The organism is Anabaena azotica SJ-1, assembly GCF_047275885.1.
GTDB lineage: Bacteria > Cyanobacteriota > Cyanobacteriia > Cyanobacteriales > Nostocaceae > Trichormus_B > Trichormus_B azotica_A.
In genome coordinates this window covers 922,743-980,413 of the sequence record NZ_CP178454.1, presented here as the reverse complement: position 1 = coordinate 980,413, position 57,671 = coordinate 922,743, and the positions used below count along the sequence as shown (strand labels likewise).

At 38.5% G+C, this 57,671-nt stretch carries 57 protein-coding genes, 2 pseudogenes and 1 CRISPR repeat array (2 of these 60 cut by a window edge); of the genes and pseudogenes, 29 read left to right on the top strand and 30 right to left on the bottom strand.

Features of this window, described 5'->3' with window-relative positions:
- Positions 1 to 319: direct repeats of the CRISPR family, unit length 37 nt; unit sequence GTTGAAATTTCAATTAATCCCTATTAGGGATTGAAAC; it reaches 703 nt to the left of the window's first position.
- A 118-nt stretch (positions 320 to 437) separates the two neighbouring features.
- Entirely contained in the window at positions 438 to 1,514 is a 1,077-nt protein-coding gene (locus tag ACLLO5_RS04145) for a sulfate ABC transporter substrate-binding protein (RefSeq protein WP_413174220.1), read from the bottom strand.
- Between the two features lie 316 nt (positions 1,515 to 1,830).
- Between ACLLO5_RS04145 and ACLLO5_RS04140 the strand changes: the two genes are divergently transcribed.
- The 4 genes from ACLLO5_RS04140 to ACLLO5_RS04125 all read left to right on the top strand — a co-directional run bounded on the left by ACLLO5_RS04140 (position 1,831) and on the right by ACLLO5_RS04125 (position 5,157).
- Positions 1,831 to 2,934 (top strand): sulfate ABC transporter substrate-binding protein, encoded by a 1,104-nt coding sequence (locus ACLLO5_RS04140; RefSeq protein WP_413174219.1) that lies wholly within the window; start codon positions 1,831 to 1,833, stop codon positions 2,932 to 2,934.
- Positions 2,935 to 3,060: 126 nt separating this feature from the next.
- Entirely contained in the window at positions 3,061 to 3,930 is an 870-nt protein-coding gene (gene cysT, locus ACLLO5_RS04135) for a sulfate ABC transporter permease subunit CysT (protein WP_413174218.1), read from the top strand.
- The gene (gene cysW, locus ACLLO5_RS04130; protein ID WP_413174217.1) at positions 3,917 to 4,756 is read left to right on the top strand and encodes a sulfate ABC transporter permease subunit CysW; all 840 of its coding nucleotides are present in this window, start codon (positions 3,917 to 3,919) and stop codon (positions 4,754 to 4,756) included. The genes cysT and cysW overlap by 14 nt, the downstream gene beginning before the upstream one ends.
- Positions 4,757 to 4,890: 134 nt before the next feature.
- The gene (locus tag ACLLO5_RS04125; RefSeq protein WP_413174216.1) at positions 4,891 to 5,157 is read left to right on the top strand and encodes an NIL domain-containing protein; all 267 of its coding nucleotides are present in this window, start codon (positions 4,891 to 4,893) and stop codon (positions 5,155 to 5,157) included.
- A gap of 97 nt (positions 5,158 to 5,254) precedes the next feature.
- Here ACLLO5_RS04125 and ACLLO5_RS04120 read toward each other — a convergent pair whose 3' ends face one another.
- Positions 5,255 to 6,724 carry an ammonium transporter gene (locus ACLLO5_RS04120; protein ID WP_413174215.1) on the bottom strand — a complete coding sequence of 490 codons (1,470 nt, stop codon included), beginning with the start codon at positions 6,722 to 6,724 and terminating at the stop codon, positions 5,255 to 5,257.
- 707 nt (positions 6,725 to 7,431) lie between these two features.
- Positions 7,432 to 7,950, bottom strand: coding sequence for a 5-(carboxyamino)imidazole ribonucleotide mutase (purE, locus tag ACLLO5_RS04115; RefSeq protein WP_413174214.1), 519 nt, complete (start codon positions 7,948 to 7,950; stop codon positions 7,432 to 7,434).
- Between the two features lie 103 nt (positions 7,951 to 8,053).
- Between purE and nagA the strand changes: the two genes are divergently transcribed.
- Positions 8,054 to 9,217, top strand: coding sequence for an N-acetylglucosamine-6-phosphate deacetylase (gene nagA / locus ACLLO5_RS04110; RefSeq protein WP_413174213.1), 1,164 nt, complete (start codon positions 8,054 to 8,056; stop codon positions 9,215 to 9,217).
- Positions 9,218 to 9,327: 110 nt separating this feature from the next.
- On the opposite strand, the gene ACLLO5_RS04105 is transcribed toward nagA, so the two are convergent.
- Positions 9,328 to 9,855: a cytochrome b gene (locus ACLLO5_RS04105; RefSeq protein WP_413174212.1), complete on the bottom strand. Its 528-nt coding sequence runs from the start codon at positions 9,853 to 9,855 to the stop codon at positions 9,328 to 9,330.
- A 194-nt stretch (positions 9,856 to 10,049) separates the two neighbouring features.
- On the opposite strand from ACLLO5_RS04105, the gene ACLLO5_RS04100 reads away from it, so the two are divergent.
- Both ACLLO5_RS04100 and ACLLO5_RS04095 read left to right on the top strand, forming a co-directional pair.
- A complete protein-coding gene (locus ACLLO5_RS04100) occupies positions 10,050 to 10,676 on the top strand; it encodes a hypothetical protein (RefSeq protein ID WP_413174211.1) in 627 nt (208 codons plus the stop codon).
- Positions 10,654 to 11,064, top strand: coding sequence for a type II toxin-antitoxin system death-on-curing family toxin (locus ACLLO5_RS04095; protein ID WP_413174210.1), 411 nt, complete (start codon positions 10,654 to 10,656; stop codon positions 11,062 to 11,064). The genes ACLLO5_RS04100 and ACLLO5_RS04095 overlap by 23 nt, the downstream gene beginning before the upstream one ends.
- 13 nt (positions 11,065 to 11,077) lie before the next feature.
- Here the strand turns inward: ACLLO5_RS04095 and ACLLO5_RS04090 are convergent, their stop codons facing one another.
- From ACLLO5_RS04090 to bchH, 5 genes are all read right to left on the bottom strand, one after another.
- The gene (locus ACLLO5_RS04090; RefSeq protein WP_413176009.1) at positions 11,078 to 11,491 is read right to left on the bottom strand and encodes a Uma2 family endonuclease; all 414 of its coding nucleotides are present in this window, start codon (positions 11,489 to 11,491) and stop codon (positions 11,078 to 11,080) included.
- A gap of 142 nt (positions 11,492 to 11,633) precedes the next feature.
- Positions 11,634 to 11,831 (bottom strand): hypothetical protein, encoded by a 198-nt coding sequence (locus ACLLO5_RS04085; protein ID WP_413174209.1) that lies wholly within the window; start codon positions 11,829 to 11,831, stop codon positions 11,634 to 11,636.
- A 53-nt stretch (positions 11,832 to 11,884) separates the two neighbouring features.
- Entirely contained in the window at positions 11,885 to 12,364 is a 480-nt protein-coding gene (locus ACLLO5_RS04080; protein ID WP_413174208.1) for a HEPN domain-containing protein, read from the bottom strand.
- On the bottom strand, positions 12,361 to 13,380 hold the full coding sequence (locus ACLLO5_RS04075) for a DUF262 domain-containing protein (protein ID WP_413174207.1): 1,020 nt from the start codon (positions 13,378 to 13,380) through the stop codon (positions 12,361 to 12,363). Before ACLLO5_RS04075 ends, ACLLO5_RS04080 begins: the two co-directional genes overlap by 4 nt.
- A 135-nt stretch (positions 13,381 to 13,515) precedes the next feature.
- Complete coding sequence (gene bchH, locus ACLLO5_RS04070) at positions 13,516 to 17,253, bottom strand: magnesium chelatase subunit H (RefSeq protein ID WP_413174206.1); 3,738 nt, start codon at positions 17,251 to 17,253, stop codon at positions 13,516 to 13,518.
- A gap of 209 nt (positions 17,254 to 17,462) precedes the next feature.
- Here bchH and ACLLO5_RS04065 point away from each other — a divergent pair, with 209 nt between their 5' ends.
- The 5 genes from ACLLO5_RS04065 (at position 17,463) to ACLLO5_RS04045 (ending at position 21,011) form a co-directional block, all read left to right on the top strand.
- Positions 17,463 to 18,407: an N-acetylmuramoyl-L-alanine amidase gene (locus tag ACLLO5_RS04065; RefSeq protein ID WP_413174205.1), complete on the top strand. Its 945-nt coding sequence runs from the start codon at positions 17,463 to 17,465 to the stop codon at positions 18,405 to 18,407.
- Between the two features lie 332 nt (positions 18,408 to 18,739).
- Positions 18,740 to 19,387: a hypothetical protein gene (locus ACLLO5_RS04060; protein ID WP_413174204.1), complete on the top strand. Its 648-nt coding sequence runs from the start codon at positions 18,740 to 18,742 to the stop codon at positions 19,385 to 19,387.
- 141 nt (positions 19,388 to 19,528) lie between these two features.
- Positions 19,529 to 19,858 (top strand): hypothetical protein, encoded by a 330-nt coding sequence (locus tag ACLLO5_RS04055; RefSeq protein ID WP_413174203.1) that lies wholly within the window; start codon positions 19,529 to 19,531, stop codon positions 19,856 to 19,858.
- Between the two features lie 104 nt (positions 19,859 to 19,962).
- Positions 19,963 to 20,595: a hypothetical protein gene (locus ACLLO5_RS04050; protein WP_413174202.1), complete on the top strand. Its 633-nt coding sequence runs from the start codon at positions 19,963 to 19,965 to the stop codon at positions 20,593 to 20,595.
- Positions 20,596 to 20,780: 185 nt separating this feature from the next.
- Positions 20,781 to 21,011: a hypothetical protein gene (locus ACLLO5_RS04045; RefSeq protein WP_413174201.1), complete on the top strand. Its 231-nt coding sequence runs from the start codon at positions 20,781 to 20,783 to the stop codon at positions 21,009 to 21,011.
- A 214-nt stretch (positions 21,012 to 21,225) separates the two neighbouring features.
- Here ACLLO5_RS04045 and ACLLO5_RS04040 read toward each other — a convergent pair whose 3' ends face one another.
- Complete coding sequence (locus ACLLO5_RS04040; protein WP_413174200.1) at positions 21,226 to 22,218, bottom strand: CHAD domain-containing protein; 993 nt, start codon at positions 22,216 to 22,218, stop codon at positions 21,226 to 21,228.
- Positions 22,219 to 22,597: 379 nt separating this feature from the next.
- The gene (locus ACLLO5_RS04035; protein WP_413174199.1) at positions 22,598 to 23,002 is read right to left on the bottom strand and encodes an NIL domain-containing protein; all 405 of its coding nucleotides are present in this window, start codon (positions 23,000 to 23,002) and stop codon (positions 22,598 to 22,600) included.
- A 66-nt stretch (positions 23,003 to 23,068) separates the two neighbouring features.
- Here ACLLO5_RS04035 and ACLLO5_RS04030 point away from each other — a divergent pair, with 66 nt between their 5' ends.
- Positions 23,069 to 23,659: a thioredoxin family protein gene (locus ACLLO5_RS04030; RefSeq protein WP_413174198.1), complete on the top strand. Its 591-nt coding sequence runs from the start codon at positions 23,069 to 23,071 to the stop codon at positions 23,657 to 23,659.
- An 86-nt stretch (positions 23,660 to 23,745) separates the two neighbouring features.
- On the opposite strand, the gene ACLLO5_RS04025 is transcribed toward ACLLO5_RS04030, so the two are convergent.
- The 3 genes from ACLLO5_RS04025 to murG form a co-directional block, all read right to left on the bottom strand.
- A complete protein-coding gene (locus ACLLO5_RS04025; RefSeq protein ID WP_413174197.1) occupies positions 23,746 to 23,973 on the bottom strand; it encodes a DUF6737 family protein in 228 nt (75 codons plus the stop codon).
- Between the two features lie 110 nt (positions 23,974 to 24,083).
- Positions 24,084 to 24,557, bottom strand: coding sequence for a hypothetical protein (locus ACLLO5_RS04020; protein WP_413174196.1), 474 nt, complete (start codon positions 24,555 to 24,557; stop codon positions 24,084 to 24,086).
- 738 nt (positions 24,558 to 25,295) lie between these two features.
- Positions 25,296 to 26,369 (bottom strand): undecaprenyldiphospho-muramoylpentapeptide beta-N-acetylglucosaminyltransferase, encoded by a 1,074-nt coding sequence (murG, locus tag ACLLO5_RS04015; RefSeq protein WP_413174195.1) that lies wholly within the window; start codon positions 26,367 to 26,369, stop codon positions 25,296 to 25,298.
- A gap of 181 nt (positions 26,370 to 26,550) precedes the next feature.
- On the opposite strand from murG, the gene ACLLO5_RS04010 reads away from it, so the two are divergent.
- From ACLLO5_RS04010 to ACLLO5_RS03990, 5 genes are all read left to right on the top strand, one after another.
- Positions 26,551 to 27,360: a nuclear transport factor 2 family protein gene (locus ACLLO5_RS04010; protein ID WP_413174194.1), complete on the top strand. Its 810-nt coding sequence runs from the start codon at positions 26,551 to 26,553 to the stop codon at positions 27,358 to 27,360.
- Between the two features lie 170 nt (positions 27,361 to 27,530).
- The gene (locus ACLLO5_RS04005; protein WP_413174193.1) at positions 27,531 to 28,301 is read left to right on the top strand and encodes an SDR family oxidoreductase; all 771 of its coding nucleotides are present in this window, start codon (positions 27,531 to 27,533) and stop codon (positions 28,299 to 28,301) included.
- Between the two features lie 29 nt (positions 28,302 to 28,330).
- Positions 28,331 to 29,047, top strand: a complete 717-nt coding sequence (locus tag ACLLO5_RS04000; protein ID WP_413174192.1) for an SDR family oxidoreductase — start codon at positions 28,331 to 28,333, stop codon at positions 29,045 to 29,047.
- Between the two features lie 357 nt (positions 29,048 to 29,404).
- Positions 29,405 to 30,337 carry an Rpn family recombination-promoting nuclease/putative transposase gene (locus tag ACLLO5_RS03995; RefSeq protein WP_413174191.1) on the top strand — a complete coding sequence of 311 codons (933 nt, stop codon included), beginning with the start codon at positions 29,405 to 29,407 and terminating at the stop codon, positions 30,335 to 30,337.
- A 56-nt stretch (positions 30,338 to 30,393) separates the two neighbouring features.
- Entirely contained in the window at positions 30,394 to 30,993 is a 600-nt protein-coding gene (locus ACLLO5_RS03990; RefSeq protein WP_413174190.1) for a tRNA-(ms[2]io[6]A)-hydroxylase, read from the top strand.
- A 5-nt stretch (positions 30,994 to 30,998) separates the two neighbouring features.
- Here ACLLO5_RS03990 and ACLLO5_RS03985 read toward each other — a convergent pair.
- From ACLLO5_RS03985 to recJ, 9 genes and pseudogenes are all read right to left on the bottom strand, one after another.
- Positions 30,999 to 31,109: pseudogene (locus ACLLO5_RS03985) on the bottom strand (chorismate-binding protein); the annotation flags it as partial.
- Between the two features lie 22 nt (positions 31,110 to 31,131).
- A complete protein-coding gene (locus ACLLO5_RS03980) occupies positions 31,132 to 32,004 on the bottom strand; it encodes an Rpn family recombination-promoting nuclease/putative transposase (RefSeq protein ID WP_413174189.1) in 873 nt (290 codons plus the stop codon).
- Positions 32,005 to 32,043: 39 nt separating this feature from the next.
- Positions 32,044 to 32,202, bottom strand: a pseudogene (locus tag ACLLO5_RS03975) (chorismate-binding protein); the annotation flags it as partial.
- A 20-nt stretch (positions 32,203 to 32,222) separates the two neighbouring features.
- A complete protein-coding gene (locus tag ACLLO5_RS03970; RefSeq protein ID WP_413174188.1) occupies positions 32,223 to 33,479 on the bottom strand; it encodes a PD-(D/E)XK nuclease family protein in 1,257 nt (418 codons plus the stop codon).
- Between the two features lie 131 nt (positions 33,480 to 33,610).
- The gene (locus tag ACLLO5_RS03965) at positions 33,611 to 34,066 is read right to left on the bottom strand and encodes an HNH endonuclease (protein WP_413174187.1); all 456 of its coding nucleotides are present in this window, start codon (positions 34,064 to 34,066) and stop codon (positions 33,611 to 33,613) included.
- Positions 34,063 to 34,296: a hypothetical protein gene (locus ACLLO5_RS03960; protein ID WP_413174186.1), complete on the bottom strand. Its 234-nt coding sequence runs from the start codon at positions 34,294 to 34,296 to the stop codon at positions 34,063 to 34,065. Before ACLLO5_RS03960 ends, ACLLO5_RS03965 begins: the two co-directional genes overlap by 4 nt.
- Positions 34,297 to 34,347: 51 nt before the next feature.
- On the bottom strand, positions 34,348 to 35,859 hold the full coding sequence (gene trpE / locus ACLLO5_RS03955; protein WP_413174185.1) for an anthranilate synthase component I: 1,512 nt from the start codon (positions 35,857 to 35,859) through the stop codon (positions 34,348 to 34,350).
- A 267-nt stretch (positions 35,860 to 36,126) separates the two neighbouring features.
- Positions 36,127 to 36,543 (bottom strand): photosystem I reaction center subunit II PsaD, encoded by a 417-nt coding sequence (locus ACLLO5_RS03950; RefSeq protein ID WP_413174184.1) that lies wholly within the window; start codon positions 36,541 to 36,543, stop codon positions 36,127 to 36,129.
- A 202-nt stretch (positions 36,544 to 36,745) separates the two neighbouring features.
- A complete protein-coding gene (gene recJ / locus ACLLO5_RS03945) occupies positions 36,746 to 38,827 on the bottom strand; it encodes a single-stranded-DNA-specific exonuclease RecJ (protein ID WP_413174183.1) in 2,082 nt (693 codons plus the stop codon).
- A 112-nt stretch (positions 38,828 to 38,939) separates the two neighbouring features.
- Here recJ and nfi point away from each other — a divergent pair, with 112 nt between their 5' ends.
- From nfi to ACLLO5_RS03930, 3 genes are all read left to right on the top strand, one after another.
- Positions 38,940 to 39,605, top strand: coding sequence for a deoxyribonuclease V (nfi, locus tag ACLLO5_RS03940; RefSeq protein WP_413174182.1), 666 nt, complete (start codon positions 38,940 to 38,942; stop codon positions 39,603 to 39,605).
- A 140-nt stretch (positions 39,606 to 39,745) separates the two neighbouring features.
- Positions 39,746 to 40,294: an FHA domain-containing protein gene (locus ACLLO5_RS03935; RefSeq protein WP_413174181.1), complete on the top strand. Its 549-nt coding sequence runs from the start codon at positions 39,746 to 39,748 to the stop codon at positions 40,292 to 40,294.
- A gap of 69 nt (positions 40,295 to 40,363) precedes the next feature.
- Positions 40,364 to 42,331: an FHA domain-containing protein gene (locus ACLLO5_RS03930; RefSeq protein ID WP_413174180.1), complete on the top strand. Its 1,968-nt coding sequence runs from the start codon at positions 40,364 to 40,366 to the stop codon at positions 42,329 to 42,331.
- 29 nt (positions 42,332 to 42,360) lie between these two features.
- Here the strand turns inward: ACLLO5_RS03930 and ACLLO5_RS03925 are convergent, their stop codons facing one another.
- Together ACLLO5_RS03925 and ACLLO5_RS03920 are read right to left on the bottom strand one after the other, a co-directional pair.
- Positions 42,361 to 42,795: a hypothetical protein gene (locus tag ACLLO5_RS03925; RefSeq protein ID WP_413174179.1), complete on the bottom strand. Its 435-nt coding sequence runs from the start codon at positions 42,793 to 42,795 to the stop codon at positions 42,361 to 42,363.
- A gap of 120 nt (positions 42,796 to 42,915) precedes the next feature.
- Positions 42,916 to 43,629: a GDSL-type esterase/lipase family protein gene (locus ACLLO5_RS03920; RefSeq protein ID WP_413174178.1), complete on the bottom strand. Its 714-nt coding sequence runs from the start codon at positions 43,627 to 43,629 to the stop codon at positions 42,916 to 42,918.
- Positions 43,630 to 44,198: 569 nt separating this feature from the next.
- Here ACLLO5_RS03920 and ACLLO5_RS03915 point away from each other — a divergent pair.
- Entirely contained in the window at positions 44,199 to 45,491 is a 1,293-nt protein-coding gene (locus tag ACLLO5_RS03915; protein WP_413174177.1) for a glycoside hydrolase family 10 protein, read from the top strand.
- Positions 45,492 to 45,867: 376 nt separating this feature from the next.
- Here the strand turns inward: ACLLO5_RS03915 and ald are convergent, their stop codons facing one another.
- Positions 45,868 to 46,959, bottom strand: coding sequence for an alanine dehydrogenase (gene ald, locus ACLLO5_RS03910; RefSeq protein ID WP_413174176.1), 1,092 nt, complete (start codon positions 46,957 to 46,959; stop codon positions 45,868 to 45,870).
- A gap of 333 nt (positions 46,960 to 47,292) precedes the next feature.
- Between ald and ACLLO5_RS03905 the strand changes: the two genes are divergently transcribed.
- The 4 genes from ACLLO5_RS03905 (at position 47,293) to ACLLO5_RS03890 (ending at position 49,969) form a co-directional block, all read left to right on the top strand.
- On the top strand, positions 47,293 to 47,463 hold the full coding sequence (locus ACLLO5_RS03905; protein ID WP_413174175.1) for a chlorophyll a/b-binding protein: 171 nt from the start codon (positions 47,293 to 47,295) through the stop codon (positions 47,461 to 47,463).
- 404 nt (positions 47,464 to 47,867) lie between these two features.
- The gene (locus ACLLO5_RS03900; protein WP_413174174.1) at positions 47,868 to 48,161 is read left to right on the top strand and encodes a hypothetical protein; all 294 of its coding nucleotides are present in this window, start codon (positions 47,868 to 47,870) and stop codon (positions 48,159 to 48,161) included.
- A 44-nt stretch (positions 48,162 to 48,205) separates the two neighbouring features.
- Positions 48,206 to 49,264 carry a WD40 repeat domain-containing protein gene (locus ACLLO5_RS03895; RefSeq protein ID WP_413174173.1) on the top strand — a complete coding sequence of 353 codons (1,059 nt, stop codon included), beginning with the start codon at positions 48,206 to 48,208 and terminating at the stop codon, positions 49,262 to 49,264.
- Positions 49,265 to 49,453: 189 nt separating this feature from the next.
- A complete protein-coding gene (locus ACLLO5_RS03890) occupies positions 49,454 to 49,969 on the top strand; it encodes an SET domain-containing protein (RefSeq protein ID WP_413174172.1) in 516 nt (171 codons plus the stop codon).
- Positions 49,970 to 50,112: 143 nt separating this feature from the next.
- On the opposite strand, the gene ACLLO5_RS03885 is transcribed toward ACLLO5_RS03890, so the two are convergent.
- The 4 genes from ACLLO5_RS03885 to ACLLO5_RS03870 form a co-directional block, all read right to left on the bottom strand.
- On the bottom strand, positions 50,113 to 50,451 hold the full coding sequence (locus tag ACLLO5_RS03885; RefSeq protein ID WP_413174171.1) for a hypothetical protein: 339 nt from the start codon (positions 50,449 to 50,451) through the stop codon (positions 50,113 to 50,115).
- Between the two features lie 202 nt (positions 50,452 to 50,653).
- Positions 50,654 to 51,274: a heme-copper oxidase subunit III gene (locus ACLLO5_RS03880; protein WP_413174170.1), complete on the bottom strand. Its 621-nt coding sequence runs from the start codon at positions 51,272 to 51,274 to the stop codon at positions 50,654 to 50,656.
- A gap of 248 nt (positions 51,275 to 51,522) precedes the next feature.
- Positions 51,523 to 53,217, bottom strand: coding sequence for a cytochrome c oxidase subunit I (gene ctaD / locus ACLLO5_RS03875; RefSeq protein WP_413174169.1), 1,695 nt, complete (start codon positions 53,215 to 53,217; stop codon positions 51,523 to 51,525).
- A 145-nt stretch (positions 53,218 to 53,362) separates the two neighbouring features.
- Positions 53,363 to 54,475 (bottom strand): cytochrome c oxidase subunit II, encoded by a 1,113-nt coding sequence (locus tag ACLLO5_RS03870; protein WP_413174168.1) that lies wholly within the window; start codon positions 54,473 to 54,475, stop codon positions 53,363 to 53,365.
- 533 nt (positions 54,476 to 55,008) lie between these two features.
- Between ACLLO5_RS03870 and ACLLO5_RS03865 the strand changes: the two genes are divergently transcribed.
- The 3 genes from ACLLO5_RS03865 to ACLLO5_RS03855 form a co-directional block, all read left to right on the top strand.
- A complete protein-coding gene (locus ACLLO5_RS03865) occupies positions 55,009 to 55,944 on the top strand; it encodes a COX15/CtaA family protein (protein ID WP_413174167.1) in 936 nt (311 codons plus the stop codon).
- Between the two features lie 161 nt (positions 55,945 to 56,105).
- A complete protein-coding gene (locus tag ACLLO5_RS03860) occupies positions 56,106 to 57,059 on the top strand; it encodes a heme o synthase (RefSeq protein ID WP_413174166.1) in 954 nt (317 codons plus the stop codon).
- Positions 57,060 to 57,228: 169 nt separating this feature from the next.
- On the top strand, positions 57,229 to 57,671 hold the 5' portion of the coding sequence (locus tag ACLLO5_RS03855) for a Uma2 family endonuclease (protein WP_413174165.1). Its footprint extends 121 nt past the window's final position; only the first 443 of its 564 coding nucleotides appear in the window; the start codon lies at positions 57,229 to 57,231; the stop codon falls past the right edge of the window.

The window sequence follows — 57,671 nt, the reverse complement described above, 5'->3', positions numbered from 1 at the left end:
TTAGGGATTGAAACATCTGTTGCCTGAGTACCTAACGCCGGAGAAGCGGAAAGTTGAAATTTCAATTAATCCCTATTAGGGATTGAAACGCTACAGTATATCCAAAAGACATTTACTAGACTCCTGTTGGTTGAAATTTCAATTAATCCCTATTAGGGATTGAAACTTTTCACTGGCAGTAGTCCCAGTAGTATTCCTACAGATAGTTGAAATTTCAATTAATCCCTATTAGGGATTGAAACTGCTTTATCAATGCTTTCTTGATTGGGGCATACCTGAAGAGTTGAAATTTCAATTAATCCCTATTAGGGATTGAAACCCCTTCTGAACAAACAAAGTCCCCCGCAAAAAACGGGGGATAGCCTAAACAGATAGAACTATTGTACTATATCATTGATAATTCTTGATGTGCGATCGCTATTCCCCTATCATTTCCTTTATCGTCTCCCTTGAATTCTGTCAAAAATAGCACCATCATCAAAAAACTTCTTCTGTACACCATCCCAACCACCTAAACTACCCACAGTATAAAGTCGGGAAATCTTGGGAAACCTACTTTGTACCTCCTTCGCTACAGTCGAATTAACCGGTCGAAAACCAACCTTAGCAAACTCGCGCTGGGCTTCAGGTGTAAACAAAAACTTCACAAAAGCCTCCGATACCTCACGAGTACCGCGTTTATCCACAATCTTATCAACCACCGTCACAGGCCCTTCTATAGAAATATTAGTTGCTGGCACCTCATAGGACACATCGGTTTTACCCTGTTGTGCAGCTAAAATCACTTCATTTTCATAATTTAGCAGTACATCACCTTGATTCTTCTTGTAAAATACATCACTAGATTCTCTTGCATCCTTCGGCAAAACCACCACATTTTTAAACACCTGGGTGACAAAATTCAGGGCTTGAGTTTCAGTACCACCATTTTTAGTAACCGCACCCCACAAAGCTAAAAAATTCCACCTTGCACCACCAGACGTTTTGGGATTAGCAGTAACAATTTTTACACCTGGTTTAGCCAAATCACTCCAAGTCTTAATCTTCTTAGGATTACCAGGACGAGTTTCCAAAGCCACCACAGAACGAGTAACAATAGAATTATTCGGTGCGTCTTTTTCCCAACCTGGGTTAATTAAACCAGCTTTTTCAATCTTTTTCGTATCTAAAGCCAACGCTAAAGCCACCACATCAGCTTGTAAGCCATCAATAACAGCACGGGTTTGAGAACCAGAACCTCCATAACTCTCCCTAATCTCCACATCCTGTCCTTTTTCCCGTTTCCATTTAGCAACAAACTGGGGAATGATTTTGCTGTAAGCAGCCTTAGTCACTGCGTAAGAAACCAAAGTAATTTCTACTTTCTTACCCTTTTGACTAATTAATTGCGTCTTTTGGGCAGCAGTTCCCGCAGATACAGGTAATAAAGTATTTGCACTTAAGCCGATTGCTAATAATACGGATGAAGCAGCAGTAGGGAAGAATCTTGCTAATTTTTCAGAATTGTATGTCATGGGAGGTTTTTGGCTGGTATTCAAATAATCTACAGTAACTTGGTAGGAAATATGTAATTTGCTCACAGAAACAGAGATTATCAGATACCATCGGGAAAAGCAAGACCAAAACACAAATTCTCTATCGGTAAATGCGTGTATTATTTTTTATGAGTTTAAACCAGGTTACTATAAATTTTTATTATGTATATACCGTTGTTTCAGGAAAATTTTGATGTCATAAAATACGGTTGTCCCCTGAACCTGTTACAATCCCCATATTCCCTATCGTGAATATGAAGTTTACCCTCAATAGAGATTAAAAGGAGAACGGATAATGACTTTGTGGCAACGTCCACGACTACGAATAAACTCGCTTAGAAGCTTTCTCTCCCTGTTCTTAGCCAGCACATTCTTGAGTTTGGCCTTAGCAGCTTGTGGAGGTGGAAACCAGAATACTACCAATAATACCAATAATGGCAATTCCACAGCCACCAAAAAACAGGATGTAGAAATCACCCTAGTCTCCTTTGCTGTCACCAAAACAGCCCATGAAGCCATCATCCCCAAATTTGTGGAAAAATGGAAACAAGAGCAAGGGCAAAACGTTACCTTTAAACAAAGCTATGGTGGTTCTGGTTCACAAACCCGTGCTGTTATTGATGGTTTAGAAGCAGATATTGTTCACTTAGCACTATCTGGAGACACCGAAAAAATTCAAAAAGCAGGACTGATTGAACCAGGATGGGAAAAAGACGTTCCTAATAATGGAATTGTCTCTAAGTCTGTAGCAGCTATCATCACTCGTACAGGTAATCCTAAAGGCATTAAAACTTGGTCAGATTTGGTCACAAAAGATATTAAATTAATTACTGCTGACCCCAAAACATCAGGTGTTGCTAAATGGAATTTTCTAGCACTGTGGAATTCTGTCATTAAATCTGGTGGAGATGACGCTAAAGCAACTGAATTTGTCGCCAATGTTTACAAAAATGTACCAATTCTGACTAAAGATGCGCGAGAAGCAACAGATGCTTTTGCTAAACAAGGACAAGGAGATGCATTAATCAACTATGAAAATGAAGTTCTGTTAGCACAACAAAAAGGTGAAAAAGTTGATTATGTTATTCCTGACGTAAATATATCCATTGATAATCCAGTCGCAGTAGTAGATAAAAATGTTGATAAACATGGTAATCGGGAAGTAGCAGAAGCCTTCGTTAAATACTTGTTCACTCCAGAAGCCCAACAGGAATTTGTGAAATTAGGCTTCAGACCAGTAGATGAGACTGTAGCGCAATCTAAGGAAGTAACAGACAAATTTCCGAAAGTCAAAACTTTGAGTACAATTCAAGATTTTGGTGGTTGGTCAGAAGTTGACAAGAAGTTTTTCTCTGATGGAGGCATTTTTGACCAAATCCAACTCAAAAATAAGAAGTAATTAGCAAGAGGTGATTGGTGACAGACGTACAGAATTCAGACGTTTTAGATTTTGGAATACTGAATTTATTTCTTCTCTGTCCCCTATCTCCTATCCCCTATTCCCTATTACTAATTTTGACGACTTATGGCTGTATCTTCTGCTGTAGACACTAAAAATAAACCTTCTGTTTGGAAGGTATTCATAGATAATGTAATTCATCTGCCCTGGACTTGGCGAATTACAATTATTTACTTGACTTTCATGTTATTTATGCCAATAGTGGCAATGTTTCTGAAAGCAAGTACAGAACCACCAGCAAAGTTTTGGGAAATTGCTACCAATGAGTTAGCATTAGCAACCTATAACGTTACCTTTCTCACTTCACTATTTGCAGCGGCTGTTAATGGTATATTTGGCACTTTAATAGCCTGGGTTTTAGTCCGTTACGATTTCCCCTTTAAACGGATTATTGATGCCACAGTTGATTTACCTTTTGCTTTACCAACATCAGTTGCAGGTTTAACATTAGCAACAGTTTACAGCGATAATGGTTGGATAGGTTCTTTATTAGCACCTTTGGGAATTAGAGTATCGTTTACCCGCTTAGGAGTTGGGGTAGCAATGATATTTATTTCCTTACCTTTTGTGGTGAGAACAGTACAACCTGTACTGCAAGAAATGGAAATAGAAATTGAAGAAGCAGCTTGGAGTTTGGGCGCTTCTCAATGGCAAACTTTTACCAAAGTGATTTTACCACCTTTATTTCCAACCATTTTAACAGGTGTAGCTTTGGGCTTTTCCCGTGCAGTGGGAGAGTATGGTTCAACAGTAATTATTGCTTCCAATACCCCATTTAAAGATTTAATTGCACCAGTATTGATTTTCCAAAGATTGGAACAATATGATTATTCAGGTGCAACAGTCATAGGAGTAGTATTACTAAGTATTTCTCTGGTTTTGTTAATAGCAATTAACTTATTACAAGCTTGGGCGAGAAGATATGACAACAGATAAACCAAAGAGTTCCAAAAATCAAAGTTTTGTTCCTGGTCTTTTAATTGGTATCGCCGTTAGTTATTTATTTCTGGTGCAATATATTCCCGCCATTAATGTGTTTTACCAAGCCTTTAAAAAAGGAGTGGGTCCATTTATCGAGAACTTAACCAGAACAGACTTTCTTCATGCAGCGTGGTTAACGCTATTATTAGCGGTAATTGCCATTCCTTTAAATACCGTCTTTGGTTTATGTGCAGCTTGGGCGATCGCACGTCACAAATTCCCTGGTCGTGCTATAGTCCTCAGTATCATTGACCTACCCTTCTCTATCTCCCCAGTCGTCGCCGGTTTAATGATCGTTCTCCTCTATGGTAGACAGGGATGGTTTGGGCCTTGGTTACAATCCCATGATATTCAAATTATCTTTGCATTTCCCGGCATGGTATTAGCCACAGCCTTTGTCAGTATGCCCTTTGTGGCTAGAGAAGTCATCCCCATCCTAGAAGAATTTGGCAAAGACCAAGAAGAAGCAGCAAGAACCCTTGGTGCAAATGATTGGCAAATCTTTTGGCGTGTGACTTTACCCAGTATCCGTTGGGGTTTACTCTACGGTTTAATCTTAACAAATGCCAGAGCCATGGGTGAATTTGGAGCAGTTTCTGTAGTCTCTGGTAACATTGCTAGTCGCACCCAAAGTTTACCCTTGTTTGTAGAAGATGCCTATAAACAATATGAAACAGAAGCTGCCTTTTCTGCGGCAGTATTGTTAGCATTCTTAGCTGTTGTCACCTTAGTATTAAAGGAAATTATCGAGCGTAAAACCCAAATTAAAGACGTTGAATAATTGCTATTATTTTTCGGTTAAGGGATAAGGAGTAAAGAGAAAAGAAAGATTTTTATTCTTCTTCCTTCTTCCTTCTTCTGATAGCACAGCATAGCACAAGCCATACTCCTCAAATCCTGAACTCCTTGCTTCTTATGAGTAATGACAATAGCCTTACCCATCAACGAATTCGAGTCAGAATTACTAAAAATTATCATCAAGAACCTGTAATTTCTCGTCTTGTCTCAGAATATGGCTTGACTGTGAATATCAAAGCCGCATTTTTGGGACAAGATACCATCAGTGACGGTTGGTTTGACCTAGAATTGCAAGGCACAGAAGCACAAATTCAAAATGGATTAGCGTATTTTGAGCAATTGAAATTAGAAATCTGGGATGAAAATAGAATAGGTAATTGGTGAGTTAGAAAATTCCACACAAATAAGGGTCTAGCAATTGCTAAACCCCTACTAATTAAATTAATCAATTTTAGGTTTTTATAACCTCAAACAAACCTGATTATTCACCTTCAAAAGCGCCAATTTTGGTATTTTTAGAGCGATGTTGTTGTTCTTCTACAAACTCTTCAACTGCATAGACATCAGGCCAAACACTCGCGCCATGTTCGTAAGCGTCAATACCCATTTTATCTGCTTCAGAATCAACACGCAATCTACCAATAGCCTTGAGTCCACCAAACATTAAAAAGCCAAACGCCACAGTAAACGCGGTGATAGCAACTAAACCCAAAATTTGCACACCCAGCAAATCAAAGCCACCACCTAAAAATAGTCCAGCTTTTTTGTTCAGGGTTAGTTCTGCTTGACCAAATAAGCCAACGGCTAAAGTACCCATCATACCGTTGATACCGTGAACCGCAAAGGCACTTACTGGGTCATCAATATGCATTGCTTCAATTAAATCAATACCCAGAACTACTAAAATTCCCCCAGTTAAACCAATTAAAACCGCAGCCCAAGGTGCCACAAAGGCGCAACCCGCTGTGATTCCTACCAGTCCAGCTAAAGAACCATTGAGACAATAAACTAAATCCCATTTACCAGAACGGAAATATTGATAAACCATTCCAGAAAGAGCGCCAGCACCAGCACCCAGGGTTGTATTGAGTGTGACTAAACCAATTAAGCCAGGATTAGCAGTACCCAAAGTTGAACCAGGGTTAAACCCGTACCAGCCAAACCATAAAATCATGGTTCCCAAGGTTGCTAAACCTAAGTTATGTGCCGGTGGTAGTGTTCCCCAAGGAGTACGTCCAGGACGGGGACCAAGTAAATAAGCACCGACTATCGCTGTCCAACCACCAACAGTATGAACTACAGCACTGCCAGCAAAGTCATGGAAACTCATTTTGGCTAACCAGCCGTTAGCATTCCAAACCCAGTGGACAATCAGCGGATAGCTGAATGCACCCATGACAGCACTGTAAATTAAGTCAGCAATAAAGTCAGTCCTTCCCGCCATGGCACCTGTAGTAATGGTACTAGCTGTGGCAGCAAAGGCGAATTGGAAGAAGAACAAGGTGTAAGCATTGAGGTTTGAAACTATACCTGGTACACCACCATTAGGAAAAACTCCATCAGTGGGTAACTGACTCAGGAAAAAGGTATCTGTGCCAATGAAACCACCCGCACTTGTACCGAAAGCAATACCAAAACCGACCCCCCACCAAACCATGATGGTGACGGCAGCATCAACAAAGTTTTCTAATAGGGCGTTTACTACTCCTCTTTGTCGCAATAAACCTGCTTCTAACATAGAGAAACCGGTTTGCATGAAGAATACTAAAAACCCTGTTAGTAGTACCCAGGTGGTATCAATAGAAATTTGTAATTGCTTTGTTGTGCTGTCTAAAGATTCCAGTGTTGGCGGGTCTGCTGCTTGTACAATGCTAGGAGCAAAAATCGCAAACACCATTGAGCCTATAGCTAGTGCCAGTAGGCGGTATAAGGGTCGAATACGTTGATTCATTGCTTTTTTTTCTTGCTAGAAAAGCTTCAATTGATTTTCTTTGGCTTACCCAAATAAGTTAAATGAATTGGGGTAATTACACAAGATTTTCGTTAATAAATGTGAAAAATCATTTTTTTGATGTTTGAGTTTTTAGAGGTTATATATTTCCGCTAAAACACATTTAGTTTTAATAGCATAAGAGTCAGTATTACTTATGCTAAAAAGGATAAAGAGTTTGTTGTTATTAACAATTTCCTCTCATGAAGAATGATCCTTAGTCAATGTGCAATTTACAATCTGGCACAACCCAGTTAATTGAATAATGAATGATTCAGAACGAGAATATACAGGAATCAGTTAGATTAACTCCTGTTTGCAGTTGGTGAAATTCACTAGTAAATAAATTTGACTGATTGTGTGTTTAAAAAACTTAAATTTTCTGTATCTAAAAATACATTTTTTTCTTGTGATGTAAATGATGCTTCCCAATAGCGAAAGCGAATCATACTTGATCCTTGCCTATACCAGCGTTTGCCATTAGCCAGGATGTACAACCAAGAGATAAATTTCTAACTATACAAAAAATTAATGTGTGTGGACTCTGTTATATAAAATAATTATTTATTTACGAGTTTTTACTAATATTCAAAATCGACAGATCCCATAATGGTATCATAGCAAAAATGTAAAATCAGTTACATATTTTGCTATTAGTTTGATGATAACTAAAACATCTGTTGCAAATATTGTTTGTAGCCTAATTCTTCTAATTTGCTTTGCTTGTCCATTACCATATCGCATAAGCTTTGGCGGTATTCCTGGACTTTTTGCAGTAGTTCTGGTTGGTGAGTAGCGAGAATCTGCACTGCTAAGAGTCCGGCATTTTTGGCGTTACCGATCGCTACAGTAGCTACTGGTATTCCCCCAGGCATTTGCACAATAGAATACAGAGAATCCACACCTTGTAAATTCCGAGTGGCCACGGGAACGCCAATCACAGGTAATGGAGTTAAAGATGCTACCATACCGGGGAGATGGGCTGCACCACCAGCACCAGCGATAATGACCTTAAGACCGCGTTGGTGTGCTGTTTGGGCATATTCCACCATGCGTTCTGGGGTACGATGGGCAGAGACGATCGCTACTTCGCATTCAATTCCAAATTCTTCACAAACGGCGATCGCATCTTTCATTGTGGGCAAATCGGAATCGCTACCCATGATAATACCAACTTCCAGGCTCATAGAATTTTAGATTTTGGATTTTAGATTTTAGATTAATTGGCGATGTTTACTGGTTCTCTACAGCTTACAATCGTTGAAGATTAAGCTGTTTCTGGCTAAGGTAATGACCAAAGCAACACCAAATCCCATCTTGTCAAACGTAGATATTATCAATGCAAGAGTACCCGGTTATCAAGATTTGCAGATGATTTGGGTCAATGAAAACGGCATCATTGAGCAAATTTTACCAATGGGTATAGTCTGCAAACGAGTTTCACCAGCAGATTTACAAATTTTAGATGTCGCCGGTGATTGGATTTCTCTAGGTGGGGTTGATTTGCAAATTAACGGGGGACTAGGTTTAGCATTCCCCGACTTGACGGTAAAAGATACCCCGATGTTAGATGAAATATCCCAATTTTTGTGGGAAGCAGGTGTAGATGGTTACTTACCCACCTTAGTGACAACCTCAGTAGAAAATATCCAGCGAGCGATCGCCGTCATCTCCAACTATACCCAAAACTCAGGCGCGAAAATTCTCGGAGTTCATCTCGAAGGCCCATTTTTAAACTACGGTAAACGTGGCGCACATCCAGCAGAATACCTACTACCTTTGACCATGAATGAAGTCAAGCGAGTTTTAGGTAATTACGCCTCAGTTGTCAAAATCATCACCTTAGCACCAGAATTAGATCCCACCGGTGAAATTATCGCTTATTTACGTTCCTTGGGCATCACCGTTAGTTTAGGCCATTCCCAAGCCACAGCCGAACAAGCACAACTCGCCTTTGACGCAGGTGCAACAATGGTCACTCATGCCTTCAACGCCATGCCACCATTACATCACCGTGAACCAGGATTATTAGGTGCAGCCATGAACCATCCCGACGTGATGTGTAGTTTTATCGCTGATGGCCAGCACGTTGTCCCCATCATGTTAGAAATACTCCTGCGTGCTAGTAAAGGCTTATTTCTTGTCAGCGATGCCCTTGCACCTTTAGGATTACCAGATGGCGTGTATCCTTGGGATAATCGGCACATTGAAATCATTAACGGTACAGCCAGATTATTTGATGGCACCTTATCAGGAACAACTTTACCCCTCTTAACAGGAGTACAAAACCTAGTGAAATGGGGAATTTGTGATATAGAAAAAGCCATTTTCCTGGCTACAGATGCACCCAGACAAGCAATAAATTTACCAAAACTTAGTCCCAATCAACCTGCCAGTTTATTACGTTGGCATTGGGATGAAAATACAAGAGAACTGTCTTGGAAACGGATCTAGCAGAAGACAGGAGGGGCGAACGGCTGTTCGCCCGTACAGGAGTCAAGAGAAAGAATTAGAAGCAGGACGGGCTTTTCAACCCAATTTTTCAATAAATCATGGGTTGCTTCTTAGTCACGGGATAAATTGTTTTGAAAATAGATAATGTTTGAGAATTTGCGCCAAAGCGATCGCACAACTTTTTGTTGTTGGATTGAGTGTAAAATAATAAAAGCCAAAAAAGCATAAGCCAACCAAAAATGTAGACTTCTGCCTATTTCCACCATTGCCGAATTTTGGGGAAACATATCAGGTAAAAGAATACCAAAAACTTTGACATTATTACTTTTAAAAGAATTAGAAAGTAAAAAACCCGTAACAGGAACAACCCACATAAAGATATATAAACTGGTATGTAGGGCGACAGTTTTTAACCATTCAGAAGTAAATTTAGGAAATCTTTTTGTATATTTGCGCCACCAAACCCTCAACAATACTAAAATTCGCCAAGTGAGAATGGCCATTGTTAAAGCACCTATTGATTTATGAAAATCATACAGGTGAGGACGAATAAAAACCTCCCTTGGCAACCTAGCCATAAATGTTCCAGTCACAAATAAAATTAAATAACCAATTGACATCCACCAATGGATAGACATTAGGTGTTTAAATGCGGAATTTTGTCTAGGTTTAGGGGGTGTATTGACTGAAAGCATATATGATGATTGGTTTTTATCTATGATTATGAAGAATTGTAAATTTAGTTTAGCGAAGATTTAAGTCATACGCTTATGTTTTTGGGTTAAGGTAGATTTAAGGAAGTGAATCATCACACCAAATAAGAATATAAAAAATGGTATACAGCTTTACATTCCCCCAAGAGATAATTGACAGCATTCAGGAAAGGATAAAAGTCCTGGAAAGATGCTTAAATGATGCTAACTTGCAAGATGAAACGATGGCTGAGATTTTAGAGTTAGCTAAGACTAGGCAAATATCTCTGAGTCAAGTTAGAGAGGAGAATGAAAAATTTAATGACATATTGAATAAGTTCACTAAACTAACTTCTGCATTAAATGAAAAAGTAACCAAGGGTGAATTATCTATTTTACTTTGTGTAAAATGTAATTTTGCACTAAAGGAAATTATAGATACATACTGGGATTTATTATTAACAAAAGACAAGATAGAAATTTTAATCCAACTAACTCAAAGCTTTGTAAAAATATTTAAGCACTTGAAAGTTCAGCCTGGATATGAATTTCAATCTGAGCAAGAAAATGAACTAAAAATTGTTTTAGAATCACTAAAACACTTAATTCAATCACTAATTAAAGCAAATTTGCGATTTAACGCATTATCGGAAGAAGAAATTAATACTTTTAACTTAGGAGATATCACACCCCAAGAATCAGAAGCTATGTTAATTTCTTTAGCATCTACTAAAAAATGGGATTATGTGTATAGAAAACTGGCATAATCCTAAATTTATTAATCAAGAGGATGTATTAAGTATACATAAAAAACAGATTAACCTTTATGGTGGGTTATATGGTATCCGCGATGAGGGTTTATTAGATTCTGCAATTTATCAACCTCAAGCAACGTTTGGGAGAGAACTATTACATCCCACAATTTATGAACAAGCAGCAGCATACTTATTTCACATTTGTAAAAATCATGCTTTTGTAGATGGTAATAAACGTACTGCTTTTGATGTGATGGTGACGTTTTTAAATATCAATGATTATGAACTGAATTTAACACCAGAGGAAGCATATCAGTTAACAATGCAGGTTGCTGATAATAAAGTGACTAAAGAAGAGTTAATTGAGATATTGAAAGATTGTGTGATTGAGCTTTTTTAAATAATGTTCTGCACTACAAAAAACTTACATCTTCATATAAATCATTCATAGTTCCCTGAAAATTAATACTTTGCAACTCAAAATATGATTCTTTATAAGATTGTAACACCCATAAACCTTGTTCATTACGACGGAAACAATCTACTTGAGGTTTTTTGACATCAATTAAAACATATTCTTGTAAAGTTTCGATATTTTGATAGTCTTTAAATTTATCACCCCGATCAAATGCTTCCGTAGAATCTGATAATATTTCAATAATTAAACATGGGAATTTTTTATAATTTAATAATCCTTTATCTCTTTCATCACAAGTAACAATCACGTCAGGATAGTAAAAACGATTGATAGATTCTATTTTCAGTTTCATCTGACTCATAAAAACCCGATATCCATGATTGCGAATGTGATGACGAATCATATAAATAAGGTTCTTCCGTACCTGTTATGCCAAATATGAGTTTATTTACCCCATAACCCATATAAATAAAGGGTTTCATTGTTTTTGATGCCAAATTTATGTCAAATTCACCGATGAATTAACGTAAAATCCTTATATGGTAAGGATTTTAGGGGTTGACAAAATAATTTAGCATAGTAAGTACCGAAGAGCCATAAATAATATTACCTGTTACAGTCACATGAGGATCGGAAGCATCAGCCATTGCGTAGATGTAACCGTTGATGTATTCATGTTTGACAGGGCTTTTTTCTTCTAGTGCTAAATATTGTTCAGGAGTGATGTAAACATCGTGATTTGCGATCATAAAACCTCCAATATCTTTGGTAAAGTCTAGAATAATTTACTTTAGAGGGGTAGTTATTTGATGATTTCCTCTAAAATTTCTACAGCCTTTTTGACATTCTTATAGTAGTTGGATATATTACTGTAACTCATAGGTGTACTTCTTCCATGAGCTATGCTGTGACGATTATTGATCACGGTATCTATAGCATTTTTTATTTCACCATCTATTTTGCTCTCAGATTCAATTTTGTTTCTAAATTCAGTTTCCCAATTTGTGCTAAATTTGCCTAATATTTCTATGATTCTATTTGTTTTACAGTTTGTTATATCTTGTATCTGTTTTCTAACCAAGTTTTGAATATTCGGAACTGCTTTACCTTCACAATATTTTTCTAATAAAACTCTCAAAGATTCCTCAATAAATCCTGATACCAAAACACATAGATATCTTGACCATTCACTTCGCATTTCTGATTCTTCAATAGGAATAGAAGAAACTTTTGTAAATAAATTATCTATCCTCTTACGATGAGCTAGTATTGATGGATTCATAAATGCGTATCTCTATAAAGCTTTTCCACATACTCCAACCTCATCATGATATTTTTTCTACTTGTGCTAGAGGGTTTAGCAAATGACCAAAAATATTTATCATTAATCAGTAAATCATAAAATCTTTTAAATTTTGAACATTCTAAATCTCTTTCTAGCTCTTTAGCAGTAATAAGCATAGTGCTATCAAAAAGGATTTGGAATTTTTTTTTCTGATAAAAAACTTTAGATCCTATACATTTCTTCAAAAAATTTATTGTTTTGAAAAATATATTGTTGATATCATTTGCAGAAATAATCTCTAAATCTTTATTTCTTAACATAAATTGATTAAGAAAATTGGTCATATTTCCTGCATAATTTTCCAAATCGAAATATAAAGCTAAAAACCTTAAAATATGCTCTTGTTCATTAGCTCTAATATCATTTTTATCATAAAGTTCTTTCCAGGTTTCATTATTTGATAAAGTTTGCAATAATTCACTGAAAGAACCGTGATAAATAGCATTACGAATTTCCTGCGGTTTTAAAGGATTTCCAGTAGTATTAAGTCGCTCAAATAGATAAAATATTCCCCGTGGATCATAATTTTCAGATATGATTATACAGTGGATTATTGCATTATGAAGTTCACGACGTTCGGATAAAGGTAATGTGGAATAAGTTAAACCTTCTAACTGTTGGACAACACCTTTAAGTTTAAATAATTTCCCATCTGGAAAAGATTCTTGAAAAAAATACTGCAAAGTTTTTAGCCGTTGCTGTCCATCTATAACTAGATATTTTCTGGAAAACTTATCTTTAGCGAGAAAGAGTGAAGGACTAGGAAGACCTAGTAACAAGGTTTCAATAAAGCGTGATGCTTCTTCTTCTTTCCAAACATATTGTCTCTGAAAACCTGGAATAATAAAATCTTCTTCTTCCATCCGTTTAACTAATGTATCAACAGGAAAGTCAGCACCATAATATTCTACTTCTAGTCTTGGACTTTCGTTTTCTTGTATTGCGTAGTTCATAGGTTATTTATACATTTAAGGTAAGTAAATTAGTCTAATGCTTACACATCTTTTTAGATCGTAGATTACCTACTAAATTATAAGTTGTTTTCATTCAAAAAACACTAAATATTACAGTTTATGAATGGTTGATTTTCAATTAGTCACTCCTTCTAATTGTTCATCACTCAACTCATATAATTGACGCAATTTTTCCAACCTATTACTATCAGCATTCCACAAACCGCGTCCCGATGCTTCCAACATTCTCCCCACGATATTTCTAAAAGCTTCAGGGTTAGCTTTGCGTAATTTTTCCGCCATTTCTGGATCTAAAGTGTATATATCTGCGGCTTGATCATAAACCCAATCATCTCGAAAATCAGCAGTTCCACCCCAACCTATTAACGCCGTCATACGTTGGGAAATTTCAAAAGCACCACCAGAACCTTGATTAGCCATTGCATTAGCCCATTTGGGGTTTAACAACTTAGTGCGGTATTCCATCCGCAATAAATCATCTAAATTTCTGGGGGTAGTATCCTTAGAAAAACTTTCCACAAAACTAGCTGTCACCTTTTTCCCGCTTTGCTGTTCTGCGGCTTTTTTCAAACCCCCGGTATTGGCATAATATTCCTGAATATCCGTTAAACCATATTCTACCGAATCTATTTCTTGAACAATGCGATCGCTTGTTTTTAACAAAGTCTGCAATACTTCCGGTCTAGCTTGTCCCTTATCCTGTCTTCCATAACTAAACACATTACGACTTTCCCAAGTCTTCCCTAACTCATCCCCAGAATCCCAGTTACCATCCACAACTCTATCATTCACCAAAGAACCAAAATCACCAGAAGGATTAGAAAACAATCTCGCTGAAGAATTTTCCACCCCTTGCGCTTTTAAAGCCAAAGCGTGTTTCCTAATAAAATTCAATTCCTCCGCTTCATCAGCATCAGCAGCACGTTGAAATAAATCATCCAATAACTCAATCACATTCACAAAACTATCACGAAAAATACCCGATAGATTTCCTAACACATCAATGCGCGGATGTCCCACTTTTTCCAAAGGTATTAAATCATATCTAACAATTCTACCAGTTCCCTCCTTCACAGGTTCAGCACCCACTAATTCTAAAAGAATACCAAGAGATTCACCCTTAGTTTTAATAGCATCCAAACCCCATAATAAAACCGCCACAGTTTCAGGATATTTCTTATGTTCCTCCAAATGCTGTTCAATAATTTTCTTAGCAACTTCCCTACCCCGTTCAAAAGCAGCAGGAGAAGGCATTCTATAGGGATCTAAAGCGTGAATATTCCTACCCGTAGGTAACACACCAGCACCATCCCGCAACAAATCACCACCAGGTGCAGGAGGAATAAATTCACCATTTAAACCCCGCAACAAATTCGTCAACTCATCAGTAGACTGATTTAATAATCTTGTAATTTCCTTTCTTTCTTCTTCCTCTCTTCCTTCGCGCTCTTCGCGTCTTTGCGGTTCATTCTCTTCTCCAAAAAAAGCATCCAAATAACCCGCTAACTCCTCCTGATTCGGTGCTTCACCCAAAGTATGTAACCCAGAAGAAAACAGACGATTTTCTAACACCTGCAAATACTCATACAACTTCACCAAATAATGATCAAAAGCATGACCACTAAACATTCTTACATTTTCCGGCGTAAAAGGAATCCCCAACCTTTTCGCATCATCAAAAGGACAATCAACATCCAAACCAGTATCAACAATCTTCTTACAAATCCCCTCCTTCAGCACATAATTTTTCTGAGGATCTTCCCGATATTCAGCAATCAAATCACGTAAATTCACCAACTCCTTATATAAACCAGCCCGACCATAGGGAGGGACATTGTGAGAAATCAACACCCCATAACCGCGACGTTTAGCTAACATTGATTCCGAAGGATTATTAGCAGCGTAGATATATAAATTCGGCAAATTTCCTAATAGAATATCCGACCAAGAATAACCAGTATTTCCTAAAGGAGAACCCGGCAACCATTCCACAGTTCCGTGCATTCCAAAATGAACTACAGCATCAGCTTGAAAATCATTTTGTAACCATTTATAAAAAGCTGCATATTGGGGATGGGGAGTTAAATCTCGCTCAAACATTAACCTCATGGGATCACCTTGAATACCCAAAGGTGGCTGGACACCAATCCAAATATTTCCTAACTGCACACCACCAATATTAAACTCATCACCATAAGTTTTAATGCCGCTACCTGTGAGATATTTCCATTGTTTTTCAATTCTGGATGTTTGCAGATATCCTAACCATTTTTCTAAAGTTCTAGCATTAACTGTAGAACCCCCCCTAACCCCCCCGTGAACGAGGGGGGATATGACTCCATCACCGCTTGTGGGAAGGGTGGGATTAAATTCATCTGCTTCTTTAACTTGACGGATTAAATCTTCCCCATCTTCAGGAATATCACCCACTGTATAACCCTGTTCTTTAAGTGCATGAAGTAATTTAATTAAACTACGAGGAACATTTAATAATGCAGCAGTTCCCACCGCACCATAACCGGGAGGAAAACCATATAAAATAATGGCGATTTTCCGATTTTCTGCTGGTGTTCTTCGCAGTTCTACCCAGTTTTTAACTCTATTAATTAAACGCTGAACTCTTTCAGGAACTAAATAAATATTTTCTCCAACTAAACCACCTAATGGAATAGTATCAATTGCTCCATCTAATTCGGGAAGTGCATATAAAACCACACTTTGTAAACCGCCAATTCCTTGACGAGTCCAGGAATAAATATCTTGAATTAATAGAGGTGCAGCAACAATATAAGGGATATTTTTAGCGGTGAGAATGCGTTTAGCAACTTCAATTTGTCTCCCTGCTTCCATTGAACCAGCAGGTCCGCCAACGAGGGGAAAACCAATGGTAGAAATGATGGCATCAACTTTAACAGCTTCGGCGGAAAGAGAAGGAGTTTCTATATTTCCTTGCTGTCTTTGTTGGCTTTCATATTCAGTTGTCATCCAGTCCCGTACAGCAACATGACCTTCAACACCGTTGATAAAAATTGGTAAAGGTATTAAACCTGCATCTTCAAATTTTCTAATTAGTTGGGGAATATAATTCTGTTTAGTAATAACGTGCTTACGATAAAGTAAAATACTAATAACTGGGGAATTTCCTCTTACCTGTTCCCTGTTCCCTGTTCCCTGTTCCCTTGTTATATACCATTGTAAATACTGTTTAGGAGAAGTGAAAAAACCTTGATAATCAGGATGTAATAATCCCATGTTTGGGGTTTCAATGGGTGCGGGAATATCACCAACTTTTAAATCTAAATATTTTTCTGCAAGTATCCAAAATAAAGCAGCTACGTTTTCTGTTCCTCCTGCATTCCAGTAACCGTAAATAATTAACCAGTTGCGTAAATCCTGAACTTTTTGTACTGGGACAAATTTTAATAACTTGGGTCCAATTTTTAAGAAACTTATATAACCAGCAAGTTTATCTTCTTCCTTACCATTGCTGAATTTGTCAAGGATGAATTTAACAGGTTTTGGCATTCCTTTAGGTTTATCACCGATGGAAAATGCTCCTATTTTCGTCAAACTCATTAATTCTAGTGCTGACTCAAAAATCAGCCGAATGGGTATATTAGCGATGTGTTCACGCAACCATAAAACCTGGTCATAATCAAAGATTAAGCTGCCAAAAAACACATCTGCACCTTGGAGTGTGGCTTGTACTTCGTCAGGGTTAGTGGTAATGTTGCGATCGCTAAACACCCGAATATCCAACTCTGGACAGCGAGAAATAGCTAAAAAAGCCGCTTTTCGGTACAAATCAGCATTAAACGATTCAAAACCAGCAATCAAGACAATTCGTTTCATGGACTTTTGCTACAAAATATTCCTTCACTCTGATCTTAAACATTGTTGCGGTTTCATGGGGGAATATCTACCTATTGCTGTAACCAAAAAAATCCGAAAAGCCAATTCCCATAAATTGCAAATCAGCACTAATATACAATAGGAAACATCACCAGATAGGCAAAATCGGCATTTTTTCACCATTTGGAAAGTAAGTTGAGGACACCACGATGAAATTTGGCATTGATATGGGTCATAATTGTCCCCCAGACACGGGAGCAAGTGGCATTAAAGTTGAAGATAAGTTAACTATGGAAGTAGGTACTAAAGTTATAGCTAAGTTAAAAAGTTTAGGCCATGAAGCAATATCCTGTACACCAACTAGCGCCAGTTCAGTCAGTCAATCACTCGGTAGACGTTGTGATATAGCTAATAGAAACAAAGTTGATATTTTTGTTTCTATTCATTTTAATGCCTTTAATGGTCAAGCTAATGGCACAGAAGTATTTGCCCAAAGCGATGCTGGTAGAAGAATTGCCCAACCTGTATTAAATGAAATTATTAAGTTAGGATTTTTTAATCGCGGTGTCAAGAATGGCTCTCACTTGTACGTGATTAGAAATACAAATATGCCCGGTATTCTCATAGAATGTTGCTTTATTGATTCCGCCAAAGATATGCAAATATATGATGGCGAAACAATGGCTACGGCAATAGTCACAGGGTTAACAGGTAAACCTGGATCTTCAACGGCTGTAAGCACTGCACCAAGTGTAGCAACAGATCCAGATACTTCTATTCTCAGACTGCAAAAAGCTTTAAATCAACTCAAAATAACAGATAGAAATGGTAAATCTTTAGCAGAAGATGGCTTCACAGGTCCTGCTACATCTTCTGCGATCGCAAATTTCCAGAAAATTGTAGGAATTATTTCTACAGGGATGATCAACGCTGGTACTTGGGATGCAATAAATCAGATATTAAGTAAACGAGTTATACAAGGAAATCAAACCAGTGGACCAATAATGAGATACTTGCAACATCGTGTCGGTACTGTTCCAGATGGTATCTATGGACGTAACACAGAAGCAGCAATTAAGAAATTTCAACAACAAAATGGTTTAACTGCTGATGGTATTGTTGGGCCTGCGACCTGGCAAAAATTAATAGGCTAAGAGAATGGGGAGTTGGGTGTGGGGGAGCAGGTGAGCAGGGGAGCAGAGGAGATGAGGGAAATATTTTCTTCCTATCCTGACTCCTAACTCCTGACTCCTGACTCCTGACTCCTGACTCCTGACTCCTGACTCCTGACTCCTGATTCCTGACTCCTGACTCCTGACTCCTGACTCCTGACTCCTGAACTCCTGATAGCGCAGCGTGGCGTTAGCCATACTCCTGAACTCCTGAACTCCTTTTTTCCCCACAGTGCATAAACCAAAAAAGGTCAACCTATAAGTCAGTGAAGGGAAAAAACCCCAAACAAAACTGACAATCTAGGAGTATGACCATGAAATTACGTCACTTCACCGGCTCTTTCTTAACAGCTACAGCCCTACTCACCACCACATTACCAGCTTTTGCAGGTCCATTTGAAATCAAACCTGCGGGTGTGTTCTCTCCAGCAGTGGTCAACCCTGGAAAAGTTATAGGAAATGGAACACCCAGCACATCTACTCCTAGCAACCCAGTTGGTAACAGTGAAATTCAAGGTTTAGGAGATCATCAATCTTGGGTTGATCCTAATACTCTTGCTAAAGACCCCCGCGCTTTATGTAGTGATGTTGGATTAGGTAACAATACTCGCAGCAGTTCCAGCAAAATTGCCTTAGCAACCTCTACCAGCACTCGTTCTAGTTCTTCCAGCAGCCATAATGATGGTGGTGGTGGTGGTGTGAGTTTCTTAGGTATTGGTGTTAGTGGTAGTGGATCTAGTCAAGGTAGTAAAAATCAAAGTCAATCTCGTGACGATCGCAACAACCGCACAGAAGACAATAGTAGCAGTTCTTCAACAGTAGCCCAAGGTAAAAATTGTGATGCTTTCGTTAATTCTGCTGCTGCTAGAGATATGAACTACCAAGATAATCTCACAAAACGTTATGAAATTAAAACTGGTCGTCGCGGACAACAAGTAAATCAACTACTAGAAGATAAATAAGGGAATTAATAATTATTAATTGGTGATGGGTGATTGGGAAAATTTCTCTTCCATCACCTTATTTAGTTTGAGGAAAAATAAACAATGAAAAACTCAACAAGAGGGATAATAATTTCCCTCAGTACCATCTTATGTCTATCCATGACATCTATTACAAACGCCCAAACACCACCTCGCTCAATTCGTGATTCGGAAATTCTCCCATATCTGCTAGATCATCCTCAAAATAATTCATCAGTGCGGGTGCGTTGTGTATCTCATCAAACACAGGAAACTAACAGAAAAAGACGCATTATTAGGGATAGTTTACTGCAAGACAATACCAACACTGTCACCATTGAAATTGAAGGGAATTGTCGCGGTGTTAGAATTATTTCCCCAGAAACACCAGAATTTTTTCATCCCTCTGATTTTAACGATCAATGGCTAATTCGTGAAGGTTCGGGTTGGAATTGGTTGTTAAATCGTTAAACTTTAGTTGATTTCTTCCAGTGCATAAACTCAAAACTTCAAACCTATTGATTCAGTGAAGGGTTCAAACCTCAAAAATCAACTTATATCACAGGAAAACGGTTATGAAAACACAAATGCTTCTGAGTCTAGTTTGTTCTGTATCTTTATTAGGTTCTCTCTCACTACCAGCTAAATCCCAAGAAGTTCCTACTCCACCCCCAGTAGTCAGTCAAGAAATTACTATTCCTCAAGATACAGCAATTATTGTCTCTTTTCCAGCACCTGTCACAGTAGATGTGGGACAAAAAAAAGATTATCCTCTCACCCTTCCTTTAGCTAGTGCAATTAAAGATGCTCAAGGTAATGTAATTGCCCCCGAAAATACACCTGTGACTATTATTTTAAAACCTGCTGAAGGTGGTGCTAAAATTGTGGCTCAGTCATTAGTTATTAATGGAAAAATTGTCACCATTAAAGCATCTAGTCAAATTATTCCTGGTACTACTATTACCCATAAACGAGCTAATGATAAAGCTGTGGAAAATGGTTCTATTTGGGGAAGAATTGGTGGTAGTACCTTGGGCTTTTTAAATCAAGGTGATCCTGATCAATTTGACAGAGGTGCAATGTTAGGAAGTGCGGTAGGATTGGTTTCTGGTTTACGTTCTGCTGAAAATACCCGTGTTGTGCAGATTCCTCAAAGCAGTGTTTATGTGTTATCTCTAGATGCTCCTATTAGCTTATCTTTGCGCTAATTTAAGCTGAAACAGATGGCAAGTTGGGAATTTTTACAGCCTGATTATTTCCAGCGATACCAAAAGCTATACTTTTGATTTAAACGATTTATACCCTTAGATTTATGGATTTTTAAGACATAATTCCTAGACTGAAAAGACAAGTTGGTTAATGTCACCTAAATTAGTCAAACGAGGTCAACAAGATGTTTTACAATGAATTGCTAATAGACTTATTACCAGAAGAACAAGAGCTTTTATCTGGTGGACAATCGACTCCAACATCTGGCTCACCTACTACTAAAGAAGGTAGCTCACCCAATGGAGAATCTGAAAAACAGAAGGATCAGTTTACGTTTATCCCATTGATTGTGTTATTACCAGTCGCAACTATTAGTGCATTGGCTAATTCCCAGAATTCTAAAAAAGAGACTTAGCAAGCAATAGTGGTATTAAGCCGAGATATAATCAAGAATCCTGCAAGATGATCTAAAAAAGCCTGATCGTCCTTTGCAAATAACTAATTTTTACTTTGATGTAGCAATTTTTCAAACCATCTTGTCGGAAATTACAAACATCTCGGCTCAATACCTACTTGAATCTATAAGATTGAATTAATCTGCTTCTTCGCTCTATTCCCCAATTTTCTCCCTAACTATTTATATTATTGGGAATTTGCGTAGGTTGTAGTACCGCTAAATGTAAATTATGTCTAGTTTCTGCTTGCAGATAACGTTCTTGTAGTGGTTGCCATTCTTGCCATAATTGATAACGATTTGCGGCTAATAGCGTCATTAAACCACGTAGTTGAGTATCAAGTTCTGATTTGAAAATAGTCGCTAACCACTCATGTAAAACCATATTATCTTGAATCATCCCCAAGATTTCTTGGATACTTTTGACATCATTAATATGTGCAATGAAAGATTCATCATATAATTCAGTAAATAATTCCATTTGGTAGCGGAGACGTTTGGCTTGTTTCCGCAAACTATGTAGAGTTTCACCTTGTATTTTGAGATTATCTTCTAATTGAGTTGGTGTCCATTTGGTTTGCAATAATATTTCTGATTCGGCAATTCTAGTACCAATTAGCCATCCTGGATGTAAGCAAAACTGACTAATTTCTGGTGAAAGCAAATCTGGTAATACGTGCTGAATTGGTACGGATGAAAAACTTTGATAACTGGGATTTTTTAACCAATCTTGACATTCATTTTTAAAACATTTGTAATTTTCTTCTTTAAATGTTTTCTGCACATGAGAAACTGCAATTTCTCGTTGTTTATCCAATGCTGTAAAGGCTGTTTGTAGAGATGCTTGTTCTTTTTCTACTAAATGTGGTTTGTAATTCTTTTCGAGAATGTCTTTAAGTACATCTAAATCTCTGAGTCTACCTAAGATCCTAGAAAGTTTCCCGATATTTTTATCACTGGCTGACTTTGGTAAATTTAAATATTTGTCAAATCTACTGACAGCAGTTCTTAACCGACGCATTCCCACCCGCATTTGGTGTAGTGCTTCTGGATCTTCATCTTTTTTAACCGATTTTTCCCACTTTATGGTTTTATTAAAGTGTTTTTCAATGGCTTGGTATCCACAGTTTCCCAGAGTGGTAGGTGTTGTTTTTGTAGCGGTTTTCATAATTAATAAGAATTAGCTATTTATCGGATTTTTGCATCATACCATTAGTAAAAAATTCATCTTTGTGCTTTCATAGTTTTTTAAACAAAAAAATTGATATAGGAATCCGGTTGAGTTACTTAAATTACTTAAATTACTTATATTGGTAAACAAGAGGCTAGTACCGCAAGGCGGAAGTCAAAAGTCAAAAGTCAAAAGTCAAAACGAATACAGCGTAAGTTTTTCAGAGATTTGGAATGGTTGGTTTATTTACGCCGTTCTGTACTAGAACTTATTTATCAGTAATGAGTCGGTTATGAGATTATCTATTTCTTTTGAAACTTGATTTTTATGCAAAAAGATGCGTTAATTACTCAAGAGACAAATACAAAAATAGAAACTACAGATTAGTGGAAATAGCCTGTACTGGACAGGTGGGAATACACTGTTCACAAACGATGCAGCGCGATCGCGTGAAGGTGAGTTGATAGGTATCCTGGTTGAGAGAAAGGGCTTCAGTGGGACAAACTCCAGTACACAAGCCACAATCAACGCATACATCTTGATCAATGAGAATTTCACCTAAATTATGGGAAACGCTGATATGTTGCGATCGCATCCATTCAATAGCCGCATCTAGCTGATCAATATCTCCCAATAGTTCCACCACCAGTTTACCAATTTGATTAGGCGCAACTTGAGCGCGAATAATATTCGCAGCCACATTGAAATCTTTTGCTAGTCGGTAAGTGACAGGCATTTGAATAGCACGTTTAGGGAAAGTCAGGGTAACTCTTTTTTTCATGGATAAAAAACTGGGTTTTGGTAAGCTAGATTATGAAAGTGCTTAATAAGTTTTAATAAATTAATTATGACCACAGATAGACCTGTAAATACTCCGACCAAGCCAGAATCCAACGTTGGGGGGCGGATTAGAAACCTCTTAATTGTCATTGTAGCGATCGCTCTGAGTGTGGCGCTATTTTTAGGACTGCGAACCCAGACAAATTCAGTTTCCCTCACCCAACTGGATAAGGACTCAACACCCTTAACAGTAGCAGTCAGCAATAATAAACCCAGTCTAGTAGAATTCTATGCCGATTGGTGTACCGTCTGCCAAAAAATGGCTCCCGATATGGCTCAACTCAAACAACACTATGCCGACAAGCTAAATTTTGTCATGCTCAACGTCGATAATAACAAATGGCTACCCGAAATGCTCAAATATCGAGTAGATGGCATTCCCCATTTTGTATTTTTAGGCAAGCAAGGAGAAGCAATAGCCGAATCCCTTGGTGATATACCCCGTTCCGTCATGGCCAGCAATTTAGAAGCCTTAGTAACAGGTTCTACCCTACCTTATGCTAAAGCCAGCGGACAAGTTTCCAAATTCTCAGCCCCAGTATCCACCAATGGAAATCAAGATGACCCCCGTAGTCACGGTAGTCAGGTGGTCAATTAATCAAAAAGCGAAAAGGCAAAAGGCAAAAGGCAAAAGGCAAAAGTTGATTAACTTTCCCCTGCCCAATGCCCAAAGTATTTTCTTTACTAATTTTCTTCTTCCAAAACACCACTGCGAATCATCAATTGTGGCCAAATTAACAGAAAAAATCCCATCCAAGTTAGTACAGGTATAGCCACGAGAATTGTCAACCAGAGGATTTTAAATATTAACCAGCTACCACTGATCAAAATCACCCCTGTAACCATTATTGACCAAGGTTGACACCACCAAGGTTTATAACTCCAGGGGCTTATCAGCTTTTGTTCAGACATTGTTTGTAATTAAAAAAGGTTTTTATCAAAAAAAAGACAAAATGCAAGGAGTTAAAAAAAGCAGAAAATGATTAGTAGTAGGAATTTAATCCACTACAACCTGATAAAATCTAGCGTCCATCAGGATTCCACTTTTCTAAAGCTATATATTGATTCTGTACCAAATCCAAAGGCTCAATTACACCACTAGAACTAGACACACGAAACCAATAAACGGGAGTAGTAGTTTTGTCTGGGTGTTTTTCAAACACGCTCACTATATAAAAAGGTGCATCAGGTGTAGGAGAAATATCCACAGCCGCGGCAACTCGTATACTTCCCCTAGAAAGTCTTTCAATTTCTCGTGCTTTGCGCCGCACTTGCGGCAGATTCCACACCAGATTAAAGGCTTTCTTTTCGCCTATGGTTTTGGTAGGTTTATCTGTCTTAGCCGAAGCTGGTAAATAAGCTAATAGCTGATGATTATGGATTTCCTGGCTATGGCCAATGTTTTCAATGCTTGAATATCCTCCTAGCACTCCTAGAATAAATGACGCAATTAGAGGGTAATAATTAAATTCTTTCCTGGTGTTACCCCTAAACATAATGATGCACCTCCGTAACTATGAAGTTTTGATCCCTGTATAACTATTATACCAGGGGTGAGACCCCCTATGTCTAGTCTTGACAAGAGTGTCGATGTTGTTGTACTTAGCTGGGTTAGATTTAGCGAACATTTTTTAACTTACTTGAGCCACAAAGCCAGATAGACAATAGCGATCCCCACTCCATACCATCCTATAACTAATCTCAGATTTGTGGGTATGGTTCTGGGTTCTGCTAGTCATGATCCCCATTCACAACAAATCGCCAAAAAGCTATGAACAAGCAATGTGGAAACTTCAAATCAAGTGGTCGTGCAAAATAAATTGTATATTTGGGAGAGGGAACAGGTAACAGATAAATAATACAGAGATTTTTGTTTGTTTCAAAAATGTTAAATTAATTTTGCTCAGGTAGTTATATCAATTTACATAGGAATCCGGTTTGATTTGTGAAAAGATACTTAGGGTGCGTTAGCGCAGAAAGTACGGCAACATTGTCAAGGGTTTGGTGCGTTACGAACTCCGTTCTAACACACCCTACAATACGTAATTTTTTCAAAAATCAAATACTAGTCCTATATAATCAATTTCTATACTCACAGCGGTTGAAATTGTATCTTTGACAAGATTATGAAAAAATCTAAATTAGTAGTAGGGGCTTAACAATGTTAAACCCTGATTTAATTAAAATTCAAACATTTTTTAAAGGTTAATTTATTAGCATAAAGTTCTTCTCAATCATCTCTCCACGATTTCCCGTACTAAAGCCGCTAACTTATCAGCACTATCGGGAAATGCGATCGCTTTGGCATTTTCTCCCATCTTGGCCAATTCTGCTGATGACTGCAACAAATCTAAAACCCGCTGTTGCAAGATTTCCGGTGTCAACTCTGACTGTTTAAAAGTTAAGGCTGCACCAACATCCGTAAAAACCGCAGCATTATAAGATTGATGATCTTCTGCTGCAAAAGGATAAGGAATCAAAATTGCTGGTGTACCACACACCGCTAATTCTGTTAAACTGCCAGCACCAGAACGACTAATAGCTAAATTGGCACGGCGCAATAAAGCCGCCATGTTATCGTAAAATGGTAAAACTATATACTGGGGATGTTGCAAATTTGCCGCGTCTGGATCGTTATCACCTGTTAAATGCACTACATAAGCACCAGCATCAAACCAAGCTTGAGCCGATTGACGCACCAATTTATTGACAGCTACAGCGCCCTGACTACCACCAAAAACGACAATTAGGGGAACACCATTAGGAATGGGCAAGTCTAGGGCATTATCAACTGCTGTATCGAGGAATTGAGAACGGACAGGAGTACCCACACAGACAGTTTTAGCACGGGGTAAATATTTAGAAGCCGCTGCAAATCCCACAGCAACTGCACTACACCAGGGACCAAAAAAGCGAGTCACTTTACCAGGTAAAGCGTTAGATTCATGAAAAACCACGGGTAAACCCAAAGAACGCGCTGCGATGACTGCTGGCCCAGCAATATAACCACCTGTAGTAAATAATCCTTGGAAATTTCCCTGTTTAAGGATGCGTCTTACTTCTAAAATCGAACCCATGAGTTTAAACAAGATTCGCACCGATGAAAGACTCAGACCTTGCTGAAAACCTTCAACAGCAATGATATTCAGAGGATATTGCTCAGGAACGAGTTGAGTTTCTAGTCTATTGGGAACACCAAGCCATTCAATTTTATATTCTGGTAATTTTTCTGCTAATGCGATCGCAGGGAACAAATGTCCACCGGTTCCACTAGCAGCTATGAGTAATTTTATGGGTACTTTTGCCATTCAAGCTATACCATTTAGCGCCTAGCTTATCTAAGTTAAGATACTTTATATCAGGTAACTGGGTTTTTCAACTAGTTGATTGCCCTAACCAATAAAGTTATCACATCATAGCGGACTTCATCCCGACTTACTTATAAACAAATTCCTGACCTTTGGGAAGCAAATCAGTAAAATCTTACTAATGACTAACATTATTCCTTTATTAATGAAACACAACAAAACATTTCCTCTAGGTATTTCCCTAGTTTCGTTCCTACTGACACTTGGCTTCAGTAGTAATCAGCAATTTGCTCAAGCTGCTACACCAGAAAATGCTCCCGCAACACTGAAAAATCTGCTGACTCAAATTGATACAGCTTCTAGTCGGGGTGATGTTAAAAGTGTTATGCAATTTTACAGTCCCAATTTCACTCATGGTGATGGCTTAAACCGTCAAACGATGGAACAAGCATTGACATCTTTCTGGAAGCGTTATCCCCAATTACGCTACAGTACACGCCTACAATCTTGGAAATCTGAAGGCAACACTATCATTGCCGAAACTGTCACCACAATTACAGGTTTACCTTCTGCTAACAGTAATAATCTAGCTCTCAACGCCACAATTACTTCCCGTCAGCGTCTTAATGGGACAAAAATTCTGAGTCAAGAAATTTTATCAGAACGCACACAACTTACTTCTGGTAACAAACCACCCCAAATAGAAATTAAATTACCACAACAGGTTAAAGTTGGTCAGCGATATAGCTTTGATGCTATTGTCCAAGAACCATTGGGTAATGATTTCCTATTAGGAAGTGCGTTGGAAGAAACCATTCAACCCACCAAATATCTCAATCCTACACCTGTAAATTTAGAATTACTAACTGCTGGTGGATTGTTTAAAACCGGACGCGCACCATCCACACCTGGTCATCAATGGATTTCTGCTGTTATTCTTCGTAATGATGGCATGACAATGATTACTCAGCGTTTAGTGGTGAAAAAATAATAAGCTAGTCAGTGGTAATCTAACTACCACTGATTTATGTGTAAAATTACAGTTTGTGTTTCATAAAATAAGTAAGTAGCAGATGGAAACATTAATTCCATCACCTCCACGCTCTCCCTCTCTGTATCTGGAGCGTGATACAAAAAAGATATACAACAACACTATTAAAAATGCTCTCTCTAGAAAACCAAATCGTCTTAATCACCGGTGCAAGTAGCGGAATTGGTGCGGCTTGCGCTAAAATCTTTGCTCAAGCTGGTACAAAACTGATTTTAGCGGCTCGACGGTGGGAAAGGTTACAAGAATTTGCCAAAACCTTAAATTTACCAGCTGATAAAATCCATTTACTTCAGTTGGATGTGTGCGATCGCATTGCTGTCGAATCCACCATCTCTAATTTACCCCCTGCTTGGTCAAAAATTGACATTTTAATCAACAACGCTGGTTTAAGTCGCGGTTTAGATAAACTGCATGAAGGTGACTTCCAAGACTGGGAAGAAATGATTGATACTAATATCAAAGGTTTACTTTACCTTACCCGCTACGTAGTCCCCGGTATGGTGAAACGAAATCGAGGTCATGTAATCAATATCGGTTCTATTGCAGGACATCAAACTTACCCCGGTGGTAACGTTTATTGTGGGACAAAAGCCGCAGTCAAAGCTATTTCTGAAGGCTTAAAACAAGATTTGTTAGGAACTCCTGTGCGTGTGAGTTCCGTTGACCCTGGAATGGTAGAAACAGAATTTAGTGAAGTCCGTTTTCATGGCGATACAGAACGAGCTAAAAAAGTATATGAAGGTGTTACTCCCCTTACTCCTGATGATGTAGCTGATGTCATATTTTTCTGTGCCACTAGACCTGCTCACGTTAATATTAACGAAGTCATACTTATGCCAGTTGACCAAGCTAGTGCAACTTTAGTAAATAGAAAGTTGTAAACAACCTCACTATTCAGGAGAAAATTACCATGAATAGCACCAAAAAATTAGCTGTTGTTACTGGTGCAAATCGCGGTTTAGGATTTGAAGCATCTCGGCAATTAGCTAAAAATGGATATCATGTAATTCTCACCAGTCGAGATGCAGCCAAAGGTCAAAATGCAGCGCAAACATTACAAAATGAAGGATTAAGTATCACATTTCATCCATTAGATGTTACCAGTGATCAAAGTTGCCAAAAATTAGCAGATTTCATTCAACAAGAATTTGGTAAACTGGACGTTTTAATCAATAATGCAGGTATTTCGATAGATGCAAAAGATGAAGGAAATAGTATTTTTGACACTCACATAGAAACATTGAAAGAAACAATGGAAACCAATGTTTATGGAGTATTTCGAGTTACTAGAGCGTTAATTCCCTTGATGAGAGTTCAAAACTATGGACGAATTGTTAATGTTTCTTCTGGAATGGGACAATTAACCGACATGGAAGGTGGTTATCCTGGATATCGTCTTTCCAAAACTGCGTTAAATGCTCTCACGCGCATTTTAGCAAATGAATTGCAAACCAATAATATTTTAGTTAATTCCGTTTGTCCTGGGTGGGTAAAAACAGATATGGGAGGTTCAGCAGCACCCCGTACCCCAGAACAAGGAGTTGATACTATTGTCTGGTTAGCAACTCTTGCAAATGGAAGTCCTACAGGTAGCTTTTTCCGAGATCGTCAACCGATAGCTTGGTAATTGATAAGTATCTCAACTTTGAGAAATAGAATACCTAGATATCTGAAGAATATCAAAAATTAGCCTCTTAGACTTCTGATATTTCTGAAAATAACTCTTGATAGAGATTGGAAGTCTGAGATTCTATATTTTATAGGACTTACGCATTGACAAAACCTATCAAATATAGATTATGGATTTTATCTCTTGTAGGGTGCGTCAGACCCGATAATTGAGCATCTAACAGATTATCTCTATCTGACGCACCGCACTAATATGCTATATGACATAATACCAAGTTTTACCCGTATGCAGTATAATATAACTAAAGTTTTGATTCTGCAAAAACCATCTACCATCAAAGGATATTAGAAATTTGTGACGGAAAGTATTGATCATGACCGCTTGTTTAAAGAATTAATCTCAACTTTCTTTATCGAGTTCATAGACCTCTTTTTTCCCGAAGTTATCAATTATATTGACCCTGCTTCAGTTACTTTATTAGATAAGGAGATATTTACAGATATTACTGCTGGAGACAAGTATGAAGCCGATTTGATTGCTCAGGTTAAATTTAGAGAAGAACCTTCTTTTTTTCTAATTCATATTGAAGCAGAATCAACTTCACGTTCCAGATTTGATAAGCGGATGTTTCGCTATTTCGCTCGCTTACATGAAAAATTTGATTTACCCATTTATCCTATTGTCATCTTTTCCTATGATTCTCCTAAAAAAATAGCAAGCAGTAATTATCAAATCAATTTTCCTGACTTTGAAGTTTTAAAATTTAATTATCGAGTCATTCAACTCAATCAATTAAATTGGCGAGATTTCTTGAACCGTGATAATCCAGTAGCTTCTGCTTTAATGTCAAAGATGAATATAGTTCCGACCGATAGACCAAAAGTTAAAGCAGAATGTTTACGGTTATTAGTGACATTAAAATTAAATCCTGCTAAAATGCAATTAATCTCAGGTTTTATTGATACTTATCTGAAGCTTAATCAGTCGGAAGAACAGATATTTCAAACAAAATTAGGTTCATTTAAACAAGAAGAACAGGAGAAAGTTATGCAAATTGTTACAAGTTGGATGCAACAGGGAATTGAACAGGGGATTGATCAAGGTATTCAACGAGAAAAAGATTTAATTGTCCGTTTAATCAAACGTAAATTAGGTACAATTGATCCTAAATTAGAAGCAGATGTGAGAGGATTAGGAATTGAAAGTATTGAGGTTTTAGGAGAAGCTTTATTAGATTTTTCTACAGAGGAGGATTTGAGAAATTGGCTCAATAATTTTAACAATTAAGTAGTGAACAATTAAAATCAATTAGTTGAATTTTTCAATTTGGAGTTTTTTATTCTGTGCTGAGTTCACCTTTACCAACTATTAATGCTCTCAAACAACCTACCAGTGATGCTTGGGTAGAGCAAGCGATCGCAAATTTAGATATTATTTTACTGGATCACTCCCACTGTGAGCGCAAAGCGGCTGGTGTGGCGTTAAATTTTATGTTTCGTTACCCCTCTAATGCTAAAATGGTGAGGGAGTTAACAGCGATCGCACGGGAAGAACTAGAACACTTTGAACTAGTTAACCAATGGTTGGAACGTCGTAATATTCCCCTGGCTGCACTATCAGCACCTCCTTACGGTTCAAATTTAAAAGCACAAGTCAGAAAAAAAGAACCAGAGCAATTTTTAGATAATTTACTCGTCACGGGTTTAATTGAAGCACGCAGTCATGAACGGTTGGGATTATTAGCAGCAAACTGTCCAGAACCAGAATTAGCTAAATTTTATCGTGGTTTAATGGCATCAGAAGCGCGACATTTTGGAACATATTGGGTTTTAGCTGATACCTATTTTGACCGAGAAAAGGTCATGCAAAGATTGGATGAATTAGCGATAGTGGAAAGTGAAATATTATCAACTTTACATCCAGAACCGCGAATTCATAGTTAATGGATTTATCGCAAACATCGAATTGCTTCTAATAAACCTCTGGCTTTATTGAGAGTTTCTTCGTATTCTTTTTCTGGTTCAGAATCAGCTACTAAACCCGCACCAGCTTGGACGGTATAAAATATTGGCTAAAATTTATTACTGATCTATCTCAGAGTTTAACCATATTTCCAAATCCTTAACATCTGTAAAATCTAATAATGATTCTCCTAGTTTTTCCAGTTGTTCTATGTTCAAACTATTGAGATTTTGAATATAACTATCACTCAATTTTCCAAACCGCTTGGATAATATCTTTAATAGTAAGTTGATTGCTTCATCTTTTCTACCTTCCTGTCTACCTTCCTGTCTACCTTCTTGTTTACCTTCTTGCTTTGCTTCTTGATATACCCTTGTTTGCTTAATATCACTCACTAAAAACATTGCTTCTATCTCCTGACGGCTTAATTGTGAAAACTTTGACAATAAAACAGTCTCTAATAATTCTATAATACTTTGTTTTTTGCTGTCATCATCAATTTCTGTTTTGGTTCTTTCCATGAGGTTTTTCACTAATTCCGGTGCTTGTGCTTCTTTACTCACAATTAACTCAATTAACCCCATCCCAATTGAACCTGGTGGTAATTCATCTAAATAAATTCTTTTAATTCTGCCACTGTTAATAAATTCTTGTTGATAAGCAGTTAGTTTTCCTATATCTAAACTCCGTTTTGCAAATAACGCTATCGCTTGCCAATCTTGTACGGGTTTAAATTGATTGAGATAAATGTTTATTTCTGCTATTAATTCCCAGTAAAAGTCTGGTTTTGGTTGAAATTGCACTTCAACAAAATAGATGGGTTTTTCTACATTCTCTGTCATGAAAATCCCATCAAATCTAAATGCTTTTTCTTTTACTTCTACAGAGGTGAATTGATAATCTTTGGCGTTTTCTGTTGGTTCACCGAGAATTTCAAATAATAGGGTGTGGAAGGTGAGGAATATTTGGTAGAATATTGTGTCTGTGTGCATTATTTATTGTAGTTTTCCCTGATTTTTAACCAGCAACATTTATCTTAAACATCGAATTGCTTCTAATAATCCTCTCGCTTTATTTAATGTCTCTTCATATTCTTTTTCTGGTTCTGAGTCTGCTACTAAACCTGCACCTGCTTGAACAGTAACAATGTTATTATTTAACACCATTGTTCTAATAGCGATTCCTTCGGAGCGTTTCGCGATCGCACTATTCAATTATCCTTCAAAATCATCTCTATATTTTCACTGATTATCTGCGTTGTATTCACAAAGTAATTTTTACTAAAATTATCCCAAAAATTCTGAATTTTTTCTCTTATCTTTTTAATATCAGCATTCTTATAATCATCCTCCTCTAAAATTTGTATCTCATAAAGAGTAATGTAATCTTCATCTAGCTTTGTTTCTATGAAAAATTCTGAATAGTCTTGGTTTTGTAATAACTCAAATAGTTTCGGACGGATTTTTTTAGGGATTTCTTCACGGTTTTCTTTAAGGTCACTGTGTCCGATTTGCACTCTCATTTTAAGAGAACCAAGAAGATTTTCAAATTGAAAATAAATCAGTAATGGACTTCGTGATTCATTTTCCCAGTCTTTAGCTCCAAAATTTCTGTATTGCGGACTTTTCTTTTTGTTTGGCCAACAGTGTGTAAATATTTCCTTAGATTCAATAATAGGTGGATTTAGTAATTTCTGAATCTCTACATCTATTTCTGATTGTAAATATTGACTATGCTCATTAATTAAATTAATAGCTTGTCTATGTTCAAAATAAATTTTCTGACAGAGTTTTGCAATTTCTGAATCACTCACAATATGTCTCCTAATGAATGTAGAATAATGTGTCATAAATGTGTAAATATCTGGACTAAGTTTAGGTTTAGATTCATCACTTTTACAAATACTATCAATTATTTCTGATACTTGAGAATAGCTGTATATTATCCAATTGGCTTGAGATGGTGTACTTCCTTCGGGAGTTAAATAAATTAAAATTTTCCTATAATTTTTGTATTCAATATCACTATCAATAATGTTCTGATATCTTTCTAACTGGTTTGAATGTTCTCCCGAATCAATTTTATTTTCTATAGCACATATTAATTTATTACGCGGTGAATGGATAAGAATATCAATATTTTGCCACTCACGTTTAACTTTTGCATCTTTAAAATTATCTATATCCATATCAACAGGACTAATTTTTGCATAATTTGAATCTGTAGGGTTATCAGTTTCTAAAAGCACTTGCTTCAGAAATTGCTTGAGAAAAATATCCTTAAGTCCATGATTTTGAGATGGATCTAAAAGAAATGCTAAAAGATTTGAATGTATCTTTTCTAGTTTCATTACAGATACACCAATAGCTTTAAAAATATTGAACTCAGCTAGTTTTTCTTCTAGTTCTTTTAAATCTTTATCAACTCTAAAACTTTCTAGTAAATCTCGTTGTTTGTCTGAAATCAAATTTCACCCTGCACAAATGCTAAAATTTTACCTAAACAGAGATTTATATTATTTTACAAGAAATTCATGACATTAAATATACTTCTTTCATATTTTTATTAATTATACTCAAATAAAAACCACTTTCGGGATTATAACACCTGACAAGGATCTTCATCAGGTGGATGTAAACCAGCTTTTACCCAAAAACCTCGCGCACTGCGGATAGAATCATCTTCTGTATATCGCTCATCATTAGCATCAAGTCGCTTACAAGTAGCTCTACCCGTGGGAGTTGTTCCTAAAATAGTCTTACCGTCAGCACTCCAACTAAAATGATCTGACCATTTTTGTTGACGAGGATTAAATAAAGGAGTAATGGCTTGTGTTTCTGGGTCAATTCCTGCTAAAAAGTTATAGCGGCGTTCATTGCACCGACGACAAGCTAAAGCTAAATTATTAATATCATCAGCACCACCTAAAGATTTAGGTATTACATGATCTAGGGTAAATCGAGTTGTAGAAATGCGCTCAGGAGAATGACAATACTCACACAAATATTTTGCCCGGTTACGCACTAATTCCCTGGTACTATCATCAATAGTCATACTTGAGCTACTAACATCGCATTGATGTGAGTGAAAATTCTGTCTAACTCTCCAATAGCTTCCAGTTCTATGACTTCCTCTGGAGTCAGCAAGTCAGCTTTTTTCCTATCTAAAAGTTCTTCCATTCGGTTCTGGAGTTCATCAGTAAATTTAAATAAATTGAATTTATCTACTTTTTCAACTTTAATTTTACCCAGTAATGTTGAAGGTCTACTAATAGCTGATATCATAGTTTAGCTCCATGATTAATTTTAATGTAACCTTTTAGTAGCAAGTAATATTCATCGTAAACATCTAATTGCTTCTAATAAACCTCTGGCTTTATTGAGGGTTTCTTCGTATTCTTTTTCTGGTTCAGAATCAGCTACTAAACCCGCACCAGCTTGGACGGTAACAGTTTGATTCTTTAATACCATAGTTCTGATGGCGATCGCACTATTTAATTGTCCTTCAAAATCATAATAGCCATATACACCAGAATATACACCTCTGCGGGTTGGTTCTAATTCATTAATAATTTCCATAGCGCGGATTTTTGGCGCACCGCTAACTGTACCCGCTGGAAAAGAAGCTTTTAATAAATCCCATGCGGTTTTATTTTTGGCTAGTTTCCCTACCACATTACTGACAATGTGCATCACATGAGAATAGCGTTCAACTATCATTAATTCATCAACTTTCACAGTGCCATTTTCACATACTCTACCTAAATCATTGCGTCCTAAATCAACTAACATGATATGTTCTGCAACTTCTTTAGGGTCTTGGAGTAAATCGGCTGCAAAAGCATCATCTTCTTTACTTGTTTTCCCTCTGGGTCTAGTTCCTGCAATTGGTCGCACAGTGGCGATTATTCCCCCTTCTTCGTCTCGTTCTGCTTTGACCATAACTTCAGGACTAGAACCGATAATTTGCCAGTCTTGGAAGTTAAAATACGCCATGTAAGGTGAAGGGTTAATTTGGCGTAGGGAACGATATAAAGCAAAGGGATTTCCTGTATATTCTGTGGATAGACGTTGAGAAATTACAACTTGAAAAATATCACCTGCTTTGATATATTCCTTAGCTTTTTCAACGCTGGCACAAAAATCAGGACGGGTAAAATTGCTGGTATATTCTTCTATTCCCGCTTTGGGTTTATTTTGCGGTGATGTCCAAGGGAGTTGGGTATTTTGTGGTGATAGAGGTAAAGATAACTTACTCACCATTTCTTGGATGCGATCGCTCGCTTTTTGATATGCTGCCTCTAAATTATCAATGTTCCTTAAATCAGCATAGGCGATCGCCCAAATTTTGCGCTTCACCTGGTCAAAAATTAACAATTGGTCTACCTGCATCCATAATCCATCCGGGATATTACGCTCATCTTGAGGATGAATTGGTACACGCGGTTCAATCCAGTTAATCAATTCATAACCCCAAAACCCAAATAAACCGCCAATTCCTGAAGGTAACTGTGGTAATTTTACTGGGTGATAAGGTGCTAAACAGTCAGCTAAAACTGTAAAAGGATCTCCTGTGAAAACTTCCTGTGAACCATCACGGTGTGTTTGAGTAGTTTTATCTCCCCTCGCTTCTAAAATCCACAGCGGATCACAACCTAGTAAACTATAACGTCCTACCTTTTCTCCACCTTCCACTGACTCCAGCAAAAAGCTATAAGGTTGACCTGCACACACCTTGTACCAAGCAGAAACAGGGGTATCTAAATCAGCAACCCATTCTTGATAGACAGGGACGAAATTACCTTGTTTAGCCAGTTCTGTAAATTGCTGGAAATCGGGGAAAATCATAAATAAGGAGTTCAGAATACAGGAGTTCAGGAGTTCAGAATGCAGGTATTGAGAATACAGAAATTTAGAATACAGGAATTAAGAATACAGCATTTATAGACGTGAGTAATGGGTAATTAGCAAAGGTTTTTTCAATTACCCTTCGGGTTCGTCAGTCGCTTATGGGGGAAACCACGCCAGTTCGCACAACGGGGGGAACCCCCGCAAGCGACTGGCTTCCCAAGACCGCGCTGACTCACCAATTACCCATTACCAATTACCTAATCACTATGCATCGTGAGTAGCTTTTCCACTGAATTTGAGTTGTGCAGGACTGGGGTTTTGTCCAATTCTGCGGGGTACGTGGCGGACTTTATCACGACCAGCATTTACCTTCTCAGGGAACACTCCATCAGCAGGATGGATGAAAGAGGTTTCGCCGCTGGGGAGAATCCGGTAAATTTTATAGTCAGTGATTTTGAATTTGCGGAGTTGAGCGCCTAAAGCGATACCATACTCCTTGCGAGCCAAGTAAAGTAAGTTTTCGCCCTTTAGCATTGTAGCAGCGCCACCGGTGGGCATTTCAAACACTTGCTCTTTGGGGCTAGTCCAAGTGATAGCATACTTTTCTTCTACTTCTGCTTTTTTGAGTAGACCGCCAGTGCTACCACCAAATAGGGGGGTTTGTCCAGTAAGAGTTGCCATAGTTAAGGTTCTCTCTCAACGTTTTTAGGGCATACTAACACCGTAACCTACCTTATATTGCGATCGCGTTATAGACTGTAACAGTTTTTAGTGATCTCGTCATATTACAGCAGAATTCAGGAGTCAGGAGTCAGAAGAAGCAGGGGTGCGGGGTGCAGGGGAGAAATAAATTCAAAATTCAAAAGCTCTTGCCTTCTTTCTGTCACCTGTCACCTGTCACCTGCTTCAGCACTAACAAAGCCTGAAGTGCAGCTTGAACAATGCCATCATACTGGGGTAGAGATAGATCAACCTTTTTAGCATCTTCTCGATTTATACCTAACAGACCGAGTTTATTTTCTGGTTGCATCACTAAAACTTTACCTTCAGTATTTTTGATTCTTAACTCTGAACCAACACCATTTTGATAAATTCCACAGGTGTATTGACGCTGGTTATATTCAAAAGCAGTCCGTTTAGATAAAGCAGGTGTAATAAATAATTGTTCCACCTGTTCAGGAAGTCTGACTCCGATTAATTCCATTTCTATGGAGACGTTACCACCAAAGTTATTTTCTCTGAGTTTATAAGCGATATCAACTCTTGGTGGTAGGGGGAAATAATCACGCCAACGCCAGGCGATCGCTTTGATTTTATACTGTTGATTGTCGATAGTCTGCGCTAAAGTCAATTTAATGTGACCTTTACCGACGATTTGCTGTTCAACCACTTGTGCGTTAGCTGTCCAAAACACCGGGTCAGGATTGTCGATACCGCAAGGATGGAGAACATTTAATTGTTGATATAATTCCTGATTAATTTGGTTGAGATTTGCTTGAGCATCAATTTTCAGCAGTGGTTTGAGGTGTTGGGGTTGTAAACACTGATTTGCAAACTCAGATAAACGCGATCGCAACGCCAGTAAATTATCCGCTGGTAAAGAAAAACCGCCCGCTGCTTTATGTCCTCCGTATTTTCCAAGTAATTCATGAGCAGATTCTAAAGCCTCAAAAACATTAAATTCAGGTATTCCTCTGGCAGAACCACGAATAAGAGTTTCATTTTCATAAGTACCAATAAATACAGGAACACCGTAACGTTCCACCAAACGAGAAGCGACAATACCAATTACACCATGATGCCAATTATCTTTGACAACAACTAAAACGCGGTCTTTTTGTAAACAGTTTACATATAAATCTTCAACCAGTGCGATCGCTTCTTGTTCGATTTGTTCACACATTTGCTGACGTTGGATATTGATTTGTTCACACTGCATTGCTCTTTCTAGAGCCAATCCCATATCATCAGTAGTCAGCAATTCTATCACAGTCTGCGGGTTGCCAATTCTCCCAATCGCATTAATTCTTGGACCCAAGCGAAAACCAATATCTTCCGGCTTTAAAGATTTAGAATTTTTGTTTCCCTCTGCTCCCCTATTCCCCTGCTCCCCTGCTTCTGTTGCTTGCACTCCAGCAACTTGAATTAAAGCTTGTACTCCAGGTAAAGTAGATTTAGGTAAATGCTTTAATCCGCGTTTTACCCAACGACGATTTACACCAATTAAAGGAGCTAAATCTGCAATTGTTCCCAATGTAAACAAAGCTAACATTGGTTGAACTAAACCTTTAATTTCCCCCAATTGTTGAGCTAAACAGACTGCTAAAATATAAGCCACACCCACACCAGCTACACCCCGATAAGGTGAAGACTCAGCTATTAATTTCGGGTTCAGAATTGCATTAGCTGGTGGTAATTTTTGGGGAATGTCGTGATGGTCGGTGATAATTACTTTAAGACCGAGTTCTCTAGCTCTAGCGATTGGTTCAAAAGCAGAGATACCATTATCTACAGTCAGAATTAATCCTACCCCTTCACCGTGGAATTCTTCAACAATGCGTTTATTAATTCCATAACCTTCATGCATCCGGCTAGGAATAGCATAATCTACATTAGCACCCAAAGCGCGGAGACTCCGCAATAGTAACGCGGTGCTAGTCATACCATCTGCATCATAATCTCCACAGATAGCAATTTTCTCTTGATGAGCGATCGCATCTGCCAATAACTCTACACTAATAGCTAAATCTGGAAATTCTTCCAAAGGAGAAGGTAAACTTACAGTCTCTGGATTTATAAATCTTTCTGCTGCTTCTGGTGTATCCATACCCCGATTAATCAACAACTGGCTGATAATTGGAGAAAAATTGGTTAAACTTGTCAGTTTTTGAGCTAATTCAGGATTATCTGGTGCAATTTGCCAGCGTTGATTAGGTAAGCGTTTGGCAGTTTGGTCATTAGTCATTCGCGATTTTCTCCCCTGTTCCCTGTTCCCTGTTCCCTGTTCCCTGCTAGGCTTAAGATTAAGTTGACAGCACCGATTTCGGAATAGCAAAGTTTTCATCACACATTAAATCATGAAGATTTATCAATCTCATGCTTGGCCATCAACAGTTGAAGAAGCCATAACTATTCAAGAAACCCTGCGTAATCTAGTTATTACCACAGATCAACTCAACACACCCATTCAGCACGTTGCAGGTGTGGATCTAGGTTTTCTCGAAGATGGTAAAATGAGCCGTGCAGCAGTAGCCGTGCTGAGTTTTCCTGATTTGCAAATAGTGGAAACCAGCCTAGCATATCGTCCTACATCATTTCCTTATATACCTGGATTTCTTTCATTTCGAGAAATACCCGCAATTCTTGATGCTTTAGAAAAGATTAAAACTATACCTGATATAATATTGTGTGATGGTCAGGGAATTGCTCACCCACGCCGATTAGGCATAGCTTGTCATTTAGGAGTATTGATAAATATACCCACAATAGGTGTAGCTAAATCCTTACTAATTGGCAAGCATGAAGAATTACCAGAAGCTAAAGGTAGTTGGCAACCATTAATACATAAAAAGGAAACCGTAGGCGCAGTTTTACGAACTCGTACCGGAGTTAAACCTTTATATATATCGAGCGGCCATCGTATCAGCTTACCAACAGCAATCGACTATGTATTACGCTGTACTCCTAAATATCGGTTGCCAGAAACTACCCGCGTTGCTGATAAATTAGCATCTGACAGATAAAGCATTGATTTGGTAGATAATTTGGCAGATAAGATTTTTTTAAATTTAATGTCAAAACTTGTTAAATATTAACCAATCATGTTAGAAATTCCACGGGAAGGAGTTGAATTAATTATAAATATTAAAGTTATCTAAAAACAATGAACTCACTAACTTTACAGTGGCAGGAAGCAGGCCAAAATAAAACTCAACAAATTTATGAACAACAAAATAGCAGAAATCCCGGTACTTGCCGCATTGGACGCGACCCCGTGCGTTGTGATATTGTTTTAAGTCACCCAACAGTATCAGGATTACACATAGAAATATTTTTTCATTCCCAACAGCAACGTTTTTATATTAGAAATTTACGTGAACCAAACCCTCCTCTAGTAGATAATAAACCACTAGTCAAAGGAGAAATGTCTTTAAGTGAAGGAAGCATTATTTATCTAGGACAGCAACCAGTTCAAGTTATCGCTATTTCAATTAACAGCTTTCCTGCCACAATGATAGTTCCACCTTCAGCAAAACCGGGACATCACAACCACCAGAAACCATCAGTTCCAACACAACCAAATCTTGTTTATGGTTTAGATTGTCCCAAATGTCATAAAATTTCCCCACCTGAAAACCTGCAAATAGGATGTCCTTGGTGTGGTACATCTTTAGCAGCAGCTTTCAGCGTTTTAGTAGCACCAAAAAGTTAGATGACAGGTGATAGGTGACAGGTGATAGGAAGATGAGGAGAATAATTAATAATTAATAATTAATATCTAATGACTAATTTACAAATTCAATTAAGTTGGGAAGATCCAGCAACCGGAGAAAGACGAGAACCTAAGTTAAATGTCCCTATTGCTTTTGGTCGAGAATTTGCCAAATTACCAGCAGAAATTAGGGGTCAGCGTGTTTCGCGAATGCTGTTAAATAGTAGTGAAGTGTCTCGCTATCATGTCCTGATTGATTGGGAACAAGATTGGGAACAAAATCATTTTGTGGTCATTGACCAAAACAGTGTTAATGGTGTGTTAGTCAATGGTCAACGCCAAACACGCTGTCAGTTAGCTAATGGGGATACTTTACAAATTGGACCTTACCTGATAACTGTGCAGTTTGGTATCAACACTGTCATTCCTATTCCTAATAATCCTTCAACAATTCAATTTAATCCTAATACTAATCTTCCCGATCCTAGTTTATCTCCAGTCCGTCCTGTTACACCTTCAGGAAGCAATTTTCCACCACCAGAATTTCAGAATAGCAAAGTTGATTTACAGGCTATTCATGCTACGGGTTTATCTGTTGATGAATGTGATTATCTAGCAGTTGGGGCAGGTTTAGGTAGTTTTATATGGGTTGATTTATTAAGAATTAGTGGTGTTAAGGCTGAAAAAATTATTGCTGTGGGATTAGAAGCAGAACCTTATGCCCGTTATAAGCGTTTGTGTCTAAATTCGCAAATTCCTTTACAAGAAAGATTGCGTTCTAATTCTGATTCTTGTCCCGATAATATTTGGGGTTGGCCTAGTTATGCTTTAAGAGAATCATGGCATGATTTAACCAAGGGTAAAATAAATTCAGCATTTAAATATTTATGGCAAGTTTTTAATGAACCAACTTTTGCAGAAACTTATACTCCTCGTGCTGGAAATGTTTTTGATTCTATAGATAGAGAAACTAAGCGTATTAGTTGGAATCAAATATATCGTTATGGACGAGTTAGATCAATTCGTAAAACTGAAGATGGTAGATATTGCGTTGCTTATTCTCGCAGTCCGGGAAATTATGCTTTTTTAGTTTGTCGTTATTTACATTTAGCTACGGGATATCCTGCTATTCAGTTTCTACCAGATTTACAAGCTTATCGGGAAAAGTATCAGGATTTTAAGTCCGTGGTCAATGCTTATGAAGACCATAATCATGTATATGAACATTTAGAAAAGCACGGTGGAACTGTTTTAATTCGTGGACGGGGTATTGTGGCTTCGCGGATTTTACAACGGATTTATGAGGCTAGAAAGCAAAATCGCAATATTACAGTTTTACATTTAATGCGATCGCCCAAACCCCAAGGTAACAAATTTCAAAAATCCCAACGCACTGTTAAAAATCACTACGAATTTCAACCTTTTAACTGGCCTAAAGCCTGTTGGGGTGGTGAACTACGAGTGATGCTAGAAAAAGCCACACCAGAGGAACGTCAACGTTTATTAGGTGACTGGGGAGGAACTACTACAGCAGACCGTGGAGACTGGCAAAAAATCACCGCACAAGGTTTACAAGAAGGCTGGTATCAAATCGCTTTTGGTCAAGTTGTCAGCGTAGAACAAGATGGCAAAAACCATACTGTTACCCATATCCAAGAAAAAGGTTTTGGGGAAATGAAACTAACTGCTGATTTTATTATTGATGCTACCGGACTTGATGCTAAAGTCAATGCTAATCCTTTGTTAGAAGATTTGGTAACACATTACAATTTGCCTTTGAACTATTTAGGAAGATTAGTAGTAGCAAACAATTTTGAATTAGTAGAAATGCGAAATACTAAAGGTCAAATGTATGCTGCTGGTGCAATAACTTTAGGCGGACCTTATGCCGCAGTTGATAGTTTTTTAGGTTTACAATATGCGACTTTAGTAGCTGTTGATGGATTATATACTGCCCGTGCGCCCGGAGTCGGACGTTTGAATACTTTTAGTTCTTTAAATCAGTGGATAAAGTGGAGTTTAAATCAATCACCTTAGCAGGGTGTCGAGAGAAAACAACTACTGATTTACAGCCACTGTCCACCTCGAAATCGCCACCGAGGAAATATAATTCTCATTAAACTTTGAGAAGCAATAAAAACAGCCAACCAAACTACAGAATAATGCAGGAAAAATAATCCTGGTGATAATTGTTCTTTGGGCATAGGTAAAGGTAAAAAACCAAATATTTTTACGCCACAAAAAACAAATACCATTTCCCAAATACCTGCAAAAAGTTGATAAGCTGCTGGCCAGTCTCTATCCCAACGTGATTTTTGCAGATAGTTATAAACGACATCCCAACCTAAACCAAAGATGGCAATATATAAAATTATCCAAAAATAAACTGGGTTAGAAATGTTGCCGATTAAACCAATAGCAAAGGGTATGGATACGAAAAATCCAACTGTTAAAAGTAGTAATAATCGAGTTTGCCAACGACCAAATAATGTGGGAGTCATAAACAATTAAAAATTAAAAATTAAAAATTAAAAATTAAAAATTGGTAACAGGCAATTAGTAAATAATTATTCTCTATTCCCTCTTAACTGTCACCTATCACCTGTCACTTATTCCCTATTTCAAAGTTGGTAATCTAACTGACAATGGTATTTAGATAATTCTGGCCAGTTGAGGACGGCTTCTAGCAGGTCTTGATAACCAAGCGTATTGGGATGAAGTCCATCTGCTGTGATGCGTTGACTTCTCCAGGTTGGACTATGTTGCATCCATTGGTCAAATATATCTAAATAAGGTATTTGCCGTTGTGTACAAGCTAGGCGTGCTGCTTCTTTGTAACGGTATTGATCCTCATGATTGTAGTATAAACAATCAAGGAAGGGCATTTTAGCTTCATCTACGGGAACCATACCCACAAAGAGAACGGGACAGAGTTGTTGTGCTTGATCTAATAATGCAGCGATTTCCGTTTCAAATTGGGGAAAATCTGTGTAATTTTTGCCGTTGGGACGACCTAAGCGTGGTGAGTCGTTAACGCCCACAGAGAGGATAATCAGGTCAGGAACTCGGTTGCGTATTTCTCCCCGATGTCGAAATTCAATTTCTAGCCTTTGGGAAACTTGTTGTGTGCGATCGCCCCTTACACCTAAATTATAAAGTACATGACCAACGCTATCTGGCAACATCCACCACCGTCGCAGTTGTTCCACCCAACCACCTTTTTCTGGATCACCGTATCCATACACTAAGCTATCTCCCAAGGCTACAATCTTTAAAGGCTGGCATAGTTTTGGCGCTACAGACAGCATTGAGGAGGAAGGCTTCAAGGTTTGCATCTTAAACAACAGTGTAGATGATATTTTTACAAGATTATACACATTTTTATACTATTGTATGGTATCTTTTTTATCTTTTCTTGTTTAATTCTTGAAAATAGTGGTGTATGGGGTAGAGAAACCCCGTAAATAAATAGATCGATATATCACTTGCTTTAATACCAAAAATAAAGATATTATTAAAAATGCCTAAAATATAAAATTATCATCCCCATCCGATAATTTTACCGTTAATTTAGGGATGAAAATTATGTGTGGTTTAACAAGATTCATATCTCTCAATACTGAACATAACAAAAAAACTGGCTTAAAGAATTTACCGCAAATTTATTTGGGCAATCATTCTTTGATGGTAAAATCTCCCAGATTTATCCGTGGAGTTCATCCAAAATCCTGTTAGCAGACGACATAGCCTGTTCTAGAAAAAATTGTCAAACCAGGCACTAATTTTATGTATCTACGTCAACAAATTTAAATTTATTCATCATCTGGGAGTTTCCTCAGAGCAAAGTGCAATTTGCCGCATTGAATGAATAACTACCAAATCATTTTTAATGTGTTTAAACAAGATGAATAGTAGACTTCGTGACAACGTTATGCGGCTGCATCAATTCTTACAAAATACATCCTTCCCAGGGAAGAAATTAAATTTATTGTCTTTAGGTTGGCAACGTGAGCAAACAATGAATTGGCATCATAAATTACTTAAAAATCTGTTTCCGCTTTTGTTTTTAATTTCCTTTGTCGCAGTTTTGTTGACAAATAGTTTAACTCCTGTTAATGCTCAAATAGCTCGCCAAGAAATTCGTGGTGTGTGGATAACTAATAATGATCTTAATATCCTCAAAGATCGTACCAAAGTTAAAGATGCTGTCACTCAATTAAGAAAGCTCAACTTCAATACTATCTATCCCGTAGTTTGGAATTCTGGCTATGTAATGTATCCTAGCAACGTAGCTAAACGTTTAGATATTCAACCATTTGTTTTTCGCGGTTCAGATGGACATGATATTCTCGCAGATTTAATTAATCAAGCCCATCGTCAAAATTTACTTGTTGTGCCTTGGTTTGAATTTGGTTTTATGGCACCTCCAACTTCAGAACTAGCATTAAATAAACCAGAATGGTTAACACAAAAACGAAATGGTAGCTCAACTTCTATTAGTGCTGCTGGTGAAGTTTCATGGTTAAATCCTTTCCATCCCCAAGTACAACAGTTTATCACTGATTTGTTGGTAGAACTGGCCAGCAATTATGATATTGATGGAATTCAGTTTGATGATCATACAAGTTTGCCCCATGAATTTGGCTACGATAAATACACAGTTGCCTTATATCGTCAAGAAACTAAAAAGAATCCACCAGCAGATCCGCAAGATCCAGAATGGGTAAGTTGGAGAGCAAATAAAATCACAGATTTTATGGTCAGATTGAATGCAAGAATAAAACAAATTAAACCAAAAGCCATTTTCTCCGTTTCACCCAATTACTACGATTTTGCTTACAAATTTCAATTACAAGATTGGCTACAATGGGTGCGAGCCAACATAGTAGATGAACTAGTTGTGCAAGTTTATCGAGATAATTTGGAAAGCTTTACTGCTAAACTTTCTCGTCCAGAAATGCAAGAAGTACAACAAATAATTCCGACTGGAGTAGGAATTATGGCAGGATTAAGAACTAAGCCTGTACCCATAAAACAAATAAAATCGCAAGTCCGAGCAGCACAACAGCGAGGATTAGGTGTAGTTTTCTTCTACTATGAAAGTCTTTGGAATAATGCACCAGAACCATTAAGTGAGCGTTTCTCTGGATTTCAAAGTCTGTTTCCATATCCTGCATTGCGATTAGCCGCAGAATAAAATAGGACTTACGCAAGATTTGATTAAAGACTTTATTCTTGCGTAGAGGTAACAATACTGCTCGGTTAAGGATTTTCGTAGGTTGGGTTGAACAAAGTGAAACCCAACAAACCCTTATAAATGTTGGGTTATGCCTTCGGCACACTGCGTGAACGTTCCTCAACCCAACCTACATAATTTCATTGTTTTGAGCTTAACCGACAAGTATTGGTAGAGGTAATTCATGAATTACCTCTACTTTCGTTCTGTTTGCGTAAGTAATGTAAAAGATTCATTGCTAATTAGTAAGAATTAAGAATTCAGTAGTCATAAGGTTTGATAAATCGGTATATTATCAACATCCCCCACTTTTTAATAAGTAGGGGATATGAATTATTTAACTTACCAAATCAGGAAATACTTCTTGCACCGCTGGATGTACTAAACGATGATTTTGAACATTCAAACCTTTAGCTAATGCGGGGTTAACATCTAAAGCTTTAATTCCCAAATTTGCCAACTGCACAACATAAGGCAATGTACTATTATTTAATGCTTGAGTTGATGTCCAAGGTACAGCACCGGGCATATTAGGAACGCCATAATGTACTACTCCTTCATCAATATAGACTGGATTGGTGTGAGATGTGGGGTGTAATGTTTCTACACAACCACCTTGATCAACTGCTACATCTACAAGCACTGAACCAGGACGCATTTGTTTAACTAATTGACGAGATACTAAGATTGGTGCTTTCCGTCCCGGTATTAACACTGCACCGATGAGTAAATCGGCTTCTTTAACGGCGGTTTCAATGTGGGCAGAATTGCTGTACAGTAATTCTACTCTTGATCCAAACAGAGTTTCTAAATAGGAGAGACGTTCAACATTTACATCTAAAATTTGCACCGTTGCACCCATACCCACAGCAATTTTAGCGGCTTCTGTACCTACCACACCACCACCTAAAATCACAACCTTACCGGGTTTAACTCCGGGTACTCCACCTAAAAGTACACCCCTACCTCCCTGTTGACGTTCTAGGAATCTGGCTCCAAACTGCACTGCTAACCGACCTGCAATAATGCTCATGGGTGTGAGCAAAGGTAGTCTGTTTGCTCCTGCCTGTTCTACGGTTTCGTAGGCGATCGCATTCGTGCCACTATCAATTAATTGTTCTGTCAATTTGCGATCGGCAGCTAAATGCAAATAAGTAAATAATAACTGTCCTTTTTGCAAAAATTTATACTCGCTTACTAAAGGCTCTTTTACCTTGACAACCATCTCCTGATTCCATATAGATTCAGGTTTATCAACTATTTTTGCGCCCGCCTGACGGTATTCTTCATCCGTAAATCCCGCAGCATCTCCTGCTTTTCTTTCTACAGAAACTTCATGGCCAATTTCTGTTAATACCCGCACACTAGAAGGACTCAAACCAACGCGAAATTCTTGATCTTTAGTTTCTTTAGGAACGCCTATTTGCATTTATTTATAGCCTCTAATAATTTTTGATTGACTCTAGATTGCCAGTATTTATCTCATCACGTCCGTATTCATTAATTCAAAATGAAGAAAATCAAGATTTGAGGTTTAGGGTCTTGCCTGTTGCCTTTTTTCTCCAATTACCAATTACCATTCACTTGACTAATCTCCCAGTCTTCTTACAATAGATAAAGAATAATTAAAAATTGTAAACCAAGGGTTTGCATTGCTCTCTCCCAGAGGCTGCTATTAGACTGTTTAAGCCTAACCCCTGTAATGAGTTGAAAAATCTCCGTAAATATTCTTTTGCCGTTCAGAAGAGAGGAATAGTTGATCATGACACAACAACAACCCACCGTAACCCCCAAATTAGAAGAACCCAAGTTTGGTTTTAATGAATATGCCGAACGTTTGAATGGTAGAGCCGCTATGATTGGCTTTATCTTGATGGTAGTGATAGAATATGCCACCAATCAAGGTGTACTTGCATGGCTGGGTTTGAAGTAGTTCCATCTGCAAGCTGGTTTTCAGTTGTAAGCTAGTAGATAGAAGAGTTGAAACCAGTTGGCTACTCCAGCTGGTTTCACCATTATTCAGTAAATAACGTCAGTTGCTAGTTAGGGAAACTGTCAGAAATGGCTTACTCTCTAAGATTAAAGAATGAACAGGATGAAAAATGGGATTTTATCTAGATGACTAGCAACTTGAGTTATTAGATATATTGCAGATTGTCTATGTTATTCTAGGCAGGAAATTACCACATACCAGAGGGTGAATTACCATATCTCTGCTTTTACTCCGAACAATTATAATCTTGTATACCTTGATAGACCCAGACCGAAAAGGTATATTACGGTTGCAGTGATTAAGTAAATTTATACAAAAAGTTAACGGGAACTAAGTAAGCTGTGATGAACGCTGTATTACCTCGTTTTTTGAAGTCAGCCTACCGGAAAGAACCTATCATCAGTGCATTGGTGACAATAGGTGTGGTAGACGCGCTAATTGGTGGTTTAGATGATAGCTGGTCGTTATTTACTTTTGGTTTGGGAACGGCAGGAATAGCACTGTGCTTGAAGGTATGGAAGATGCAGCAGCAACCCTCTTTACCTGAAGAACCTGTAGTCCAACATTATTTACCTGCTCAGTCTTCTAGTCCTCCTTTACCAACAATGACGGTATCCAAAAAAAGACCACGCCAGTAATAACCCTAAATTTTTGGTGTTGTTTTCAGAAGTGAGGAAAAACTGTGAAGAGTGAGGGAAAAAGGGTAAGTAATAATATTATTCGCTCTTGTCTGAGGTTGGCATTTCTACCAGCTGTAGCTTTGTTTGTCTCTATTGGACAAGAGTTTTATACTCACCCTGCTCATGCTGTTATTGAAATCAACACTAATTCTCTAAACACGAAAAGTTTTGTCAATCCTCGACTAATTCACACTTTACGAGGACATACTTCAACTGTTAAATCTCTTAATTTCAGTCCCAATAGCAAACTTTTGGTCAGTGGTGGGTCTGAAAATGAAGGAATGATTCGCTTCTGGAATCCGCAAACTGGCAGAAAGCTGGGTACGATTAACAGAGCGCATCAAGCATCTGTAGACTCTGTTTTGATTTCTCCAGATGGTAAAACCCTCACAAGTTGCGGTAGTGACTACAAAATTAACCTTTGGAATCTCAAAACGTTGGAGTTTAGTCGCTCCTTTGTGGGACATAATAGTTCAGTCTTGTCTTTAGCTGTTTCCTCTGATAGTAAAGTTCTGATCAGTGGTGGTTTAGACGGGATTCGTTTGTGGGATTTAAAACAACAGCGGCCTTTAGCTACATTGGTACGCTTTGATAATCTCATTTATACCTTGGCGATGAGTTCTGATGGTCAGACTTTAGCTAGTGGTGATAATAAAGGCGTGGTGAAACTTTGGAATTTGCAGACTGGTAAGTTAATCCGCCAGTTAAACGCACATTCTCAAGTTGTTACTGGTTTGGCTTTTACACCTGATGGCGCAACTTTGGTTAGCTCAAGCCGAGATAAAACTCTTAAAATTTGGAATGTTAGCAATGGAGAAGCGGTCAGAACCCTGACAGGACATCAAGATTGGGTGAATGCGATCGCTATCAATGTGGATGGAAAAACCCTTGCTAGTGCTGGTAAAGATGGAATTAAATTGTGGGATTTGACTACAGGAGAGTTAAAAAACACACTGTCTGGTCATAGGGATTGGGTGAGTGCGATCGCTTTTAGTCCAGATGGAAAAATGCTGGCTAGTGGTGGTTTTGATCAAAAAATTAATATTTGGCAGGCACAGTAAAAAATGATTCCAGGTTAGAATTAATAACCTGAGCTATCACGTTTTGTCAAGTATCATTTGGATGGCTTTAGATTTTAAAATTTATATCAAAATTTCTATTGAAATACTTAATAGCATTTAGTATCGTGTTTTTATGATGTTAGAATTTTAAGTAATTGTGAACCCTTGATAAAATTTTTATAAACTCAAGTGAAAATTAAAAGTTTTAACACTGCCTTCCTCAGTATTTATATTGATAGATGCGATTTTGGAAGAGGAGTTTTCGCTGCTCGGAATATCAGTAAAGGTGAAGTTATTCTCACTTTCACAGGTAAAGTCATTTCCTTGACAGAAGTATTAACCAAAGCAGAAAAAGAAGCCGCCAATCCTTTGCAAATCGACATTAATACATATATTGACATAGAAGAACCAGGAGTTATTGTCAATCATCATTGCCATCCTAATGCTGGGATTGTCAATACAAAAACATTAATTGCATTGACTGATATTTCTAAAGGTGAAGAAATTTTCTATGATTACTCTACTACTATGAGTGAGAACTTATGGACAATGGTATGTGGATGTTCGGCTAGTAATTGTAGAAAAATTATTAAGGATTTTCATTACCTACCAGATAGCCTCAAAGAACAATATTTAGAACTAGGTATTGTGCAGAATTTTATTGTCCGTGAACACAATTTAAATAGGGAAGTTAGCTTGTCATAAAAACAGTTGAGCCTTGATAGGTGAGAGTTAATAGAGAATATAGGAATTATATTTAGATAAAGTTTTTTAGTTAGAAGTAGGGATTTAGCAATGCTAAATCACCAATTTCTTTCAATAAAAATTTCAGCAGAAAAGAAGACGATTTAAGAAAATGCTGACAGCAAAACTAGAGATGTAATAGCTAAGAGAATTCCCACAATTTCGTAAGGATTTAGGGATTCCTGAAAGAAAGTTACACCTACCAATGCTAATAATACAACAGTAGAAACTGAATAAATAACACCAATTGTTGCTAACTTTAGGTGTTTCATGGTATAAACCCAACCAAAAGCTGTAGAAGCTAAAATCACTACACCAAAAAGAAACCAACGGGTTTGCAACGAGCTTTCATTGTTGCTGGCAATTTTAAGAAAGTAGTCACCAAGTACACCAAGTGAACTTAATGCGACTGCAATCAATATTGCTATATAGGCTTGATTCATAATCAGAATTGTAGTTAAAGGTAGTGGTATATTTTATATATACGCAATTCTATTTTAACTTCAATTGCACATTTCTACAGCCAGCTTTTTTGCCTACTCCATCAGCAGCATATCCTCTGACAGCAAGAAAACCCATAAAAAAACCCCCTGGGTGGGGGACTGTTAGTTATTCGAGTGGAGTGAACAACCAAGTAATAAATACTCAAAGTAGATATAGTAATCCGAACAAAATGATCCAAATTACGTCTACGAAATGCCAGTACAGTTCAGCGGCTTCAATACCGAAATGCTTTTCGTTGCTGTAATGACCGGGAGTACGCGATCGCCACAACACCGCCAAAATCGCCAAAACGCCAACAGTAACGTGCAAACCGTGAAACCCGGTTAAAACGTAAAATGTGCTAGCGAACAAATTGGTAGTTAAGCCAAACTCCAGATGTGTATATTCATAAACCTGACCCACCAAGAAAATTGCACCCATAGCCGCAGTAATAGCTAACCAAGTACGCATTCCCTTTTCATCATTCTTTTTGATAGCAGTATCAGCATTGTGCATGACAAAGCTACTGGCAATCAGGTTAACCGTATTCACACCAGGTAACAACAGTTCTAACTCCGGTGTTCCAGCGGGAGGCCAAACAGGTAAGGTAGAACGGAAAGCTAAATAAGCGCCGAACATACCCAGGAAAATCATTCCTTCCGCAATCAGAAAGACAACCAAACCAAACAAACGATGGTCTGGATGTGCTTCGTGATGGTCAACTGTTGCAGCGTGGTGATGATTCTCTTCTATTTTCGCTGGGTCAATTATTTGACTTTGCATGAATTTTTAAATTGGTAATTGGTAATTGGAGGCAGAGGAGCAGAGGGGCAGGGGAGCAGAGGAGCAGAGGAGCAGAGGAGCAGAGGGGCAGGGGAGCAGAGGAGCAGAGGGGCAGAGGGGCAGAGGGGCAGGGGGGCAGGGGAGCAGAGGAGCAGAGGGGCAGAGGGGCAGGGGGGCAGGGGAGAATAATGTATTGATCATCTATTCCCTATTCCCTATTACCTGTCACCTGTCACCTGTCACCTCATTTACACATTGGACTCAATTGTGGGATAGGGTTCGTCTGGTTGGAGACTTAATACTTTATTAACATCAACAATTTTTTCACCTACGCCGTAGTCGTAGGGGCCTGTGGTTAAAACAGGGAGTTTTTCAAAATTCTCAATGGCTGGTGGTGAAGTAGTCATCCATTCTAGGGTGAGACCGCGCCAAGGATTATTAGCTGCTTTAGGGCCGTACAACCAACTCCATACGGCATTGATAATAAAGGGTAATGTGGAAATAGCCAGAATATAAGACCCGTAGGTACAGATTTCATTCAGAGAAGTAAATTTGGGGTCATATTGGGCAATACGGCGATTCATACCCATCATTCCCAGCTTGTGCATGGGTAAAAAAGTCATATTCAGACCAACAATGGTCAAAACTGCGTGAACCTTACCCCAAAATTCGTTCATCATTCGTCCCGTCATTTTTGGGAACCAATGATAAATGGCTGCGAAAATGCCGAGTACACTACCGCCAAAAAGAACGTAGTGTAGGTGCGCGACGACAAAATAGGTATCGTGAACGTGAATATCAAAAGGTACTGATGCCAACATCACACCACTGATACCGCCAATCACAAAGGTTCCCAAAAAACCCATGGCAAAAATCATGGGACTGTTGAGGCTGATTTTGCCGCCCCAGATAGTTGCTAACCAGCCGAAAATTTTGATGCCGGTAGGAACAGCGATGATCATTGTTGTGATCATGAAAAACATCCGTAACCAACCGGGGATACCGCTGGTAAACATATGGTGCGCCCAGACGATTAACCCTAAAAAGCTGATAGCGAGGGAAGAATAGGCGATCGCTTTATAACCAAAAATGGGCTTACGGGCATGAACTGGCAGAATTTCCGAAATCGCCCCAAAGAAAGGCAAAATCATGATGTAAACCGCTGGATGGGAGTAAAACCAAAACATATGTTGGTAAACCACCGGATCACCACCACCAGTCGGATTAAAAAATGTTGTCCCTGCGAGTAAGTCAAAAGCCAGCAAAATCAGCGCCCCAGCCAGAACTGGTGTAGACAGCAGCACTAAAGCCGAAGTTGCCAACATCGCCCAACAGAACAAGGGCATTTGATGGACTCCCATACTGGGGACACGCATTTTCAGGATGGTGACGAGAAAATTAATCGCCCCCAAAATCGAAGAAGTTCCCAACAGCAGGACACTTGTAATCCAAATTGCTTCACCTACTTGACCTGTTACCAAGCTCAAAGGAGGGTAAGAAGTCCAACCTGCATCCGGTGCATCACCCACAGCCAAACTTAGGGTCAGTAACACACCCGCAGGGGGAATCATCCAGAAAGCTACCGCATTTAAGCGAGGAAAAGCCATATCCCTAGCCCCAATCATTAAGGGGATGAGATAGTTAGCAAAACCCGCCCCTGCTGGAACAATCCACAGAAAAATCATGATTGTGGCGTGGAGTGTAAACAGGCTGTTATAGACTTCTGGGGTAACAAAATCTATTTCTGGTGTACGGAGTTCTGTCCGCACCAAGTCAGCCATCACACCGCCAATGCAGTAAAAAATAAAAGATGTAACTAGGTATTGAATACCAATTACTTTATGGTCGGTACTGAATGTAAAAAATTCCCACCACTTTCTATCCCCTGGTTCTTCTGGAAGGGTGGGAATATGAGCGGTTTCTTGTAATTGTGCTTGGGTCATAGTTTGAAGAAGGAGTTCAGGAGTCAGGAGTCAGGAGTCAGGAGTCAGGAGTCAGGAGTCAGGAGTCAGGAGTCAGGAAACAGAATTTTCCTATACTCTATTCCCTGTCACTTGTTATCTATTTTCAAGGCAGAGGACAAGGGAATTATTCTGTAACTCCTCCAACTTCTGCAACTCCTGTACTCCTATGTAAATGCAGCATTTCTGGATGAATACCCATGTCTTTGGTGTAAGGGGCGAGAAATTCGTCTGCTGACATATCTGCTGGATTCATGGCCACAGATTGATTTAGGGTATCTTTACTAGCAACTAGCTGTTCTTGCATCCAACTATCAAATGCTGTTTGGGACTCTACCACCACTTGGGTTTGCATTGCACCGTGGTAAGGGCCACACAGTTCCGCACAAATTAAGGTATAGTTGCCCTCTTTTCTAGGTGTGATGCGAACTTCTGTTTGTCTACCGGGGATCACATCTTGTTTTAGGCGAAATTCTGGAACCCAAAAGGCATGGATGACATCGTTAGCTGTCATGTTCATTTGTACTTCACGCCCAACTGGTACGTGGAGTTCACCTGTGGTGACACCTGTATCTGGATAGGTGAAAATCCAAGCGTACTGGAGTGCAGAGACGTTAATAACTAATTGCGGTGCTTGTCCCTCTTTTTCTCGACTTGCGCCCAGGGTGGGGGCAACACTACCAACACCGGGTGCATTCTGCATTTGGGGAATGTCAGGATTGCGGACGGCTGCGGTAGCTGGGTCTTGCATAGCCTGGTCTGATTTTTCTTGGTTCAGATTTGGTTCTGTGCTGCCTGGTGTATCACTTAAGGTAGCAGCTATGGCAGTTCCTGGCATGGACATTGATTCTTGCATGATCGGTGCTTCGTGGGCTGCATGGGGATTGAAGCCGCCGATTTCGTTGTATACATCAAAACTGTATACAGAAATGCCGATGACAATAATTGCTGGGATCGCTGTCCAGAGGATTTCTAGAGGTACATTACCTTCAATTGGTGGACCGTCTTCGTTGTCACCTGCACGCCGACGATATTTGAAGATGGAGTAGATTAAAACACCTTCAACTATTAAAAATATACCTATGGAAACGGTCATCATCGCATTAAATAGATTATCTATCAATACGGCTTCATCTGATGCGGCCGTCGGTAACAGACCGTGATTTTGACCGTACCAAAGGCTGGCTAGGGTGAGGACGATGCCAATGAGTAACGTCCAGATCGAACTTGGAATTTTCACGGCTTACTTAATGGAATTGATTACGTTATTTCAAACTAACTCACTTACTAAGGTAGTGCAGGCTAGGGGATATAGATTATGAATATCTGAAATTTTTATTAATTTTTTTGACTAGGTTACTAATCTTGAGTAAAGGTATTCATATTGATGTTGTCAAGAATAAATGATAATTAACTCCAAAACTTAAGGAAAATTTTAGAAATTTTTTAGGAAAATCTAAATAATTGCCAACATTTAATTATTCACATCTTAAAAAATACCTAAATCTTACAGCTAAAAGTAGCTGGGGTGATTCAAAGTATAAGGGAAAGCCAATTTTTAAACCTTAGCTCATCGGTTAGGGTGGAGATAGGAGGCAGAAGGCAGGAGGCAGGAGGCAGAAGGCAGAAGGCAGGAGGCAGAAGGCAACATTAAAAACCTTCTCATCACAAACTTTTAGCTTTTCATCATGCCCTGAACCTTGTCCACTGCAACAATTGATCAAATAGTAAATTTTAAGAATATCTACCTCAAGCGGGCAGAAGGTATCGTTGATGAACGAATTTGTCCTACAACAACAAAATGAAGCGGCAACCCAACACAATAGCCCCAAGGAAGTAATTCGTCGCTTGGTGTGGAAGATTTGCATAGCCACCTTGATTTTGATGGCCATAGGCAGTGCCACCCGCGTGATGAATGCTGGGCTTGCTTGCCCAGACTGGCCTTTGTGCTATGGAGAGTTGGTGCCAGCTAAACAAATGAATCTCCAGGTGTTCTTGGAGTGGTTTCATAGATTGGATGCAGCTTTGATTGGTTTTAGCGCGATCGCTCTTTTGGGTTTATCCTGGTGGCATCGTCGTGTTTTACCCAACTGGCTGCCTTGGGCTTCTGCATTTGCCCTGTTCTTAATCGTTTTCCAAGGTGTTTTGGGAGGGCTTACTGTTACCGAATTGCTGCGGTTTGATATTGTTACCGCCCATTTGGGAACGGCGCTATTATTTTTCACTACCCTCCTGGTCATCGGTACAGCACTTAGCCCCTATCAGGGAACTGGAACGGTTGGTAAGCTGCCTTGGGTGGGTTTAGCTGCCTCTGTTTTCGTTTACTTACAAAGTCTATTAGGTGCTGTGGTAGGTTCTCGCTGGGCGCTACACCAATGTTTTATTGGGGATCAACTCTGTGGAGTGATGTACAGCCATATTTTTGGTTTAGTGCCGCCGACGGTGGCAACGTTAGCAGTTGTATTAATTTCCTGGCGCACACCAGCACTACACCCAACTTTGCGAAAATTGGCCAATCTGTCAGGTGGGTTGTTAATTTTACAACTAGCTTTAGGCGTTGCCACCTTCCGGCTACATTTACAAGTCGAACCTCTTACTGTTTCTCATCAAGCCATTGGTGCGACTTTGTTGGGTACTTTGGTTGTGTTCACAGTTTTAGCAGTACGGGACTGGTTTGCTAACCGAGAAATCAAAATTGCGAATGGGTAAGAAGAGGGTGTGGGGTGTGATGGTGCAGGGGTGCAGAGGGGCAGAGGAGAATAATGTATTGATCATCTATTCCCTCTTACCTGTCACCTGTCACCTGTCACCTGTCACCTGTCACCTGTTCCCTGAATTATTGACAAATTAAGGAAAGAGAGAGAGCCAACATGATTGAGACTAATGTCTCTCGTCGCCACCACGATACACTTCTACAAGTCATTCAAAGTTACTACCAGCTAACCAAACCCCGAATTATTCCTTTGCTGTTGATTACAACTGCGGGGAGTATGTGGATAGCTGCTAAGGGGCAGGTTGATCCCTGGTTGTTGATTGTGACTTTAATTGGTGGTACTTTGGCTGCTGCCAGCGCCCAAACGATTAACTGTATCTATGACCGGGATATAGATTATGATATGGAACGGACGCGCCATCGTCCTATGCCTTCCGGTAGGGTTCAGCCTCGTGATGCTTTGATTTTTGCGATCGCACTGGCTGTTGCTTCTTTTACTCTACTGACGGTTTTCGCCAATTTACTGGCAGCAGTTCTAGCATTTTCTGGTATCGTTTTTTATGTTTTAGTCTATACACATTGGCTAAAACGCCATAGCACTCAAAATATTGTCATTGGTGGTGCTGCTGGAGCAATACCCGCTTTGGTGGGTTGGGCAGCGGTTACTGATACTTTAAGTTGGGCTGCTTGGTTGATTTTTGCGATCGTCTTTTTGTGGACTCCTCCCCATTTCTGGGCTTTGGCTTTGATGATTCGTGATGATTATGCCAAGGTGGGGATACCGATGTTACCTGTGGTAGCTGGAGATCAGGCAACGGTACGCCAGATTTGGTACTATACGGTAATTACGGTAATTGCAACTGTGCTGCTGTTCTATCCTTTACACGCTAGTGGGGTTGTTTATGTAACTATCGCTTTGAGTTTGGGTGGATTTTTTATTCACAAAGCTTGGCGTTTGTTGCAAAATCCAGAGGATCGAACTGTGGCTAGGGAGTTGTTTCTTTATTCCATCTCCTACATGATGCTGTTGTGTCTGGGGATGGTGGTTGATAGTCTGCCTTTTACTCACAGTCTGGTAACGGCTGTGGTTGGTTATTTGCATTTGGTTTAATGTGAAGGGCGATCGCATTCTCGGTTTTGGGGTGCGATCGCTTTTTTTAACGCAGAGGAACGCGGAGGTTCGCAGCGTTTTATTTGTGATGGTTGGGAGGGGTAATTTTTTCTGACAAAGGCAATACAATATTTAAAATATAGTTAGTAGCTAATTGTGGGAGATGATTATGGTCAAGACAACCACAAATAAACAACTCTCTTTAACTGAATTCCTATCACTGTCAACGGAAGATGTAAACTATGAGTTTGTTGATGGTTATGCAGTACCGAAGGTGTCACCCAAATATTTTCACTCGGCTTTACAAAAAACTCTATTAATCCTCCTTAGTATATGGTCTAAAGGCAAAGGTAGGACTGTTGCAGAATGGGCAATTATCTTAAGACGTAAGGGTAAAGATTGGTGTCCAGTACCGGATTTATGTTACATTTCCTATCAACGTTTACCCAAAAGTTGGCTGTTTAATGAAGCTTGTCCTGTTCCTCCAGAGTTGGTGATTGAAATTATTTCTCCTGACCAAACTATGAAGGAATTTGAAGATAAAGCAAGGGATTATTTTGCAGCAGGTGTTTCACGGGTTTGGGTGATTGAACCGGAAGGGATGAGTATTAG

Bases quoted from the DNA above. Each gene is read 5' to 3' on its own strand.
- cysW (WP_413174217.1), top strand. From the start codon at position 3,917: ATGACAACAGATAAACCAAAGAGTTCCAAAAATCAAAGTTTTGTTCCT.
- trpE (WP_413174185.1), bottom strand. From the start codon at position 35,859: ATGATTTTCCCCGATTTCCAGCAATTTACAGAACTGGCTAAACAAGGT.
- ACLLO5_RS04140 (WP_413174219.1), top strand. From the start codon at position 1,831: ATGACTTTGTGGCAACGTCCACGACTACGAATAAACTCGCTTAGAAGC.
- ACLLO5_RS03885 (WP_413174171.1), bottom strand. From the start codon at position 50,451: ATGAATCAAGCCTATATAGCAATATTGATTGCAGTCGCATTAAGTTCA.
- ACLLO5_RS04105 (WP_413174212.1), bottom strand. From the start codon at position 9,855: ATGTCTATCCATTGGTGGATGTCAATTGGTTATTTAATTTTATTTGTG.
- nagA (WP_413174213.1), top strand. From the start codon at position 8,054: ATGACCAAAGCAACACCAAATCCCATCTTGTCAAACGTAGATATTATC.
- ACLLO5_RS04025 (WP_413174197.1), bottom strand. From the start codon at position 23,973: ATGTCTGAACAAAAGCTGATAAGCCCCTGGAGTTATAAACCTTGGTGG.
- recJ (WP_413174183.1), bottom strand. From the start codon at position 38,827: ATGACTAATGACCAAACTGCCAAACGCTTACCTAATCAACGCTGGCAA.
- cysT (WP_413174218.1), top strand. From the start codon at position 3,061: ATGGCTGTATCTTCTGCTGTAGACACTAAAAATAAACCTTCTGTTTGG.
- ACLLO5_RS04055 (WP_413174203.1), top strand. From the start codon at position 19,529: ATGACATCTATTACAAACGCCCAAACACCACCTCGCTCAATTCGTGAT.
- murG (WP_413174195.1), bottom strand. From the start codon at position 26,369: ATGGCAAAAGTACCCATAAAATTACTCATAGCTGCTAGTGGAACCGGT.
- ACLLO5_RS04080 (WP_413174208.1), bottom strand. From the start codon at position 12,364: ATGAATCCATCAATACTAGCTCATCGTAAGAGGATAGATAATTTATTT.
- ACLLO5_RS04030 (WP_413174198.1), top strand. From the start codon at position 23,069: ATGACCACAGATAGACCTGTAAATACTCCGACCAAGCCAGAATCCAAC.
- ACLLO5_RS03950 (WP_413174184.1), bottom strand. From the start codon at position 36,543: ATGGCAACTCTTACTGGACAAACCCCCCTATTTGGTGGTAGCACTGGC.
- ACLLO5_RS03915 (WP_413174177.1), top strand. From the start codon at position 44,199: ATGAATAGTAGACTTCGTGACAACGTTATGCGGCTGCATCAATTCTTA.
- ACLLO5_RS03880 (WP_413174170.1), bottom strand. From the start codon at position 51,274: ATGCAAAGTCAAATAATTGACCCAGCGAAAATAGAAGAGAATCATCAC.
- ACLLO5_RS04040 (WP_413174200.1), bottom strand. From the start codon at position 22,218: ATGAAAACCGCTACAAAAACAACACCTACCACTCTGGGAAACTGTGGA.
- ACLLO5_RS03905 (WP_413174175.1), top strand. From the start codon at position 47,293: ATGACACAACAACAACCCACCGTAACCCCCAAATTAGAAGAACCCAAG.
- ACLLO5_RS03900 (WP_413174174.1), top strand. From the start codon at position 47,868: ATGAACGCTGTATTACCTCGTTTTTTGAAGTCAGCCTACCGGAAAGAA.
- ctaD (WP_413174169.1), bottom strand. From the start codon at position 53,217: ATGACCCAAGCACAATTACAAGAAACCGCTCATATTCCCACCCTTCCA.
- ACLLO5_RS04065 (WP_413174205.1), top strand. From the start codon at position 17,463: ATGAAATTTGGCATTGATATGGGTCATAATTGTCCCCCAGACACGGGA.
- bchH (WP_413174206.1), bottom strand. From the start codon at position 17,253: ATGAAACGAATTGTCTTGATTGCTGGTTTTGAATCGTTTAATGCTGAT.
- ACLLO5_RS04085 (WP_413174209.1), bottom strand. From the start codon at position 11,831: ATGATCGCAAATCACGATGTTTACATCACTCCTGAACAATATTTAGCA.
- ACLLO5_RS04075 (WP_413174207.1), bottom strand. From the start codon at position 13,380: ATGAACTACGCAATACAAGAAAACGAAAGTCCAAGACTAGAAGTAGAA.
- ACLLO5_RS03935 (WP_413174181.1), top strand. From the start codon at position 39,746: ATGAACTCACTAACTTTACAGTGGCAGGAAGCAGGCCAAAATAAAACT.
- ACLLO5_RS03965 (WP_413174187.1), bottom strand. From the start codon at position 34,066: ATGACTATTGATGATAGTACCAGGGAATTAGTGCGTAACCGGGCAAAA.
- ACLLO5_RS04100 (WP_413174211.1), top strand. From the start codon at position 10,050: ATGGTATACAGCTTTACATTCCCCCAAGAGATAATTGACAGCATTCAG.
- ald (WP_413174176.1), bottom strand. From the start codon at position 46,959: ATGCAAATAGGCGTTCCTAAAGAAACTAAAGATCAAGAATTTCGCGTT.
- ACLLO5_RS04060 (WP_413174204.1), top strand. From the start codon at position 18,740: ATGAAATTACGTCACTTCACCGGCTCTTTCTTAACAGCTACAGCCCTA.
- ACLLO5_RS04050 (WP_413174202.1), top strand. From the start codon at position 19,963: ATGAAAACACAAATGCTTCTGAGTCTAGTTTGTTCTGTATCTTTATTA.
- ACLLO5_RS04020 (WP_413174196.1), bottom strand. From the start codon at position 24,557: ATGTTTAGGGGTAACACCAGGAAAGAATTTAATTATTACCCTCTAATT.
- ACLLO5_RS04145 (WP_413174220.1), bottom strand. From the start codon at position 1,514: ATGACATACAATTCTGAAAAATTAGCAAGATTCTTCCCTACTGCTGCT.
- ACLLO5_RS03925 (WP_413174179.1), bottom strand. From the start codon at position 42,795: ATGACTCCCACATTATTTGGTCGTTGGCAAACTCGATTATTACTACTT.
- ACLLO5_RS04045 (WP_413174201.1), top strand. From the start codon at position 20,781: ATGTTTTACAATGAATTGCTAATAGACTTATTACCAGAAGAACAAGAG.
- purE (WP_413174214.1), bottom strand. From the start codon at position 7,950: ATGAGCCTGGAAGTTGGTATTATCATGGGTAGCGATTCCGATTTGCCC.
- ACLLO5_RS03980 (WP_413174189.1), bottom strand. From the start codon at position 32,004: ATGCACACAGACACAATATTCTACCAAATATTCCTCACCTTCCACACC.
- ACLLO5_RS04005 (WP_413174193.1), top strand. From the start codon at position 27,531: ATGCTCTCTCTAGAAAACCAAATCGTCTTAATCACCGGTGCAAGTAGC.
- ACLLO5_RS03865 (WP_413174167.1), top strand. From the start codon at position 55,009: ATGAACGAATTTGTCCTACAACAACAAAATGAAGCGGCAACCCAACAC.
- ACLLO5_RS03860 (WP_413174166.1), top strand. From the start codon at position 56,106: ATGATTGAGACTAATGTCTCTCGTCGCCACCACGATACACTTCTACAA.
- ACLLO5_RS03930 (WP_413174180.1), top strand. From the start codon at position 40,364: ATGACTAATTTACAAATTCAATTAAGTTGGGAAGATCCAGCAACCGGA.
- ACLLO5_RS04120 (WP_413174215.1), bottom strand. From the start codon at position 6,724: ATGAATCAACGTATTCGACCCTTATACCGCCTACTGGCACTAGCTATA.
- ACLLO5_RS04010 (WP_413174194.1), top strand. From the start codon at position 26,551: ATGACTAACATTATTCCTTTATTAATGAAACACAACAAAACATTTCCT.
- ACLLO5_RS04035 (WP_413174199.1), bottom strand. From the start codon at position 23,002: ATGAAAAAAAGAGTTACCCTGACTTTCCCTAAACGTGCTATTCAAATG.
- nfi (WP_413174182.1), top strand. From the start codon at position 38,940: ATGAAGATTTATCAATCTCATGCTTGGCCATCAACAGTTGAAGAAGCC.
- ACLLO5_RS03920 (WP_413174178.1), bottom strand. From the start codon at position 43,629: ATGCAAACCTTGAAGCCTTCCTCCTCAATGCTGTCTGTAGCGCCAAAA.
- ACLLO5_RS04125 (WP_413174216.1), top strand. From the start codon at position 4,891: ATGAGTAATGACAATAGCCTTACCCATCAACGAATTCGAGTCAGAATT.
- ACLLO5_RS03960 (WP_413174186.1), bottom strand. From the start codon at position 34,296: ATGATATCAGCTATTAGTAGACCTTCAACATTACTGGGTAAAATTAAA.
- ACLLO5_RS04095 (WP_413174210.1), top strand. From the start codon at position 10,654: ATGTGTATAGAAAACTGGCATAATCCTAAATTTATTAATCAAGAGGAT.
- ACLLO5_RS04000 (WP_413174192.1), top strand. From the start codon at position 28,331: ATGAATAGCACCAAAAAATTAGCTGTTGTTACTGGTGCAAATCGCGGT.